Here is a 57,671-nt window from a genome sequence, read left to right as displayed (position 1 = left end):
GCCCCGGGACACAGGGTGAAGGCGGATCCGGAGTCACAATCGCACGCCTGAAGTAAAGGAGGCGGATGCATGGAAGCATTTTTTTCTCATGAATATGTGTATACAGCCGGTATTTACAGCATTGTTGTCCTTTTTCTGATGGCAGCGCTCGCCGTATTTGAGTGGATCACGCGGTATTCCACCTGGACGGAGATGAAAAAAGGCAACGTAGCTGTCGCACTTGCCACCAGTGGCAAAATTGCCGGAGCGGCGAACATTTTCCGCGCTTCCCTGGAGGCCAATGACAGCATCCTCGAAATGATGGGATGGGGCGTTTATGGATTCGTCCTGCTGTTGTTTATTTATTTTGTTTTTGAATTTTTAACACCGGGTTTTCGTGTCGATGATGAACTTGCTGCAGGAAATAAAGCAGTCGGACTGCTTTCATTCGTTCTGTCCATTTCATTATCCATGGTTATCGGAGCAACATTGTAATGGAGGTGCTGCAACATGGAGAGGCTTGCGAAAATTATGATCATTCTCTGCGGCGGGTTTCTCGCTGCCGGCGTCGTATACTGGTTGTTTTATATCTAAGGATCAGCTGTTCTGCCCGGGTACCTCCGGCAGAACAGCTTTTTTAAATTTTTTAGAATGAATAAAATTTGAAAACACTTTTACGCAGACATGCCGGAAGTATTAACCTTTCAAGCTTCTGTGAGGAGGGCCGGCATTGTTTTATCTGAGGGTTTCTCTGCTTTCGGCAAAAAAGAATGAACATTCATTCAATTTTTTCCGCAAATTTCCGTTTTGCTATTTTCTTTTGAATCCGTTTTCATTACAATGAGACTAAGAGAGTGTGACCATCTTCTGTGAAGAAGCCGGAAGAAGGATTATAACAGGGAGGTTACCGCCATGACGACGCTGACTCAGCAGCCTTGGTTTGATGCATATCCACAGGAGATACCCGTGTCGATCAGCTACGAAGAAAAACCGCTCCATTATTATCTGCAGCGGGCAGCAGAAACGTTTCCGGAAAAAACTGCTTTTCATTTCATGGGGAAAGAAATGAACTACAAGCAGGTCTATGATGAAGCGTTAAAGCTGGCAAATCAGCTGCGCGGACTTGGAGTGGAACCGGGGGACAGAGTGGCAATTATGCTCGCCAATTCGCCGCAGGCAGTGATCAGCTATTACGGTGCACTTTTGGCAGGAGCGGTGGTCGTACAGACGAATCCGCTTTATGTGGAGAGAGAAATAGAACACCAGCTTAATGATTCCCAGGCAAAAGTAATGATCTGTCTGGATCTTGTTTATCCAAGAGTCGCTAAAGTAAAAGAACAGACAAGCCTGACGCATATTATCGTTACGGGCATTAAAGATTACCTTCCGTTTCCAAAAAATATGATCTATCCGTTCATTCAAAAGAAAAATACAGGCATCAAAGTAGAGATTTCCTATTCGGATACGCTCCTGTCGTTTACGAAGCTTATCGAAGAGGGGCGGGCGGCAGAAATCCCGCTCACGATCAACCCGAAGGAAGATCTGGCGCTGCTTCAGTATACCGGAGGAACAACGGGACCTGCCAAAGGCGTCATGCTGACGCATTACAACCTGACTGTAAACACGCAGCAGTGTGAAGAGTGGATGTACAAGCTGAAGCCCGGTGAAGAAATCGTGCTTGCGGCTCTTCCGTTTTTCCACGTCTATGGGATGACGACCGTGATGAACCTTTCCGTACGGATGGGATTCAATATGATTATCATGCCTAAATTTGATCCGAAAAGCATTTTAAAAGCCATTGAGAAACACAAGGCCACGCTTTACCCGGGTGCGCCGACAATGTACATCGGCCTCTTGAATCATCCGGACCTGAAAAAGCACGATCTGTCTTCAATCAAAGCATGTATCAGCGGATCGGCTCCGCTGCCGGTGGAAGTACAGAGCCGTTTTGAAGCAGCGACCGGAGGACAACTTGTTGAAGGCTACGGCCTGACTGAAACGTCGCCGGTTGCAATAGCGAATCTTATCTGGGGCCGCAGAAAACAGGGTTCCATTGGAATTCCGTGGCCGGATACCGAAGTCAAAGTGCTGTCAGCGGAAACCGGAGAAGAAGCCGGGCCTGAAGAAGTCGGCGAGCTGATGATCAAAGGGCCGCAGGTAATGAAGGGCTACTGGAACCAGCCGGAAGCCACCGCTGCATGTTTCCGGGATGACTGGTTTCTGACCGGCGATATGGGTTATATGGATGAAGAAGGATTCTTCTACATCGTTGACCGGAAAAAAGATATGATCATCGCAGGCGGATTCAATATTTACCCGCGTGAAGTAGAAGAAGTGCTTTATGAACACGAGGCAGTGCAGGAAGTATGTGTTATCGGCGTGCCGGATGTCTACCGTGGGGAGACGGTAAAGGCATTTATCGTGAAAAAGGAAGGCATGGACGTGACAGAGGAAGAACTGGATCAGCACTGCAGAGAATATCTCGCCTCCTTTAAAACACCGAAATACTATGAGTTCCGGGAAGAACTGCCGAAAACGATGGTTGGTAAGATTCTCCGAAGAGTACTCGTAGAGGAAGAGCGGGAAAAACAGAGCGGTGGAAAGTCCTAAAGAGAGAGTGATGCTGCCCGAAGAAGCAGCAGGGGGAATGAACGTGAAAACAGCTGAAGATATGAACATCTGGACGAAACAGTATCCGGAGGAAATTCCAGCTTCCATTACGTATGAAAACACGGGCCTGCAGGATTATTTAATCCGGGCAGCAGAGCAGGTGCCGGACAAAGAAGCAGTGGAATTTCTCGGCCGGTCGTGGACGTATGAAAAATTATATGAAGAAGCTTCGGCATTTGCCGGAGCTCTTCAGAACCTGGGTGTCGAAAAAGGTACGCGGGTTGCTGTGATGCTTGCCAATACGCCGCAGTCTGTCGTCGGTTACTACGGCATTCTTCTTGCAGGCGGGATTGTCGTTCAGACAAATCCGCTTTCCGTGGAACGCGAGCTGGAGCATCAGCTCGTCGACTCCGGTGCGGAGGTTATATTGTGTCTGGATCTCGTGTATCCGAAAGTTTCTGCAGTTAAAGAGCGGACGTCTCTAAAACATATTATCGTGACATCGATTTCCGACAGCCTGCCTTTTCCGAAAAACTGCATCTATCCGTTTATTCAAAAACGGAAAAATGGAATCTCCGTTAAAATTACACCTTCCAGCACGCTGCACCGCTATAAAGAGCTGCTGCAGCAGAAAAAAACGTATGAACCGCAGCCGCTGGATCCTGCAGCCGACCTGGCACTGCTGCAGTATACCGGCGGGACGACCGGTCCGGCGAAAGGGGTCATGCTGACACACCGGAACCTCGTGGCGAATACGACGCAGTGTATGCGCTGGATGTATAAAATTGACCACGGGAATGAAGTGCTTCTCTGTGCTCTGCCGTTCTTTCATGTGTACGGTATGACGGTAGGAATGAATTTTTCCATCATGGATCAGTCCAAAATGGTGATTCTTCCGAAATTTGATCCGGAGGAAGTGCTGAAAACGATCGAAAAACAGAAGGTGACGATTTTTCCCGGAGCTCCGACAATGTATATTGGTCTGATCCATCAGCCGTCGGTGACGAAGTACGACCTTTCTTCCATCCGCGTCTGTATCAGCGGCTCTGCGCCGCTTCCACTTGAAGTGCAGCAGCGTTTTGAGGAGCTGACCGGGGGCAAACTGAATGAAGGGTACGGACTGACGGAGGCTTCGCCGGTCACCCACTTCAACCTTATGTGGGGAAAACGGCCGCAGGGAAGCATCGGTCTGCCGTGGCCGGATACAGAGGTCCGTATTCTCTCTCAGGAAACCGGTCTGGAAGCCGGGCCGGGGGAAGTCGGAGAACTGCTGATCCGCGGTCCTCAGGTGATGCAGGGTTACTGGAAACAGCCGGAGGAGACGGCTATTGCGCTGCAGGACGGCTGGCTGTACACCGGAGACATGGGCTACATGGATGAGGAAGGGTATTTTTATATCGTAGACCGGAAAAAAGATATGATTATCGCAGGAGGATTCAATATCTATCCCCGTGAAATCGAAGAGGTGCTCTATGAGCATCCGGATGTAAAAGAAGCAGCAGCGGTCGGCATCCCTGACCCGTACCGGGGGGAAACGGTGAAAGTATTTCTCGTCGTGCAGGATGGAAAAGAGCTGACGGAAGAGACGCTTGATACCTTCTGCAGAGAACGTCTTGCCGCCTACAAAATTCCGCGGCAGTATGAATTCAGAACCGAACTGCCGAAGACGATGGTCGGGAAAATTCTCCGACGGGCACTTCAGGAGGAGGAAAAGCAGAAAGAGCGTTGACCATCTGCTGAAAACAAGCCATACTGAATAAAGAGGAAAACCTCTTCCGCTGTTGACAGGGGAAGAGGGTTCCGCTATGATGAACTTATGAATGAATGGTCATTCATTTTGATCATTAGAACAGGAGTCGACGCGGATGGCGAAAAAAAGAGGGCAGAAATACGAAAAAATTATTAACGCCGCTGTCAAAGTGATTGCAGAGAATGGCTACCACCATTCCCAGGTATCCAAAATTGCAAAAGAGGCCGGCGTGGCTGACGGAACCATTTATCTGTATTTTAAAAACAAAGAAGATATACTCATTTCGTTGTTTGAAGAAAAAATGGGATTTTTCGTCGATTACATTAAAGAAAAAATGGAAAGTGCCCAGACGATCGAGGAGAAAGTTAAAACGATGATTTCCTCCCATCTGGAGCAGCTGGAAAAAGATCACGATCTTGCGCTTGTAACCCAGCTGGAGCTGAGGCAGTCGAACATTTCTATCCGGATGAAGGTCAATGAAGTGCTCAAAGGATATTTAAGTCTCATTGATTCCGTCATCGAAGAAGGAAAGGAAAGCGGTACCTTTGATCAGGCGATCGATACACGGATGATGCGGCAGGTCATTTTCGGTTCCATTGACGAAGTCGTCACGAACTGGGTCATGAAAGAACACCGCTACCCGCTTGCTCCACTCGGGGACTCCCTGCATGCCTTCTTAATGAAGGGACTCTTAGCACCCGGTAAAAAGGAGGAATACTCATGAGTGTCCACGTAGAGAGGACGAGCAGTACAGCGAAAATAACGATCGATACTCCGCCGGCAAATGCGCTGTCCCATGCACTGATCCAGCGAATCGGAGAGGTACACCAGGAGCTTCTGGAGGATGAATCCGTTAAAGTTATCATTCTTACCGGCAGCGGCAGATTTTTCGCAGCCGGGGCTGACATCACAGAGTTTACAGAAGTTAAACACGGCAGCGAATTTTCCAACCTTGCGAGGGACGGACAGCGCGTTTTCCGTCAGCTTGAAACGTCTGTAAAGCCGGTGATAGCAGTCATGCACGGAGCAGCTCTTGGTGGAGGCCTGGAGCTTGCCATGGCCTGTCATCTCCGGATAGCTGCTGAAGGTACGAAGCTCGGCCTTCCTGAGCTGAACCTCGGACTCATTCCGGGATTTGCCGGAACCCAGCGGCTGCCGAAGCTTGTCGGCCGCGCAAAGGCGCTGGAATTGATGCTGACAGCATCTCCAATTGATGCCCGGGAGGCAGCAGCCTGCGGACTTGTAAACAGCGTCGTACCAGAAGAGGATCTGATGCAGGCGGCGGAAACACTCGCAGCAAAAATGGCGGAAAAGTCCTCCGGAACGATTCAGGCTGTGATGGAATTAACCCTTCAGGCTGAATGGGAAACCATCGACCGCGGTCAGGAGAGGGAAGCTGTCCGGTTTGGGGATGTATTTGACCATCCCGACGCCAAGGAAGGTATTCAGGCATTTCTGGATAAGCGGAAGCCCGCTTTTAAGGAGTAAGTTTCACGCACTTTTGGAAGCGCTTCATCAACTATATTTTGGAGGGATATTCATGAATATTTATGTCATTCTCAAGCGGACGTTCGATACCGAAGAAAAAATTCAGATTGAAAATGGCCGTGTGGTCGATGATGGAGCAGAATACATCATCAACCCTTACGATGAGTACGCTGTAGAGGAAGCGATTCAAATCCGCGATGAACACGGTGGAGAAGTCACCGTTGTTACTGTCGGAGACGAAGAAGCAGAAAAACAGCTCCGCACAGCGCTTGCGATGGGCGCAGACAAGGCCGTTCTTATAGAAGATGAAGAAGTGGAAGACGGTGACACATTCACAACGCAGACGCTTCTTGCCGCTTATTTTAAAGATCAGGAGCCCGACATTATTCTCGGTGGAAACGTTGCAGTAGACGGCGGCTCCGGACAGGTCGGGCCCCGGCTTGCCGATCAGCTGGGTATTAACCACGTGACATCGATCACGTCGATTGATATCCAGGGTTCCACGGCCGTCATTGAAAAGGATGTCGAAGGAGATCAGATGATGCTTGAAGTTCCACTTCCACTGCTTGTAACCGCGCAGCAGGGACTGAATGAGCCACGCTATCCTTCTCTGCCCGGCATTATGAAAGCAAAGAAGAAGCCGCTTGAAACACTCGATCTTGACGATCTGGACCTGGACGAAGAAGATGCAGAGCCGAAAACGGTAACAAAAGAACGGTTCCTTCCGCCCGAAAAGCAGGCAGGACGAATTCTCGACGGAGACGAAGACGAACAGGTAAGAGAGCTCGTGTCACTACTGAAAAACGAAGCAAAAGTCGTCTAAGACTAACATTTCCGGAGAAAGGATGATTGAATATGAGTACATTTCTCGTCGTAGCAGAGCAAAAAGAAGGTGCTTTCCGTCAGGTGACGTTTGAAGCAGTTGCTGCAGCGAAGCAGGCAGCCGGAGGAGCAGAAATTACTGCCGTTGTATTAGGCAGGGCAGATCAGGCAGATGAACTGTTTTCGTATGGAGCAGATAACGTACTCCACGTAAACGACAATCAGCTGGATCACTATACACCTGAAGGCTGGAGCCAGGCACTGCTTCAAGTAATCGAACAGGTGAATCCGGATGGTATCGTGCTCGGTCATACCGCCATCGGACGGGATATTTCGCCAAAGCTTGCGAGCCGTCTGAAGTCCGGACTCGTATCCGATGTCGTATCTATCGAAGACGGTCCGGTTTTCACCCGCCCGATTTACTCCGGAAAGGCATTTGAAAAAGTAACGATCGACGATGGACTCGTCTTCTTTACCATCCGTCCGAACAACATCGCCTCTCTGGAAAAGCAGGAAGGTGCGTCAGGAAGTGTGGAGGAAGTAAGTGTTACCATTACAGACCTTCAGACAGTTATTAAAGAAGTCGTAAAGAATACGACTTCCGGTGTTGATCTCTCTGAGGCATCTGTCATTGTTGCCGGAGGCCGGGGCATGAAAAACGAAGAAAATTTCACTATTCTCGATGAACTGGCTTCTGTATTGAACGGGGCTGTAGGTGCTTCCCGAGGAGCGTGTGATGCGGAATACTGTGATTATGCGCTGCAGATCGGTCAGACCGGTAAGGTCGTTACACCGGACCTCTATATTGCAGTCGGAATTTCCGGGGCGATTCAGCACGTAGCCGGTATGTCCAACTCCAAAGTGATCGTTGCCATCAATAAAGATCCGGAAGCGGAAATTTTCCAGATCGCAGACTACGGTATTGTCGGAGATCTGTTTGAAATTGTTCCGAAACTGACAGAAGAATTCCGGAAAGCGGCAGTTACTTCCTGATTGCAGCAGTCCGCCGGCGAGCGAACCGGTGGACTGCTTTTTCAGCTGTCATAACCCCAGGCAGTATTTTTGCATAGTGGAGAATCATACGCTACACTGAAATCAGCTTCAAAGGAATTCAGGCAGAATGCTTTTCCTTCTGGAGTGCATTCGTTATACTAAAAACTAATGAACGAATTATTTAAAGGAGGCTGAAACAATGGCTATTGTGAATGCAACAGATCAAAATTTCGGAACAGAAACTGGAGAAGGCGTCGTACTGGCGGACTTCTGGGCACCTTGGTGCGGACCCTGCAAAATGATTGCACCTGTTCTCGAAGAGCTTGACGGAGACATGGGCGACAAAGTAAAAATCGTGAAGCTTGATGTGGATGAGAACCAGGAAACAGCAAGCAAGTATGGTGTAATGAGCATTCCGACACTTCTCGTAATGAAGGACGGCGAAGTCGTGGATCAGGTTGTCGGTTTTAAGCCGAAAGAAGAGCTTGAAAACACCCTGAACAAGCACCTTTAATAAAAAAATGCAGCATTCCCGCCGGTGAACGTGCCGGCGGGTTTTTTGCTGGTTTTGTGAGGGAATAGAAAAGGAACCGTATGCAGAAAGAAGGAGGAGAGTTCCTTCATGGAAACGCAGATAAAAGAAAAATTAAGCATCCTGCCGGCTCAGCCCGGGTGCTATCTAATGAAAAATAAGCAGGGCACGATTATTTACGTCGGCAAAGCAAAAGTGCTCCGCAACCGGGTGCGCTCTTATTTTACCGGCTCCAACGATAAAAAAACACAGCGTCTCGTGAGTGAGATACGCGATTTTGAATACATTATTACGTCATCCGATCTGGAAGCGCTCGTTCTGGAGCAGAACCTCATCAAAAAATACGAGCCGCGCTACAATATTCTCCTAAAAGATGATAAAACGTACCCGTTCATTAAGATAACGAAAGAAGAGCACCCAAGGCTTATTACGACGCGTAAAGTGAAAAAAGACGGAGCGAAATATTTTGGACCGTATCCAAACGCCCAGGCGGCAAATGAAACGAAAAAGCTTCTTGACCGCCTCTATCCACTTCGGAAATGCCGGACGATGCCGGATCGTGTATGCCTCTACTATCACATCGGCCAGTGCCTGGCACCATGCGAATTCGATGTCCCGAAAGAGACGAACCAGCAGATGATCCAGGAAATGACCAGCTTTTTAAACGGCGGCCATAAAGAAATCAAAGCTTCCATAGAGAAAAAAATGTATGAAGCCTCTGAAAAAATGGAATTTGAACGGGCGAAAGAACTGCGCGATCAGATCAAACATATAGAAGCAGTCATGGAAAAGCAGAAAATGACGATGACGGATCAGACGAACCGCGATGTTTTCGGTTATTACGTTGACCGGGGCTGGATGTGCATCCAGGTCTTTTTCGTCCGTCAGGGAAAACTGATAGAGCGCGATGTCAGTATGTTCCCGACGTATCAGGATCCGCTCGATGACTTTTATACGTTCATCGGTCAGTTTTACCTGGAAGAGCAGCACAAACTCCCAAAAGAGATTTTTGTTCCAGATGCAGCGGATGACGGCATGCTGAAAGAGTTTTTACAGGCAAATGTCAGAAAGCCGCAGCGCGGACAGAAAAAAGAGCTCGTCAAGCTTGCAGAAAAAAATGCGAAAATGGCGCTCAACGAAAAATTTCAGCTGATCGAACGGGACGAAAAGCGCACAATTCATGCGGTGGAGAAGCTCGGTGAAGCGATGCATATCGACACACCCCACCGGATCGAAGCGTTTGATAATTCGAATATTCAGGGGGTGGACCCTGTTTCCGCTATGGTCTCGTTTCTCGATGGGAAGCCGGATAAAAAGCAGTATAGAAAATATAAAGTAAAGACGGTGGAAGGCCCGGATGATTATGAATCGATGCGCGAAGTTGTGCGGAGACGGTATCTCCGGCTCCTTAAAGATGAGCTCCCTCTTCCGGACCTTATCGTCATCGATGGCGGCAGCGGCCAGATCTCTGCGGCCCAGGAAATACTCGCAGATGAACTAGGTCTCGCTATTCCGGTCTGCGGCCTCGCCAAAGACGATAAACACAAAACGTCCCAGCTGATGATGGGAGATCCACCGAGAAAAGTTGAATTAAAAAAAACGAGCGAAGAATTTTATCTGCTGCAGCGGATTCAGGACGAAGTCCACCGCTTCGCTATCAGTTTTCACCGGAACGTGCGCAAGCAGTCTATGTTCACCTCGATTTTAGACGAAGTTGATGGCATCGGGGAAAAGAGAAAACGGCAGCTGCTAAAGGAGTTCGGGTCGCTCAAGAGGCTGAAAGAGGCGTCTGTGGAAGAAATAGAGAGGGCAGGTGTCCCTCGGGCAGTTGCTGAGTCCTTAGCTGAAACTATACAGCAGGAATCCAGAAAATAGGCGTTTAACAGGTTTGTGATGAAATCTCCCGTTTGTTACGCTTTTATAGGTGATTAATCCGCCGCACTCCTGCGGCGGAACAACAGGTTTCTTTCCGTATAAGATCAGGTATTAATAAGGGAAGCATACAAACGAAGGAGGAGCAAACATTGACAACAATCGTACAGAAGTTCGGTGGTACTTCCGTCGGAGATACCGACAAGATCAAACGGGTCGCAAAGCGGATTAAAGAACGGATGGATCAAGGTGACCGTGTCGTCACCGTCGTATCTGCGATGGGAAAATCAACGGACAAGCTGGTGGAACTGGCAGATGAAATTACCGATGCGCCGGATCCGCGGGAAATGGATATGCTCTTGACCACCGGAGAACAGGTGACCATTTCACTTGTCGTCATGGCGCTGAAGGAACTGGGCGTCGATGCCGTTTCGCTGACAGGCTGGCAGGCAGGTATCACGACAGAGGAAGTGCACCAGGATGCACGGATCACGGATATCGATACGTCCACGTTGGAAGGGCACCTAAATGATGGGAAAGCGGTGCTCGTAGCCGGCTTCCAGGGAGTCAGTGAAGACGGAAACATTACAACACTCGGCCGGGGCGGCTCTGACACGACAGCTGTGGCACTGGCTGCGGCGCTGGAAGCGGAGTCCTGCTCGATTTTCACAGATGTCACCGGCGTATACACGTCCGATCCGCGCTTCGTCAAAAAAGCTCGCCAGCTAGGCAGTATCTCTTATGATGAAATGCTGGAGCTTGCTCATTTAGGCGCCGGCGTGCTGCATCCGCGGGCGGTGGAGTTTGCCAAGAACTATAATGTAAAGCTGGTCGTTCGATCCAGCATGGAAAATGTAGAGGGAACGATTGTAGAGGAGGAAGCAACGATGGAACAGAACTTGACGGTACGGGGTCTTGCGTTTGAGAAAAATATGACAAAAGTGACGCTCGAGCGTCTTCCAAACCACTATGACACGATGTCCAATCTGTTTAAACTGCTGGCAGATGAAGGGATAAACGTGGATATTATCATCCAGCAGATGACCTCGGACCATGGAGTGAATGTGTCGTTCTCCATTGATTCGTCCCATCTCGGTAAAGCACTGGATCTCATTCACAATGCCCGGGAGACCCTCTGCTACAGTGAGGTTCGTCAGGAAAGTTCGCTGTCGAAAGTATCCATTGTCGGCTCCGGCATGATTTCCAATCCGGGCGTGGCCGCTGATATGTTTAAAGTGCTTGCGGACGAAGAAGTTGCCATAAAAATGGTCAGTACGTCTGAAATTGCCGTATCGGCTGTCGTACCGGAAGCCGATATGATCCGTGCTTCCGAGGCGCTCCACACGCATTTCGGACTGGATGAGAAAGAACAGGAAAAAATCGAGCTTGCAAAGCAGGCGTAAATAGTACCTGAAAAACGAAACGCCGCCCGGGCAGTGACTAGGCCACTAAAAATCTCAAGATTTTAATTGATCGAAAGTAAACTCACAGAAAAAAGACGACAAATTTCCAATTTTTGGATCTTGTCGTCTTTTTTTGTCATGAAACTCTTTTAACCATTTTCATGCTTTTATCCCAGACTCAATCAGACGAAACGAAAGACGGGGACGCCTGCGGGAAGAGCATGAGGTGAAGACCCCGCAGAACATCCAAAGGATGTTCGAGGAGGCTGAGGCCATGCCCGCGGCAAGCTTCCGTCTGTAGTGCAGTCTGATTTCACTAATTGAAATGGTTAAAGTTTCTTTTCGTATATCAAATTATGTAATAAAAAAGAAACTCTCCATGTAGAGAGTTTCTTTAATAGAGGCTTTTTCAGTGGCCTCGGCAGTGACCCGGCGGCATTTTTTGACGTGTGTTTTTCATGAATGTGTTTATTTTTCTTTCGGTGGCTGGAATGGCAGCCAGCTCTTCTCGCCGAACACACGTACCATCAGTGGAATGAACATCGGCAGCATAACGAGTGCGTATAACAGAAGTCCTGTAAGCACGAGCGTGCCGATCTGTACGAGGGAGAGAACCCCGGAAGGCATCATCGCACCGAACGTTCCTGCAAGTATTACGGCAGCGGACAGAATGACGGTTCCTATTTTAGTCATTGCATCCAGCAGTGCCTCTTTGACTGGCTGCGTACGCATATTCTCAGCAAATCGTGCCATGAGGAAGATCGAATAATCCACACCGAGTGCCATCAGCATAACGAACCCGAAAAACGGAACTGCCCAGCTGATACCCGGATAACCGAGAATGGTGATGAAAATGAATTCGGTTACGGCCATAGACATGATATAGGTTCCGATTAACGAGACGAGTATATATGCCGGCATGATCATGGAGCGGAGCATGATAATAAGAATAATGAAAATACCGGTCAGCATAATGACAGCAGTGCGGAAAAAGTCCTCATCGGAAATCTGAGACAAATCGGCATTGACTGCAGGCAGTCCCGAAACGGCTGTTTCCAGATTGTACGGAGCTGTAATCAGCTCTGTCTGCTCTTCAACGGTATCAACAACATTCATCGCTTCGCTGCTGTAAGGATCTATACCTAATACGACGTCGATCTGCATTACCTGGCGATCTTCTGTTGTGAAGGCAGAAAGTGCGTCCTGAACATCCTCGTCTTCCGTCACCTCTTCTGTTAAATAAAAGGTCGTATCTGCAGCGGGGAGATCTGCCGTATCTTCGATCACGCCGGTAATGTCCCGGATACCGTCTTCAATTTCTTCAAGCCCGGAAGCTGCTTCATTCAGTTCTGCAGCAGTGTCTCGAAACCCTGCTGCTGTCTCGGAGAATGTATCAGGGATCGAACGGCTTTCTTCCGCCAGCTGCGCCTGACCTGCCGCTGTCTCCCCAGTTCCTTGAGCAATCTGCTGAAGGCCGGCCTGCAGTTGTTCGAGGCCTGCCGTCGTTTCCCGCAGAGACTGAGCAGGTCCGGCCAGTCCGTTCTGCTCCAGTCCTGCCGCCAGCGTCTGCTGTGCAGCTGCAATGTTTTCTGCCTGTTCGGCTGATTCATTCAGACTGCCGCTGATGTCATTAAGGGATTCTGCAATTTCCGCGCCATTGTCAGGAATCGCCTGTGTTTCTTCAGAGGCTGTTTCCAGTGATTCCGCCTGATTTTCGAGCTCCTCCGACGCTTCAGTCAGTCCGGTGCGGAGCTCTTCTGTGCCGTCGGCCGTTTCAGCAGCTCCATCGGCTGCCTCCTGAAGAACTTCTGTCAGAAGCAGTTCTTCTATCGGGGATCCGTCGGGACGGAGAGGGGAACGTACTTCTTCGACTTCTTCAAGCCGCATGAGCTGCGCCGAAACGTCTTCGGTCAGCTGCAGCATGTCCGATGAATCAACCGGATCCTCTCCAGTTAAAAGAACGGTAAGAGGGAATGAAGCTCCTTCACCGAACGCGTCACTGACAATTTCGACCGCCTGCACGGACGCTGTATCACTGCTGATCTCATCGAGGGAATGAAACGACAGCCGCTGGTCATAAAATAAGAATGCCGGAATCAGCATGAATAAAATAAGAAGTGCTGTCCAGCCCGGACGCATAAACGAGAAGGCACCGAGACCTTTCCAAATACGGCTGTCTGTCGCTTCCAGTGCGCGCCGGGAAGGCCAGAACAGCCGGTCCCCGAACAAAAGCATGGCCGGAGGCACCCAGACGGCGATTGCACCAAGCAGGAAAAGAATACCTACAGCGACGCCAACGGCGGACTGGTACAGATCAAAATCTGCAAGACCGATCGCTGCAAATCCGATGAATCCGGTAAATGCACTTGATAAAACGGTCGGACCAACTGCACGGAACGTGGTTACCACTGCCTGTACACGGTCCGGCTGTACAGCCAATTCTTCTTTAAAGCGGTTCATGAGAAGGATGCAGTAGTCGGTTCCGATTCCAAATAGAATCGCCACAATAAAAATCTGTGTAAAATTGGAAACAGGAAAATCCCAGACATCAATTAAGTAGGAAACGAGCGGCATCGTCATAATGTAGGCCGCACCGACCGTAAGAAGTGGTACGAGAGGCGCCGTAACGGAACGGAAGACGATAAGGAGAATACCGACAACAAAAACGACGGTAATAACGGTCGTCGTCTGCAGTCCTTCCTCTGAGCTCAAAATGACGTCATCTTCAATCACAGCAGAGCCGCTCACATACGTCGTTACGGTTTCCGCCTGTGCAGCAGCTTCCAGGTCTTCTCTGACATAAGGAACGTCATTGACAGTCATATCCATTGTTACCACGGCCATGTACACATCGCCGCTTTCTGAAATTAAGGCTTCGCCGCCGTTATCGAATGGGGAAGCGATTGATTCGACCGGGTAGCCTTCGATTTCTTCGGGGAAACCGTCAAGCACTTCTTCGAGTTCTTCTTTCTGCTGGCTTGAGAAAGCTTCTTCTGCAGTATAAACAAGGAGAATGTCCTCTCCGGAAGAAGCTCCGTGCTCCTCTAAAATCTGGTCCGCCCGGGCCGTCTGGTATTCCTCGGGAATGTCAAACTGACCTCGCTCCCGGACAAGCGTCTCCATATCGGGACTTTCGAGAAAAAGAAACACGCCGAGAGCGGCCCAGATCACGGGCAGAATGTATAAGAGCCGCTTCATCGCTGATCCTCCTCAAGCATGGTATTCAGTTTGCTGTAAACGCGGAGAAACGTTTCCAGCTCCTCCTCACTCAGCTTTTCAAAGAAAGGTGTGATAAAGGAAGTAACTGCACGGCGGCACGTTTCAAAAGCCTCACTGCCTTCGTCAGTTAACGCAATTACGCGGCTTCTCCGGTCTTCCGGATCACTCGTACGCCGGACAAATCCGAGCTTTTCGAGACGTGCAATTTTCGTCGTTACCGCGCTTTTATGAACGTCACTTTCCCGGGCGATCTCTCCGGCTGTCGTCTGACCGCGGATGTGCAGAACGCGTAAAATGCCGAACTGCTCCAATGAAAGCGGCATGGCTTTTTCCACGAGCAGCCGCTCTAATTTTTTTGTCGCAAATAAATAGACGTTCGTATATTGATCAATCAATTCCTGCAGACGCTTTTCATCCATCATAAATGCCTCCTGAAAATAAAGTTTACCCCTTCAACTATATTACGATGTCTGTCTCTGGTAAATCAAGAAGAATGGTACAAATAAAAAACTGCCGGACACGTTTCGTGTCTGACAGTTAAAAGATATATGGTTATGCCTGCTCGTCTTCGTTTCGTGTCACAATATCTTTCCGGTCCCACTGTACTTTAATTTCAACTGTGACCGGTTTTTTCTTTTTAATAACATAGGTTGCTTCAGCAAGCATTTCCTTATCGTGTTCAGCCGTCTGCGCGAGAAATCCTGCTTCCAGTGAGAATGGACGGGCAGGATCTACAGCCGGAGGGTGGAGCAGGTACGTTTTTTCTTTTCTTTTTTCCTGCTGCAGTTCAAGGGTACCCCATCCGGCTTCCTGAAACCAGGAAGCGAGCGTCTCTTCTGTAATATCCTTGTGTTTTCTCGCCAGAGCTTTTCCTGCCCAGTAAAGTATCATTTCCTCATCTTCTCCAAGAAGGAGCGGAAGTAGTTCGTGGCGCAGTATGTAGCTTGCATATGACGGTGCATCGTTGTTTTCTGAAACCATGGTTGTCCTCCTCTAACGGGTGTCTTCCGCCAGTTTATCATATTCTTCCTATCCGGGGCATGGTACATCCGCAGACGGCATGATATACTAAACCGCGTATAAACAGATCATTGCCGTGTAAAGGTGGGAAGCCCCGTGAGACTTGGAATGTCGCGTTTTCTCAGTCCGTTTAAAATTATCGTTATTTCATACATAGTCACCATGACTCTTTTCAGTATCCTGCTGTTTCTTCCGGTGTCGGTGCAGGATGGAGTGGAAATTGCATATACCGAAGCGTTGTTTACCTCGGTGAGTGCGGTCAGTGTAACGGGTCTGTCTGTCATCAATGTGTCGGAAACGTTCAGCTGGGTGGGAATCGTCTTTCTGGCGCTCGGCATACAGCTCGGCGGTATCGGCATTATGACACTCGGTACGTTCGTCTGGATGGTGCTCGGCCGGAAAATTCCACTGTCTCAGCGGATGCTGATTATGGTCGACCAGAATCAGATTTCGTTTTCCGGACTCGTGAAGCTCATGCGGGGCATTCTCGGAGTTGCAGTGGCGATCGAGCTCATCGGTGCGATGATTCTAGGAACGTATTACTTAAACTATTTCGATACGACGTGGGAAGCCTATTACCAGGGCGCTTTCAGCGCACTCTCTGCTTTTACGAACGCTGGGTTTGATATTACAGGACAGTCGCTTACTCCCTTTGCCGATGACTATTTTGTGCAGCTCGTTCACATTCTGCTGATCATATCCGGAGCGGTCGGTTTTCCGGTCCTTCTGGAGCTTCGGGAATATTTTTCACCAAAAAATCCAAACTTCCGGTTCAGCCTGTTTACGAAAATTGCAGTTTCGACCTACATGATTGTCCTGGTGATCGGCGTCGCTTTCCTGTGGCTTCTGGAAATGAACAATTACTATTCCGGCATGCCCTGGCACAGCCAGCTCTTCTTCTCGCTGTTTAATTCAGCTACGGCACGGAGCGGCGGGCTGTCGACGATGGACATGAATGATTTAACGCTTGCGAGTCTTCTTTTGATGTCAGGCCTCATGATTATCGGTGCAAGTCCTTCGAGTGTGGGCGGAGGTATCCGGACGACGACGCTTGCCGTTATGTTTTTAACGATCCGGAGTTTTGCCCAGGGCCGCGATGATGTAAAAGTATTCGGCCGGGAGATTCATCCGGAAGACAGGCAGAAAGCCTTTATTGTCCTGTCGGTGTTTGCCGTCGGTCTGTTTGGAGCGATTATGCTCATCGCTGCTTTCGAAGGGGGAGAAACATTCCGGCTGATGGCGATCATCTTTGAAGCGAGTTCCGCATTTGGAACGTGCGGGCTGTCCATGGGGATCACACCGGATTTGTCGTTCCCTTCACAGGCGGTCCTGATGGTTCTTATGATTATCGGCCGTGTCGGTCTTATTGCCTTTCTCTTCTCTATTCGTGCCCGGGAGAAAAAGACGCATTTCCATTATCCGACGGAGCGGATCATTATCGGTTAATCAAAAGCATTTCGTCTATAGAGGAATAGCCTTCCACCGCGGAGGCTCTTTTTCTTTGACTGATAAGAATGTATAAAATCCAAAGCCTCTTCCGAGCAGGAATGCCAAGGGTTATAGCATTTCAACGTTCTAATCTATGTGCCGCTTGTTTTTGTTAATGGAGCTTCTCCGCTTTTCGGCAGAAGCTTGCCGTGGGCTTGTATTCCAGCCGGGCGCTAGTTGCACGGCTGCAGAGCATGAGCGGAGCCGGCCTTTGGTTTAAGGCGCAGGGCAGCGAACTTCTGGCATGCGCCGCGGCCGCGCGGAGCCATGCTTCTTCAAGTAGAGAAGGAATCCCACCGGCGTCTCTGCCGAACGCTTCGAAGCGCAGTAAAATAGAGATGAAATACGAAGGATTTATAGCAGAAACGATGTTTATATGGTAATGATGGTCTCTTCCAATTCGATTGAATGACAGCATTTGCTGCGCAAAAGGGATCGCTTCTAACAAGTGTTTTCTTTCTCCCTGCCGAAACCGGAGGCCGTCGACTCCGGGAGGATCCGAACGAGGCGAAAATCCACGCCGCGTCAAGCGGCTGAAAGCGCGAGCGGAGCCGGCCTATGGTTTAAGGCGCAGGGCAGCGAACTTCTGCCATGCGCCGCGGCCGCGCGAAGCCGTGCTGCTTGTAATAAAAGCGTTGTACGGCTGCAGGTGCAGGCAGAAAGCGGGAACCTATTCAACAGACCTCACTTTTCTTTTAAGACCAGGCGGTTTCTGCCTGGTTTATTTCATAAATGCGCTGCAGCGGCAGTCAGCAGTGCTCCGGATCATCGTGAAGGATCGGTTTTCCGGTGCTGATTTTCAGTGCTTTATAAGTTAAAAACGGAGCGAATAGGAACAGTGTCACATTTTTTCTGGTAATTCCGGGAAACCTCTAAATTAACTGTGTGAAATGTGGTACAATTTAAAACGGTATTAACGAACGGGAAGTACTACATAAGAAACGTTGTCTGAATCCGCTTTCTTGACGCTGGCTTCAGCGGAGGAGTAAACTATAAGTGTCTCAGCCTCTGTGTCAGCACTTCGGGAGGAGTGGGCTTCATCGTTCGAATTCATCGTTTTAGGGGGAAGGACAGATGTCATCATCGAATCGTGAATTTATTTACCGGAGACTTCATTCACTGCTTGGAGTCATTCCGGTCGGCGGCTTTTTGATCATTCATTTATCGGTCAACTGGTTCGCCACACGCGGCGTGGAGGAGTACAATCGGGCTGCAGCCTTTATGGAGGCACTGCCATTCCGGTATGTACTGGAAGCTCTTTTTATTTTCCTGCCATTAATTTTCCATGCCGTATACGGCCTTTACATCGCGTTTCAGGCCCGTAACAACACCTCAAATTTCAGCTACTTCCGGAACTGGATGTTCCGCCTGCAGCGGATTACTGGTGTGCTCGTGCTTATTTTCGTTACCTGGCATGTGTGGGAAACACGCGTCGCAGCTGCATTCGGAGCGGAAGTAAACTTTAATATGATGGAAGAGATTGTCGCAAATCCAGCTGCTCTTATTGCATACATTATCGGAATTACAGCTACGACGTTCCACTTTGCGAACGGTCTCTGGTCCTTTGCTATTACATGGGGGATCACCGTTTCACCGAAATCCCAGCGGATTGCAACATTTGTAACGATGGGGATTTTCGCCGCACTGACATTTGTCGGTATTCGTTCTATCCTTGCATTTGTGGGTGTATAACTTACGAAGGAGTGTCCATTTATGAGTAAAGGTGATGTTATTGTTGTCGGCGGCGGACTTGCCGGCCTGATGGCAACAATTAAAGCTGCCGAAAAAGGCAAGCATGTAAAACTGTTCTCCATTGTTCCTGTAAAGCGGTCGCACTCAGTGTGTGCCCAGGGCGGAATTAATGGCGCGTTAAATACAATGGGGGAAGGGGACTCCACGTGGGAGCATTTTGATGACTCCGTTTACGGAGGAGACTTCCTCGCAAACCAGCCTCCTGTAAAAGCAATGTGTGATGCTGCCCCTGGAATTATCCACCTTCTGGACCGGATGGGCGTTATGTTCAACCGGACGGAGGAAGGGCTCCTTTCTCTGCGCCGTTTCGGCGGCACGCAGCACCACCGCACCGCCTACGCGGGGGCAACGACCGGCCAGCAGCTGCTCTACGCACTCGACGAGCAGGTGCGCCGTCACGAAACGAACGGTCTTGTAACGAAATACGAAGGCTGGGAATTCCTTCACGCGGTTCTTGATGACGACAGCCACTGCCGAGGCATCACTGCCCAGAATCTGAATTCCTCCGAAATCGAAGCGTTCCGTGCAGATGCCGTTATTATGGCAACCGGCGGACCGGGAATTGTTTTCGGTAAGTCGACAAACTCCATGATTAACACGGGCTACGCAGCAGCTGCTGTTTATGAGCAGGGCGTCTACTATTCCAATGGAGAATTTATCCAGATTCATCCGACTGCTATCCCCGGCGATGACAAACTCCGTCTGATGAGTGAGTCGGCACGCGGGGAAGGCGGACGCGTCTGGACATACGATGAGAACGGGAAGCCGTGGTATTTCCTTGAAGAGAAGTATCCGGCATACGGAAACCTCGTGCCGCGTGACATTGCCACACGCGAGATTTTCCACGTCTGTGTAGACCTGAAGCGCGGGATTAACGGGGAAAACATGGTGTATCTGGATCTCTCCCATAAAGATCCGAAAGAGCTTGATATTAAGCTCGGCGGCATTATGGAGATTTACGAGAAATTTATGGGGGATGACCCTCGTAAAGTTCCGATGAAAATTTTCCCGGCTGTTCACTATTCCATGGGCGGTCTCTGGGTGGACTACAACCAGATGACGAATATTCCAGGGCTTTTCGCAGCCGGAGAAGTGGATTATTCCATTCACGGCGCAAACCGTCTCGGTGCCAACTCGCTTCTTTCCTCTATTTACGGAGGAATGGTTGCCGGACCGAATGCTGTCGAGTATATCGACGGTCTTGAGAATTCCGCAGAAGATCTGCCGGAAGAGGTTTACAGCCGTCAGCTGAAAGAGGATCAAGGTTTCTTCGACCAGGTGCTTTCCCTGAATGGTGATGAGAATGCATTTGAGATTCACCGTGAACTGGGCCAGTGGATGACGGAAAACGTTACGGTCGTCCGTGACAACAAACGTCTGAAGGAAACGGATGAAAAAATTCAGGAGCTCCTGGAGCGATATGAGCGGATCAATCTTGCCGATACAGCAAAATGGACGAATCAGAGCGCAATGTTCGTACGCCAGCTGAAGTCCATGCTGAATCTGGCCCGTGTTATTACGCTCGGTGCCTACAATCGTAATGAGAGCCGCGGTGCTCATTACAAGCCGGAATTCCCGGATCGTAATGATGATGACTGGCTGAAAACGACGAAAGCCAAATTCAATCCGGTCACTAAAGATCCGGAATTTGAATATGAGGATGTGGATGTGTCCTTAATTACACCGCGGAAGCGTGACTATACTTCCAAGAAAAAGGCCGGTGAGAAAGCATGACGACAGAAACAGCAAACAAAACGATTGAGCTGATCATCGTTCGTCAGGAAGACCCGGAGAGCAAATCATACGAAGAAAAGTTTTCCATCCCGTACCGTCCGAATATGAACGTTATTTCGGCACTGATGGAAATCCGTCGCAATCCGGTAAATAAAGAAGGACAGAACACGACGCCTGTTGCCTGGGATGCGAGCTGTCTGGAGGAAGTGTGCGGTGCCTGTTCCATGGTGATCAACGGCAAGCCTCGCCAGTCCTGTACAGCACTGATCGATAAGCTCGAGCAGCCGATCCGCCTGGAGCCGATGAATACGTTCCCGGTGATGCGGGACCTCACGGTGGACAGAAGCCGTATGTTTGATTCGCTGAAGCGTGTAAAAGCATGGGTGCCGATCGACGGTACGTATGATCTCGGCCCTGGACCGCGCATGCCGGAAGCGAAGCGTCAGTGGGCGTACGAACTGTCGAAATGCATGTCCTGCGGTGTGTGCCTTCAGGCGTGCCCGAACGTAAACGATAAATCCGACTTTATCGGCCCGGCGGCTATTTCACAGGTCCGCCTGTTTAATGCCCACCCGACCGGTGCCATGCATAAAGCGGAGCGTCTGCAGACGCTTATGGACGGCGACGGCGGTCTGTCAAACTGCGGAAATTCGCAGAACTGTGTGGAAGCCTGCCCGAAAGAGATTCCTTTAACGACCTCTATTGCAGCGATGAATCGTGCAACAACACTGCAGTCCTTTAAGAACTTCTTCGGTTCAGATAACACAGCTTAATGATGCCGGGATAGGAAGGCTGGTACCGGAAGGGCAGCCTTCCTCCCTTTTTTCAATAAAAATGAATGATCGTTCATTTTTCATTCCGGCAGCGTCTTCACTGCCGTCATTCCAGGAGGAGGAATACATATGGGAGTTCCTGCATATATTCAACATCAGGAAGACTGGTTCAACGGATTCACGTTCTTTGATACGATTCAAGTGAGATTTTCGGAAACGGATGCATTCGGCCATGTTAATAACACCGTGTCATTTGTTTATTTTGAGCAGGCGCGCATACATTATTTTCAGTCGCTCGGCATCATGGATGAATGGATGAAAGGGCAGAGCATTATCGTTACAGGAGATCTCCAGTGTGATTACATCCGCCAGGTAACGTTCGGGGAGACGCTGGCTGTCGGGGTGAAGGTGGAACAGCTGGGGAGAACGTCGCTCGATCTGCACTATGTGATTTTGAACGAAGAGGAAAAAATATGCATGACAGGACGCGGCCGGATCGTTCATGTTCATAAAAAAAGCGGAAAGCCGGAGCCCTGGACGGAATCCATGAAGGAAATGCTTACGGATGCCGGTATTGCACAACGTCCCTGAACTGTCTATGATAAGGTAAGGCAGCTCGGAGGGATAAACATGCAGGACGTTTATAAAGTAGAAAAAGCATTGAACAACAATGTCGTTATCTGTTCTACCGATGACAAGGAAGTTGTGTTTATCGGCAGGGGTATCGGGTTTGGTAAAAAGACGGGCGATACATTTGAATCCACTTCCTATGATAAAGTATATGCACTCGTGAACGAAGAGGAGCAGCAGCAGTATTCCCGTCTCGCATTGAAAGAAACCGAGGAGACCATGCTTCTTATCCATGAATCAATGGAAATGATCCATGAATTGATCGGCATGACACTCAATGAGCGGACGCTGACGGCTCTGACGCAGCATATAGTACTCGCTCTTCAAAGAACACGGGATGAAACAGAAATTCAAAATCCGTTTTTAACGGAAACGAAGTGGCTCTACCATGATACGTATCAAATCGCGGAGCGTGTCGTCGCCTACATCGAACGGGAAACAAAAGTACGGCTTCCGGAAGCGGAAATCGGCTTTATTACACTGCACATCCAGTCCGCGCTCGGCCATCCCGATCGGTATGCTCCGGATCTTATTACCCGCTGCGTTCACTATTCGGAAGAGAAATTGAACGTCCGATTTGTCCGGCAGAGCACAGGATTCCGGAGGTACGTGCAGCACCTGAGGACGCTTGCAGAACTTCCAGCAGCGATTTCTGACACAAAAACGGAGGAAGAAATGCTGTTTTTGTTGAAAGAAAATTATCCGTTATGCTATACTGTTTCACGAAACGTCATCCGCATGATGGAAAAAGCATCCGGTGCCCCGTCATCCAAACGGGACGTCATTCAGACGATTCTCTTTCTCATTCATGCGAAAGAAGAAGCGGCAGCACAATAATACCCAGGCATTTACGTGTTACTGATCTGATCAGGCATGAGTAAATCCATGAGAGAACGAGGCGGATGCCTCTGCTGATGGAGTACTCATGTCTTTTTTTGTGCCTGCGAAATCCTGAAACGCTTGCTAATGGAAGCGTTCGCTTGTATGATAAAAAACATATGAGTGTGCCGGTTTTCCCATGCGGATTCAGGCGGACAAATGAATTTAATTAATCTAAAGGAGTTGTCTATCATGGCAGAACAGACTTACAAAATTACCGCAGAAACAGGAATTCACGCTCGCCCGGCGACGCAGCTGGTAAACAAAGCAGGACAGTACGAATCTGAAGTTACACTTGAATATAACGGAAAATCCGTAAACCTGAAATCGATCATGGGTGTTATGTCCCTTGGTGTCGGGCAGGGTTCCGAGGTAACAATTAAAGCAGAAGGTCCGGACGAAGAAGAAGCGATCTCCGCTCTGGATGAGGTTATGAAGCAGGGGCTGTCCGAATAATGAGTATTTCCCTCTCAGGTATCGGTGCTTCCGCAGGAATAGCCATTGCAAAAGCGTTCCGTTATGAAGAGCCTGATCTGACGGTGGAAAAAAAGACAGGCGTGGATGCTGCAAAAGAAATTGCAGCGTTTGATAAAGCACTGGAGAAATCCAGAGCAGAACTCGAAGACATTAAAGAGAAAGCGCGTCAGGATATGGGCGAAGAGCACGCGGAAATCTTTTCTGCCCACCTTCTCGTACTTTCGGATCCGGAATTTGTCGACGCAGTTCGGCAGAAAGTGCAGGATGACAGCGTCAATGCTTCGTTTGCACTCCGTGAGCTGGCGGACCAGTTTATCACGATGTTTGAAAGCATGGACAACGAATACATGAAAGAGCGGGCTGCGGATATCCGGGATGTATCCAAGCGTGTCCTATCCCACCTTCTCGGCAAACCGATCGTTTCTCTTGCCGAGCTGAATGAGGAAGTGATCATTGTCGGAGAAGATCTTACTCCATCCGACACAGCCCAGCTGAATAAAGCGTTCGTTAAAGGCTTTGTCACAAACATCGGCGGCAGAACGTCCCATTCGGCTATTATGGCGCGTTCGCTGGAGATCCCAGCTGTTGTCGGCACAAAGACCGTGACTGAAGAAACAGCGCAGCACGCGATGGTCATTGTCGACGGCATCAGCGGCGATGTCATCATCAATCCGGATGAAGATCAGCTTCAGGCGTACCGTAGAAAACAGGAAGACTTTGCCCGGCAGAAAGAAGAATGGGCGAAGCTGAAAAATGAGCCTTCGAAAACGAAAGACGGCCACCACGTCGAGCTCGTTGCCAATATCGGAACACCGGATGATCTGGAAGGTGTCGAGAGCAACGGTGGAGAAGGCGTCGGTCTGTACCGGACGGAATTTCTCTATATGGGTCGCAGTGAACTCCCGAGTGAAGAAGAGCAGTACGAAGCTTACAGCCGTGTGGTGAAAGCGATGGGGGACCGTCCGGTTGTCATCCGGACACTTGATATCGGCGGCGATAAAGAGCTTTCATACCTCGATCTTCCTGAAGAGATGAATCCATTTCTCGGCTTCCGTGCGATCCGTCTCTGCCTGGAAATGCAGGATATGTTCCGGACGCAGCTCCGTGCGCTTCTCCGCGCCGGTGCCCACGGAAACTTGAAGGTGATGTTCCCCATGATTGCAACACTTCAGGAATTCCGGGAAGCGAAGAAGGTTCTTGAAGAAGAAAAAGAAAAACTCGTCTCTGAAGGGACGCCGGTTAGTGACAACCTGGAAGTCGGTATTATGGTGGAAATCCCATCTACAGCTGTCATGGCACCGCAGTTTGCGAAAGAAGTCGACTTTTTCAGTATCGGCACCAATGATCTGATTCAATACACGATGGCCGCGGACCGGATGAATGAACGGGTTTCCTACTTGTATCAGCCGTACAGCCCGGCAATTCTAAATCTCGTAAAAATGGTTATTGATGCTTCCCATAAAGAAGGAAAGTGGACGGGGATGTGCGGCGAAATGGCCGGCGATCCGATTGCAGTCCCACTTCTTGTCGGACTCGGGCTCGATGAGTTCAGCATGAGTGCCACCTCCATTCTTCCGGCCAGAACACAGCTGACCGGGTTTACAAAGGAAGAAGCAGAACGGGCAGCAGAAGAAGCTCTGACGCTTTCGACAGATGAAGAAGTGAAAGCACTTGTAGAGAAGCAGTTTACGCTCTCTTGATAACAGATGCGCCAAGCAGAAAAAACGCTTCCGATGCCCTCAACCGGGCTTTCGGGAGCGTTTTGTTGTTCACTAATAAGAATGTATAAAATCCAAAACCTCTTCCAAGCAGGGATGCCAAGGGTTTTGGCATTTTAAAGCTTTGCTGAATTAACTATTTGCTTCTGTTGGTAGAACTTCTCTGCTACTCGGCAGAAGCTTGCCGTGGGCTTGTCTTCCAGCCGGGCGCTGTTTGCACGGCTGCAGAGCATGAGCGGAGCCGGCCTATGGTTTGAGGCGCAGGGCAGCGAATTTCTGGCCTGCGGCGCGGCCGTGCGGAGCCATGCTTCTTATAAAAGAAGCGTTGTCCAGCTCCAGCACCCGCTCTGGTTCCTTCACCTCTGCCGAAGAAAGCAAAGAGCAGCTTTCGTCGGCAGGGCCTCCAGGACGGCTCGCTCGTAACCAGGCCGCTTCCGCTTTTCAGATTCCCTCCGGAACGCGTAAGGCTGCAGGTACAGGCAGAAAGCGGGAACCTATTAAATAAACTTAAGACCAGGCGGTTTCTGCCTGGTTTATTTCGTTTTTTTCTGAAGGAGAGGCTCTGAATATGGTACGGCAATTTTACGTGCCCTGCCGAAGCAGACGGACATAATTCCGGAAGCTAGGGCGAATTAACTTCTGTCTAACACCTTTTCTTTGACTTGATATTTCCTTCGAAACCAGAGACAATGGGAAAAAGAAGGCTTTTCATAGAAAGGGAGAGGGGTACATGTCATCAAACCGCGAAGCAGTTCATGTGGAATTAGATCAGGTCGAAGCTATTGAACGGTCGCTCCGAATGATAGCGGACATTGTGAAGCAGAAGGGCCGTGAAATACTAAATGAGTTCCCAATTACACCGCCGCAGTTTGTAGCGCTTCAGTGGCTGCACGAGTACGGAGATATGACGATCGGTGAACTGTCGTCCAAGATGTATCTCGCCTGCAGTACTACAACGGATTTAGTAGACCGGATGGAAAAAAATGAACTGGTGGAGCGGGTTAAAGATGAGAATGACCGGCGCGTTGTCCGCATCCATCTTCTCGATAAAGGAAAAACCATTATCCGGGAAGTAATCCAGCAGCGTCAGGTGTACCTGCAGAACGTGTTAGAAAATTTCAGTCATGAGAACGTCGATTTTCTGGAACACAGTCTATCGGTTCTATTTGATGAAATGAAGCGGGATGCAGAAACGTGGAAGTCGTTCTAAAGAGCTCAGGCTGAACGCTGAAACAGTTTACTTGAAGAAGGGTCGAATCAGTACATGAATGAAGCAGAATCCAATCAAAACCGCCCTGTCGGCGTTATCGATTCCGGTGTGGGAGGACTTACTGTCGCAAAGGAAATAATGCGTCAGCTGCCAAAAGAAGAAATAGTATATGTCGGTGATACGGCGCGCTGTCCCTACGGACCGAGACCGGAGGAGGAAGTGCGCCGCTTTACATGGGAAATGATTGATTATCTCATGGAAAAGAATATAAAGCTGCTCGTCATCGCCTGCAATACAGCAACTGCCGTTGTCCTGGAAGAAGCGCGGGAAAAGCTCTCCATTCCGGTGCTCGGCGTGATTCATCCCGGTGCCGTTGCAGCGCTGAAAGCGACGGACAAAGAACATATCGGCGTGATCGGGACGGAAGGAACGATCCACAGCGGGGCCTACCACCAGGAACTGACAAGCATTAATAACCGTGTCCGGGTCGTCAGCCTTGCCTGTCCGGAATTCGTACCGCTCGTGGAAAGCGGACGAGCCTGGAAGCCGGAAGCGGAAAGTATCGTCAGAAAATCACTGGAGCCGATGCTTGCATACGATATTGATACGCTGATCCTTGGATGCACTCATTATCCGCTCCTGGCGCCGCAGATCCAGAAAGCCTGCGGGAGCGGTGTAACCGTGATTGCCTCCGGCGAAGAAACGGCCAGAGAAGTAAGTTCTCTTCTCTATTTTCAAAAGCTGCAGTGCAGCAGTGACCGCCCGCCGAATCATCGGTTTTACACGACAGGCAGCACGACAAATTTTGAACATATCGCATTCAGCTGGATCGGTAAAGAACTTCCAGTCTATTCTCTCCAGCTGGAGCAAAGCAGAGCAGGACGATCCCGCTGAACCGCTTCTCAACGGAGGCAGTAAGAAGCAAGCCCGGACCATACAGGTTCCGGGTTTTTTCGGATAGCTGCCGATTCAACTGCGTCCACTTTTGAAAAATGGTTCACATCAGACACGGAATTGCGTAGAATGAGATTCGGTGATTTCCGTGATACAATGGAAAAAGATAAAGGAGAGTGACACAATGCGTGCACAAAACCGACAGGCGCAGCAAATGAGAGAAATAGAAATGATACCCGATTATATTAAGCACCCGGAAGGCTCTGTACTCGTCACATTCGGCGATACGAAAGTCATCTGCTCAGCAAGTGTAGAGAACCGTGTGCCGCCATTTCTGAGAGGCAAAGGAACAGGCTGGATTACTGCGGAGTACGCTATGCTTCCGCGTGCAACGGAACAGCGGAACATACGGGAGTCTTCGAAAGGGAAAGTAGCAGGCCGGACGATGGAAATTCAGCGGCTGATCGGCCGCGCGCTGAGATCGGTCGTCGATTTGAGCGCAATTGGAGAACGGACCATCTGGGTCGACTGTGATGTCATACAGGCTGACGGCGGAACACGGACTGCAGCGATCACAGGGGCGTTTACAGCTGTCGGCCTCGCCGTCAGCCGGATGCTTGAAGCCAAAAAGATAACGGAGAACCCGCTCTCCGGCTTTCTTGCCGCGGTTTCTGTCGGAGTGAACGCTGACGGAGAAGTACTTCTGGATCTGGATTACAATGAAGATTCCACTGCAGATGTCGATATGAACGTCGTTATGCAGAGCGGCGGTAAACTGGTGGAAGTACAGGGAACCGGGGAAGAAGCTACATTTACCAGACAGGAATTGAATGAAATGCTGGATCTTGCGGAAGAGGGAATTGAAACCCTCTTTGCTCTCCAGAAAGAAACGCTTGGAGCATTCGGGGAGAAGCTGGACGCAGCGCGGAAGGAAGAGACATCCAATGTCACGTAAACTGCTGATTGCGACCAAGAATGAAGGCAAGATGAAAGAATTCCGGGCGTTTTTTTCCAACTATGGATGGGATGTTTTGTCGCTGAATGACATCGATCAGGATATCGACGTCATCGAGGATGGCGAAACGTTTGAAGCGAATGCCGAAAAAAAGGCGGAAGAAACCGGAAAGCAGCTCCAGATGCCCGTGCTTGCTGATGATTCCGGACTGGAAGTCGACGCACTGGACGGAGCACCCGGCATTTATTCCGCCCGGTATGCAGGAGAAGAAAAAAACGATGAAGCAAACAATCGCAGACTTCTCAACGAATTAGAAGGAGTCGAGAACCGCACGGCGCGTTTCGTATGTGTACTCGCTGTGTATTCACCCGAGAAAGGGACACACTCGCTCCGTGGCACCTGCAGCGGAAAAATCGGAACGTCGCTTCACGGAGACGGCGGTTTCGGCTACGATCCACTGTTCTATCTGCCGGAAAAAGAAAAGTATATGGCAGAGTTGACGCGGGAGGAGAAAAATCAGCTGAGCCACCGGGCAGATGCGCTGCACCGCCTGGAATCGGTGATAGAAGAATGGCTCGGTACAGAGAAAGGCGGCAGTGTATGAAAGTACTGATTATGAGTGACAGCCACGGCTGGCAAGAAGAAGTTCAGGAAATTATTCATCGACACCATGAAGAGGTGGAAGGAATTATCCACTGTGGTGATTCGGAGCTGTCTGCATCCTCCGAGGCAATTAATCGTACAGCGGTTGTACGGGGGAACTGTGACATGGACAGCAGTATGCCGGAGGAGAGGGTGGAAACATTCGGAGATCTCCGCTTTTTCATCTCTCACGGTCATCTTCTGAATGTAAAAACGACGGAAATGAATCTCGTTTACCGGGCAGCCGAGACGGACGCCGATGTTGTCTGTTTCGGTCACACCCACCAGCCTGCTGCGGTGGAAAATGACGGGCGTATTCTCATTAATCCCGGCAGTATGAGGCTTCCGCGTGGCAGAGAAGAAGGAACCTACGTGATTTTGGAGAAGCAGGAAAATGGCATTACTGTCCAGTTTTACACGATGGAGGGCGAATCAGTGGACGATCTCTCCACACACTTCGCGGTATAACATTTCTGAACACCGGTTGACAGAAAAGGAAGTTTTGTTTATATTAAATAGTGTCGCTTTTGCGGCACTTTCTTCATGTCCCAGTAGCTCAGTTGGATAGAGCAACGGCCTTCTAAGCCGTAGGTCGCAGGTTCGAGCCCTGCCTGGGATGCCATATTGTTTATGATCCAGCCCCTTGGTGCACAAGGGGTTTTTCTTATGTTTGGGCAGCTGGCATAGACATACGTGCCGGCAGCGGATGCATCCGCCCTGCAGCAGAATATACCCGGTTCTGCTGCAGATGAAAAACTGCACTTGTTTGGAAACCCGCCGTAAGGGAATATAACAACAGACCTTCGTTGTGTTTCGTCAGGACGATTGGTACACTAACGGTAGATACTTCTTACACAGGGGGGTGAGAAAATGAAAAAAGAAGAACGGGATGATAACGTCGTTTTATTTCCCGGCCTGCTTTCCAGACTCGTGGAACGTGGAATGACAGCACTGAAGGAAAAACGACATTACGATGCTGCGTCCTGCTTCCGTCAGGTAGTGGAAATGGAACCGACACATTCCCAGGCAAGATACGGCCTTGTCATAGCGCATATTGAGATGAATCAGCTGGAAACGGCAAGAAGCTACTGTCTTTCCATGCTGGAGGAAGGTCTCGGGGATTACTATGAAGTGCTTCAGGTATACATATCGATCCTTGTACAGCTCGGCAGCTACCAGGAGGTGGTGGACGTGCTGGAAGGAGTTATTGAAGAGGACCGTCTTCCTTCAGCGAGTGCCGAACACTTTTATCAGCTTCTGGATTTCGCCAGACAGATGACAGGGGCGGAGACAGATATCGAGGAAGAAGAGGCACCTTCACTTCCGGATCCGGAAATACTTACTTCCCAGCTTTACGGAGGTTCCATGGATCAGCAGATCGGGGCGGTTCAGCAGCTCGGAAGGTATCCATTATCTACTGTGGAGCAGGTATTCGCTGAGTTTCTCATCAAAGAAGATCAGTCGCCGGTGCTGAAAAGCTATATACTGCAGCTGTTAAAAGAGCTTGGCAGCAGAAAATCGTTTGATATACATAAATTTGGACGTCTTTACACAGTTCAGGCTGAGGAACTGGAAGATGTTTTTCATGAGTCTTTCGGTACGAGGGTGCTTGAATCACTGAATGATAAACTGGGACAGAAGGATCCGATGCTTCAGGACATGGTGGAACAGCTGTGGTGGCATTACTTATTTGCTCTGTATCCGGAAACGCCGGAGCCGCTGAATGCGGATATATGGGTCGAGGCACTTCTTCACACCGGCAGGCGTCTGCTCCATGGCGAAGAGGCTCAGGAAGAGTTGAATGAAGATGTGCTGAAGGCTTCGGCCCGGATCGAAGAGATAGAAAAACCGCTGCTTACGGATACATAATGGAGATAAGTGCAAAGAATCCGCGTAAATCGTTGAAAAGCAGTAGTGCTGTGTTATAATGTAGTGGTTGTAAAAAAGCGAATTTGAACACAATTGTTGGAGGGAATAGATCCTATGGCAGTAAATTGGGAAAAACAAGAAGGCAATACAGGAGTACTTTCTGTAGAAGTTGACAGCAAGCGCGTAAACAAAGCACTGGATGAAGCATTCCAAAAAGTAGTGAAGCAGGTGAACGTACCGGGCTTCCGTAAAGGAAAGGTGCCGCGTCCTATTTTTGAACAGCGTTTCGGCGTAGAATCTCTCTACCAGGATGCACTCGATATTCTTCTGCCTCAGGCATACTCTGAAGCTGTAGAAGAAGCGGGCATTGAGCCTGTAGACCAGCCGGAGATCGACCTGGAAGATATGGCGAAAAACGAGCCGCTGAAATTTAAAGCGACTGTAACGGTGAAGCCGGAAGTAGAGCTTGGCCAGTACAAAGGTCTGGAAGTGGAAGAAGAATCCGTGGACGTAACGGACGAAGAAGTAGAAGCAGAAGTGAGCCGTCTGCAGGAAGAGCACGCAGAGCTTACTGCTGTTGAGAACGGAAAGGTTCAGGAAGGCGACACGGTTGTCATGGACTTTGAAGGGTTCGTTGACGGAGAAGCCTTTGAAGGCGGTCAGGCAGAGAACTACTCCCTGGAAATCGGATCCGGTCAGTTCATTCCAGGCTTTGAAGAAAAGCTTGTCGGTGCTGCTGCTGGAGAAGAGACAGATGTAGAAGTCGAATTTCCGGAAGAGTACCATGCTGAAGAGCTCGCTGGAAAGCCGGCGGTTTTCAAAGTAACCGTTCACGATATCAAGCGTAAAGAGCTTCCGGAACTTGATGATGAGTTTGCAAAAGATGTGGATGAGTCCTATGAGTCCATCGATGACATGAAAAAGCAGCTCCGTGAAAAGCTGGAGAAAGATAAAGCCCAGCAGGCAGACATGAACATGAAGGATACACTGGTGGAAAAAGCGACGGAGAATGCTTCGATCGACCTGCCGCAGGCAATGATCGACACGGAGATCGACCGCATGCTTCAGGAATTCAGCCAGCGCCTCCAGTCTCAGGGAATGTCTCTCGACATGTACTACCAGTTCGCACAGACGGACGAGGAAGGCATGAAAGAGCAGTTCCGTGAAGATGCAGAAAAGCGTGTGCGCATGAACATGACGCTTGCAGCGATTGCTGAAGCGGAAAATCTGGAAGCAACAGAGGAAGATGTGAATCAGGAGCTTGAGAACATGGCTGAAATGTATCAGCGTCCTGTTGATGAAATCAAGCAGCTTCTTGCGATGCAGGGCGGCACAGATGTGCTGAAGGATGATCTGCAGGTACGCAAAGCAATTGATTTCCTCGTAGATCAGAGCACAAAGACAGCTCCTTCCGAAGAAGCATAAGAAATAATGGAAACAAGGCGCGGCATGTCGTGCCTTGTTTCTTCATACATAGGGATATTAGTTGACATAACCGTTTGCTTCCGCTAACGTGGAGGCTGATAAGAATGCGTATTATAGGAAGTTTTCCTTTCCTATGGTACAATTCAGTTAACTCATTATTGACGCGTACCGCAGGTTCCCGGAAAAGATGAGTCGGATAGCTTGGCTGGACTGCCGCGTGTATGTTTCAATACTTACCAAGAGGGGTGAAAGACAATGTTCAAATTTAATGAAGAAAAGGGCCAGCTGAAATGTTCATTCTGCGGCAAGACCCAGGATCAGGTCCGTAAGCTCGTCGCAGGCCCGGGTGTCTATATATGTGATGAATGTATCGAGCTCTGCACGGAAATCGTGGAAGAGGAGCTCGGCTCCGAGGAAGAAGTGGAGCTGGAAGATATTCCGAAGCCACAGGAGATCCGCGATATTCTGAATGAATACGTAATTGGCCAGGACCAGGCAAAGAAAACATTGTCTGTTGCCGTTTATAACCACTACAAGCGTATAAATGCCTCCAGTAAAAACGATGAGGTGGAACTTGCGAAAAGTAACATCTGTCTGATCGGCCCTACAGGAAGCGGTAAGACGCTGCTTGCCCAGACACTTGCCCGCATTCTGAACGTTCCGTTTGCCATTGCAGACGCAACGTCTCTAACAGAAGCAGGCTATGTCGGTGAAGACGTGGAAAACATTCTGCTGAAGCTTATTCAGGCTGCAGACTACGATGTGGAGAAAGCCGAACGCGGCATTATTTACATCGATGAAATTGACAAAGTGGCACGTAAATCAGAAAATCCGTCCATTACACGGGACGTTTCCGGTGAAGGCGTGCAGCAGGCGCTTCTTAAAATTCTTGAAGGAACAACGGCAAGTGTGCCTCCTCAGGGCGGCCGGAAGCATCCTCATCAGGAATTTATCCAGATCGACACAACGAATGTTCTCTTCATTATCGGTGGTGCCTTTGACGGAATCGACCAGATTATTAAGCGCCGCCTTGGTAAGAAAGTAATCGGGTTCGGTTCAGAAATGGAAACCTCCCAGCTTGAAGAGCATCAGTATCTTTCCAAAATTCTGCCGGAAGACCTTCTCCGCTATGGTCTGATTCCAGAATTCATCGGACGGATGCCGGTTATTGCAAGCCTTGAATACCTGGATGAGGAAGCACTCGTAGAAATACTGACGGCGCCTAAAAATGCGCTTGTTAAACAGTATAAAAAGCTTCTCGAGCTTGACGACGTCGAGCTGGAGTTTACTGATGAAGCACTTCGTGAGGTTGCCAGACTGGCGATTGAGCGTAAGACAGGCGCACGTGGACTCCGCTCTATTATTGAGTCGCTGATGCTTGATGTTATGTACGATCTTCCTTCAAGAGAGGATATCGTTAAATGTATCATCACAGATGAAACCGTTCGGGATAATAAAACACCGACGCTGCTTGATGAAGACGGAGACGAGATTTCAAAAGAACCAAGAGAAAGTGCTTAAATAACTGGATGAATCAGCAGGAGGTGTGTATGCCGGCGTGACAGGCTGTTTCCTATTTTGGAAGCCTGCGGCTGCACACCTCTTTTTTGTGGCCGGAAGAATCAGGATAGAAGTGTCAGGCTGCTTTACTCCGGGTAAAGACAGTTAACAGTTAGTGCAGGAGGTGCGTTTTAGTGACAGAATCGAATTCCCAGCTTCCACTGCTTCCACTGCGGGGGCTCCTGGTTTACCCGACGATGGTTCTCCATCTGGATGTAGGCCGGAAAAAGTCCGTCAGCGCGCTGGAGCAGGCAATGGTGGAAGAGAACAATATTTTTCTGCTGACGCAGAAAGAAGTATCCACAGAAGATCCTTCCAAAGAAGACCTTTACACCGTCGGCACGGTTGCGCATGTGAAACAGATGCTGAAACTGCCGAACGGCACGATCCGTGTGCTCGTCGAAGGGCTGCACCGCGGACGCGTGAAAGCTGTCGCAGAAGGGGAAGAGTATACCTCTGTGACGTATGATGAAATCGAAGAACGCATGGAACCGACAGTTGAAGAACAGGCACTGATGAGAAACGTGCTTGAGCAGTTTGAGCAGTATACACAGATTTCCAAAAAAATTACGCAGGAAACATTTGCCTCGGTATCGGATATTAACGAGCCGGGACGTCTTGCTGATATTGTTACGTCCCACCTTCCGCTGAAAGTCCTTCAGAAACAGCAGGTTCTGGAAACGATTGACCTGGAAGAACGGTTGAAATTAATTCTCCGTATTCTTGCCAATGAGCGGGAAGTGCTCGGACTGGAGAAAAAAATCGGCCAGCGGGTTAAAAAATCGATGGAGCGCACGCAGAAAGAATATTATCTGCGGGAGCAGATGAAGGCGATCCAGAAAGAACTCGGGGACCGTGAAGGAAAAGAAGGGGAAACCGAAGAGCTTCGGGAAAAGATTTATGACGCCGATATGCCGGATGCGATTGAAGAAAAAGCACTGAAAGAGCTGAAGCGGTATGAGAAAATGCCTGCCAATGCAGCAGAAAGCTCCGTCATCCGCAACTATATTGAGTGGCTCACGCAGGTTCCATGGAGCGAAGAAACAGAAGATCAGCTCGACATTCACCGCTCGGAAGCGATTTTAAACGAAGATCATTACGGTCTGGAAAAAGTAAAAGAGCGTGTGCTCGAATATCTTGCTGTCCAGCAGCTGACACAGAAGCTGAAAGGACCGATTTTATGCCTTTCCGGACCGCCGGGTGTCGGTAAAACGTCCCTCGCCCGCTCGATTGCCCGTTCGCTTGGACGCCGGTTTGTGCGCATGTCCCTCGGTGGTGTAAGGGATGAAGCAGAGATCCGCGGCCACCGGAGAACGTACGTCGGCTCTATGCCGGGACGTGTTATCCAGGGTATGAAAAAAGCCGGTACGACAAATCCGGTTTTCCTGCTCGATGAGATTGATAAAATGGCTAATGATTTCCGCGGCGATCCGTCTGCGGCCCTTCTTGAGGTACTGGATCCGGAGCAGAACAATTCATTCAGTGACCATTTTATCGAAGAACCATATGATTTATCCAAAGTTCTTTTCGTAACGACTGCAAACAATATAGGTGCTATTCCACCGGCGCTCCGCGACCGGATGGAAATTATTCATATTCCCGGCTATACCGAAGTGGAGAAAATGGAAATTGCTAAAGGATACCTTCTCCCGAAGCAGGTGGAGGAGCACGGTCTGACAAAAGGAACGATCCAGGTGCGCGACGAGGCGCTTTTGGATGTCGTCCGGTACTATACGAGAGAAGCAGGCGTGCGGAATCTGGAGCGGCAGCTGGCGAAAGTGTGCCGGAAAGCAGCGAAACAGATTGTGTCGAATGAGAAAAAGCGCGTCATCGTTACGAGTAAAACACTGGAAGATTATTTGGGCAAAAAGCAGTTCCGCTACGGAAAAGCGGAGCTTGAAGATCAGGTAGGCGCAGCCACAGGACTTGCCTATACGGCTGCCGGTGGAGATACGCTGACGATCGAAGTCGCTCTCAGTCCCGGAGAAGGAAAGCTTACACTGACCGGAAAATTGGGAGATGTGATGAAGGAATCGGCGCAGGCGGCATTCAGCTACATCCGTACGAAATCAGATGAGTGGAATATTCCTTCCGATTTCAATAAGAAAAATGATATTCACATCCATGTTCCGGAGGGGGCTGTTCCAAAAGACGGACCTTCTGCCGGTATTACCATGGCGACAGCACTCATTTCTGCGTTAACCGGACGTCCGGTCCGCCGTGAAGTCGGTATGACCGGGGAGATTACGCTCCGTGGACGTGTGCTGCCGATCGGCGGTTTAAAAGAAAAGGCGATGAGTGCCCACCGTGCGGGACTTACGCATATTATCATGCCTAAAGAAAACGAGAAAGATCTGGAAGATATTCCGGACAGTGTCCGAAGCGGCCTGACATTTATTCCGGTCACTCATCTCGATGATGTATTAAAGCATGCACTACTGGAGGAAAAGAAATGAAAGTAACATCAGCCGAGCTGACGATCAGCTGCGCCAGGGTGGATCAATTCCCGAAAGGACCGTTCCCGGAGATAGCTCTCTCCGGGAGGTCCAACGTAGGGAAGTCTTCCTTTATTAATAAGCTCCTCGGCCGAAAAGGGCTGGCCCGCACATCGCAGCAGCCCGGGAAAACACAGACGCTGAACTACTATTGGATCAATGATCGGTTTCATTTTGTTGATGTTCCGGGGTACGGATATGCAAAAGTATCCAAAACGGAGCGTGCTGCATGGGGAAAAGTGATGGAAGCCTACTTTCAGGAGAGAGAGCAGCTCCGCGCAGTTGTTCAGCTGATCGATGCCCGTCACAAACCGACGCAGGATGATGTCATGATGTATGACTGGCTGAAGCATCACGAACTGCCGGTCATCGTGATCGGTACGAAAATTGATAAGCTGCCAAAAGGAAAGTGGAAACAGCAGGAGAAAGTCATCAGAGAAGAACTGCAGCTGGAGGAAGAAGATCAGATTATTGTATTTTCTTCGGAAACCGGGCATAACAAAGAGAAAGCCTGGAGTGCCATCCGCAGTGCACTGAATGTATAGCGGAGGCGCAGATGCCTTTAGAAAGAGGCCGGTCAGATACGTCTGACCGGCCTCTTTCAGGTTTCAATAGGCGATGCTTTCTACCGCCGCACGAAAAGAAAATACAAACCGAGTACGACAGGAATTACCGGCCACCAGGAGAGCCAGGCATTCCCGCTGAGTGACAGCACAGAAACAGGGAGAAGAAGCGGCAGCGCGCCGAGTGCAAGGAGCAGTAGTGCCGTTCCCAGTCCTTCCCGTCTTCCGGCACTGTACTTAACGAGGAAGGCTGCTCCGATGACGAGCAGCATAAGTGGAGCGGAAATCTGCCATAGTCCAAGCTCATAAGCTCCATAGAAGGCTGCTCCCATTCCGGTGAGAAGCGTTCCGGCAAACATCCGCTGCTCGTCTTTCCGGCTGAAGCCTTCGAGCAGCAGCAGGATGCCGACACCTGCAGGGATGACCGGCCAGGCTGTTAAGACGCCGGGAACGATATCGAGTGCATTCATTTTTAAAGCAAGAAAATAAAGACCGGTAAGGAGCAGAAGCCCGCCCGGCAGCATATAGCGTTGTTTCATTATGTACCTCCTGAATGTCACAATTCATTCAAATCTCTTTCAGCAGAAGTTGTGACAGAGCTTATTTAAAAATGTTATAATTTAAAATGAATTATTGAGAGAAGAACGAGCTTTATGTAATATTGTCTTTACGCATACAATGATGTAAAATAGGGAACGGTTAATTCAGGGGGGTGAACCCGCAGCATGCATATCCTAGTTACTAGTTTGAATTATAAATCAACGCCAGTCGAAATTCGAGAGAAATTTACGTTTCAGGATGATCTCGAAGCAGCACTTGAGCAGCTGCGGCATTCAAAGAGTATTCTTGAATGTGTACTGGTATCTACTTGTAACCGGACGGAGCTTTACGTCGTAGCCGACCAGCTCCATACCGGGCGCTATTATACAAAATTATTTTTACAGGAATGGTTCGGCATTCCGAAAGAGGAATTCAGCCATTATCTCCAGGTGCGCGAGGATGAACATGCCATTGAGCACCTTTTCCGTGTGTCCTGCGGTCTTGATTCCATGGTTCTCGGCGAAACACAGATTCTTGGACAGGTCCGTGAGAGTTTCGAACTTGCGAGAAAAGCCGGAACGACCGGTACGGTATTCAATCAGCTGTTCCGCCAGGCGGTAACAGTTGCTAAACGGGGTCATTCCGAAACGAAGATCGGTGAAAATGCGGTATCCGTCAGCTACGCAGCGGTGGAACTCGGCCGCAAAATTTTCGGTGGGTTTGAGGATAAAAAAGTGCTTGTTATGGGCGCCGGTAAAATGAGCGAACTGACAGCCAGGCACCTCACATCCAGCGGCGTATCGGACATTACAGTGATGAACCGTACAAAAAGCCGGGCGGCAGAGCTTGCCGAGCGCTTCTCCGGAAAAGCGGAAAGCATGGAAGCACTGGAGGAATCGCTGCAGTATACAGACATTCTTATCAGTTCCACCGGTTCGAACAATTACGTGCTTACCCGTGAAAATGTGTCGTCGCTTATCAAAAAACGCCGCGGCAGACCGCTTTTTCTCGTTGATATTGCGGTTCCGCGCGATCTGGATCCGGAGCTTGCTGAACTTGACGATGTGTATCTCTACGACATCGATGACCTTCAGGGAATCGTAAACGCGAACCTGGAAGAGCGAAGAGAAGAAGCAGAAAAAATCGAGCTGATGATCGAAGAAGAGCTCGTGGCCTTCAGTCAGTGGCTGGACACACTCGGTGTCGTGCCGGTAATCACAGCACTCCGTCAAAAAGCTTCCAGTGTCCAGGAAGAAACGATGGCGAGTCTCGAACGAAAACTCTCCGATATGAGCGAACGGGAGAAAAAAGTCATCCGCAAGCATATGAAGAGCATTATTAACCAGATGCTCCGTGATCCGATCACGGCACTGAAAGAGATCCCCGGGGAAGAAAATCCGGAGGAGCTTCTGGAGTATATGACAAAAGTATTCGGGCTGGAAGATCATATGGACGATGAAGAATCGCCATTGACCCACAATATCCGGATTGATAAAGCAGAACGTGAATTCAGTATCGAGAAGCGGAAGACGAAACTGGAAGCCCGGAAAGAAGAACTGATCCGGACGCTGGTGCGATGATTGGTGCACTTTATTTCCTCATCCTCGTTTTTTATTCGCTGAGCGTCCTCGGCTATTTCATTGATTTCATGCAGAACAACCAGAAGGTCAACAAAGCGGCCTTCTGGTTGCTTAGTATTGTCTGGGGGCTTCAGCTCGTTCTGTTTCTTCTCCGCTACCTGCTTCTCGACCGTCTGCCGCTCATGACCTCTCTGGAAGGCATGTTTGTGTATGCGTGGATTCTGGTCAGCGTATCGCTTGTGTTAAACAGAATTCTGAAAATGAACGCGCTGATGCTTTTCATCAATGCCATTGGATTCATTCTTCTGGCGATCAGTATGATTGCGCCTGCAGAGGATATTTCTCCGGCGCTTGCATCGGTGTTAATTACAGAATTTCTCATCGTTCATGTGGGACTTCTGCTGCTGTCCTACGCAGCGTTTACGATTTCATTCGTTTTTTCGCTTTTATACATTGCGCAGCACAAGCTTTTGAAAAAGAAAAAGTGGGGCCGGTGGATGGACCGGTTCGGCACCTTATCCGACCTGCAGCGGAACGCTTACTTTGCGTCTCTTACCGGTGTGCCGCTCTTATTTACAGGACTTATTCTCGGAATGATCTGGGCGTCTGTCACTGTAGGGGAAATTCCGTGGTTCGATTTAAAAATCGTATCGTCGTTTCTCGTACTTATCGTATACGGCGTCTTTCTCGTCCAGTACCGCATTGCCGGCATGCGGGGTTACAGCCTGGCTTTGTTAAACACAGCGGCATTTTTACTGCTGCTGATCAATTATTTTCTATCCAGCGTTTTCTCCCGTTTCCACATCTGGTGACGGGAGTTTTCGTATCATGCTACAATAGACGTTGGTAATTCGAGCATCATCTCTGAAATCGTCCGGTATTTTATGGGCGGATAAGCAGATGAAGGAGGCACTTATGCGTAAAATAGTAATCGGTTCCCGCCGGAGCAATCTGGCGATGACACAAACAAAATGGGTGATTGATCAGTTTAAACAACTGGGCGTGCCCTACGAATTTGAAATTAAAGAAATAGTGACGAAAGGAGATAAAATTCTTGATGTCACGCTGTCTAAAGTTGGCGGCAAAGGGCTGTTCGTCAAAGAGATCGAGCAGGCGATGTACGATAAAGAGATTGATATGGCCGTACACAGTATGAAAGACCTTCCTTCGGAGATTGCTGAGGGACTGACTGTCGGTGCCGTACCGGAGCGCGAGGATCCCCGTGATGCGTTTATTTCCAACAGCGGGGTGAAGCTTCTCGCCCTGCCGGAGGGAGCTGTTGTAGGAACGAGCAGCCTGCGCCGCGGGGCGATGGTTCTCATGCAGCGTCCGGATATTCAGATTCAGTGGATCCGCGGCAACATTGAAACGCGTCTGCGTAAATGCCGCGAAGAAAATTTCGACGCGATCATTCTTGCTGCAGCCGGGCTTAAGCGGGTCGGCTGGGATCCTTCCATCGTGTCGGAATTTCTGCCGCCGGAAACGTGTCTGCCTGCTGTCGGCCAGGGAGCTCTCGGCATCGAATGCCGCGAAGATGATACAGAGCTTCTCGAGCTGCTTCAGAAAATCGACGATCCGGTAACGAAGCGGACGACAGCTGCCGAGCGTTCGTTTCTCCATACAGTCGAAGGCGGCTGTCAGGTGCCGATTGCCGGCTATGCAACGCTGACGGAAAGCAACCAGGTAGCACTGACGGCGCTTGTCGCATCGCCGGATGGCAAGCAGGTATTTAAAGAACAGATTACCGGCGATGATCCGGTACAGATCGGCCGGGAAGCGGCAGAGAAAATGCTTGCTGAAGGCGCAAAGGAAGTACTGGATAAAGTAAAAGAAGATCTGGAAAACGAATCGTGAGGTGACGACCGTGCGGATCATCAACACACGGGCCGCGCATCAGCTGGGCCCGGTAAGAAAGGCCGTTGAGTCCCGCGGTGGAACGAGTATTGATCTCCCGGTTATCCGTATAGCGGGTAAGAGGCCTGACTTTCTGCCGGGACCTGCGGACTGGCTTGTGTTTACGAGTGTGAACAGTGTGGCTCAGTGGCGAAGAATCCGGCCATGGCAGGGAGAAAAGGTCGCCTGTGTCGGTAAAAAAACAGCAGATGCGGCGCAGGCAGCCGGCTATCCGGTAACCCTGCTTCCGCCGGGGACAGAAGCAGATGCGGAAGGTCTTGCAGCAGTACTGTGCCGGGAAGCGTCCGGCAGCCGGATCCTTTACCCGCGGAGCGCCCGGGCACGCCCGGTGCTGGTAAGGGAACTTGCAGCATGCGGCTGTGAAGTGGAAGCCCCTGTTGTGTATGATACGGTAACGGATCCGTCGGCAGCGGGCCGGCTGGAGCGGGAAGTACAGAATGCGGATGCCATCCTGCTGTACAGTCCTTCGGCCGTTCAGGCATGCATGGAACTGCTGCCGGACGGCCTGCCTCCGCACCTTCTCGCCGGCTGCATCGGCCGTGTGACTGAAGAAGCTTTCACTTCCTGGAGCACGAATGAATACTGTGTACCGGAAGAACCCGATACGGAAACATTGATTGAGTTACTTTTTGAAAAAAGGAGTTCTGCGACATGACATCATCATTCAACCGTCACCGGCGGCTCCGGCAGACGCCGGGTATGAGAGCGCTCGTCCGGGAAACGCATCTGCGGGAAGAAGATTTTATCTACCCGGTATTTGTAGTGGAAGGGGAGGATACGAAAAATCCAATTCCGTCCATGCCCGGTATTTATCAGTGGTCTCTTGACCGCGTGGAGGAGGAAATTCAAGAAGCCGTGGATCTCGGTATTCAATCGGTCATTTTATTCGGTGTACCGGCTGAAAAAGACGATATCGGCTCAAGCGCCTACGACAGTGCCGGTATCGTACAGCGGGCACTTCGTCAGCTGAAAGCCCGTTTTCCAGCGCTTACGCTGATCGCAGATACGTGTCTCTGCCAGTTTACCGACCACGGTCACTGCGGAGTCGTCAAGGACGGCGAAATTTTAAATGATGAATCCCTGGAGCTGCTTACGAAAGCGGCTGTATCCCAGGCGGAAGCGGGAGCGGACATTATCGCACCGTCGAACATGATGGACGGTTTTACAGCAGCTATCCGTGAGGGACTGGACCATGCGGGCTACACCAACGTGCCTGTGATGAGCTATTCAGTCAAATACGCTTCGGCGTTTTACGGACCATTCCGTGATGCAGCCCATTCTTCTCCGAAATCCGGAGACCGGAAAACGTATCAGATGGACCCGGCAAATCGGAGGGAGGCCCTTCGTGAAGCACAGTCCGATAAGGAAGAGGGAGCAGATTTTCTAATCGTCAAGCCGGCGCTCTCCTATCTCGATGTAATCCGGGAAGTCCGTGAAGCGCAGCAGCTGCCGATTGTGGCATACAATGTCAGTGGAGAATATTCCATGGTGAAAGCGGCCGCGGAGAACGGCTGGGTGAATGAACGGGAAATCGTTCTGGAAAAACTGACGAGTATGAAGCGCGCGGGCGCGGATCTTATTTTAACTTACCATGCCAAAGACGCGTGCAGCTGGTTAAACGATACTACTAACTGAGGTGATTCGATGAACTGGGAAAAATCTTCGGAAGCATTTGAACGTGCGAAACCACTGATGCCGGGCGGCGTGAACAGTCCGGTACGTGCGTTTAACTCCGTCGGCCGCGATCCGGTCTATTTTGAACAAGGAAAAGGGCCGCGGCTGTGGGATATGGACGGCAATGAGTACATCGACTATGTTCTCTCCTGGGGTCCGCTCATTCATGGACATGCCGATCCGGCTGTCGTGGAAGCGGTAAAAGCACAGACCGAAAAAGGGACAAGCTTTGGAGCGCCACATGAGCTGGAAACCAAGCTTGCAGAGCTCGTTATCGAGCGCGTGCCTTCTGTAGAAGTCGTGCGTATGGTCAGCTCCGGTACGGAAGCAACAATGAGTGCACTTCGTCTCGCACGCGGCTACACCGGCCGGGATAAAATTCTTAAATTTGAGGGGTGCTACCACGGTCACGGAGACTCCCTTCTAATTAAAGCAGGCTCCGGTGTGGCAACGCTCGGTCTTCCCGACAGCCCCGGCGTACCGGCATCAACGGCGGCTAATACGCTGACGGTGCCTTACAACGACCCGGAAAGCCTGAGACTCGCATTTGAAAAATTCGGTCATGAGATCGCAGGCGTCATTCTTGAACCGGTCACAGGTAACATGGGTGTTGTGCGTCCAGAGGAAGGGTTCCTGGAAGAACTGCGGCGCATTACAGAAGAATATGGATCCCTTCTCATTTTTGATGAAGTGATGACCGGCTTCCGTGTCGGGTACAACTGTGCACAGGGGGAACTCGGTGTCACGCCGGATCTAACCTGTCTCGGTAAAGTTATCGGCGGCGGTCTGCCGGCAGGAGCGTTCGGCGGAAAAAGAGAAATCATGGAAATGATTGCACCTGCGGGAACGATCTACCAGGCAGGGACACTCTCCGGAAATCCGCTTGCGATGGCTGCCGGCTATGAAACTATTCGTCAGCTGACACCGGACAGCTACCGCTATTTTGATAAAATCGGTGACATGCTGGAAAAAGGTCTGGCGGATAAAGCGGAGAAACACGGCATTCCGCACTGGACGACCCGCGCCGGATCGATGGTCGGCTTTTTCTTCACGAACGAGAAAGTCCGTGACTTCGAATCCGCAAAAACATCGGATCTCGAAATGTTTAAGCAGTACTTCAATAAGATGCTGGAAAACGGCGTATCCGTTCCGCCGTCCCAATTTGAAGGGTTGTTTCTCTCCACTTCGCATACCGAAGAGGATATTAAGCAGACACTTGAAGCAGCAGACCGTGCTTTTGAAGCAATCGCCCGGGAAACCAGCGTGTAAAGAAGGAACTGCCCCCATTTTTGGGAGGCAGTTCTTTTAGTTATGCGTATACGGTTCTGCTTCGATAGTCATTTCCTCTTCCCGCTCGATCAGTTCTACGTAGTGGGAATTGATCAGCGTAAGTGTATCGGACCGGGACGGGTTCAGCTCAAATGTAAAGCGGGTAAGATGATTGAGCATGTTTACCCGCTCCATTGCAGAAAGGCTGTATATGCTTTCCTGGTCGATTTCTTCCCCGTCAATCGTCGTGAAATACGCGCTTTGGTCGTCGTGCTGGACGGGTAAAGAGGAGGTCCCGTCCTGCAGTTGAAATTGAAAATTGCCAAAGCGGTTCCGTTCGGCCTCTTCTACCTCTACAACGAGTGTTTCCCCGGTTTCATTGGTGTCTTTATAAAAATGCACCCGGCCGTACGGCACGTCATAAAACCCCTCAGTATCTTCTTCTGCAATCTCTTCTTCCAGATGCGTTCCCCGATGATATAAAAGGTAGTTCCCCAGCTGAAAGGAGAGTGGCTCGTTATCATGATACATCGTACTTTCTAAATAAAATGCCTCTTTTCCATCATCCCGTGAAAGAACTTGATACGTTTCAAGCAGAGAAAACGTCGTGCCCTTAACCTCAGCTTCATAGGGAATAAACCGCTCCATGTGGTTCTGTGGCATATCGGAACGGGCCTCCGCCCTGCTTCGTTCATACGTAATCCGTGTGCTCGTTGGGCCGACGTACATCTCTTCAAGAGTAATGGTCCCTGCTTCGCCGGAAATCTCCGCATCCGGGAGCGTATACACGTCCACCGGTTGTTTGATGATCTCTTCTTCCAGTGACACGTCAAGGGGGATTTCATCCACCGCCCGGTCCTCGGGATGGTCAGCGACGTTTTTCGCAGCGGAAATGAAGCGCATTTCCACCGTTTCCTTCTCTCCATTGATCGGCGGGTACATAATCCGCCCACGGTGAACGCCGTTTTCCTGAGAAATCGTCTCCATCCCTTCGATATTCATCATGCCATCACCGGAAGCGTGATCAGGCCACAGTTCTGATGAGTTTTCTACTTCCACGGCTGAAAAATAAATAAACGGTTCGTAGATATCCTCTCCGTTTACAGATTCCATTTCGAAATACACGTGTGTCTGGTTTTCATCGGCAGCCACTTCGGTCAGCCGGACGATAACCTCTTCCGTTTCCGCTTCGGCGGAGGCGTCCACGATGATGCCTTCTGCCTGCATCCGTTCGAGCGGGTCGTAGTCGAGCGGGGTGTAATCCGCCGCCCAGTAATACGCCTGGGGATAAAACAGAAAGAGGGCGGCAACCAAAAGAGGCAGGAGCAGGATCGGGCTGAGTTTCAGCCATTTGAGGTAAGTTTTTTGTGCATTCGTCCGGTTGAAGCCTTCGGGAATGCTTTCTTTCAGCTGATAAGCGGCTCCTTTTTTGGCAAACCGGCCCTCCTGGTAAAATGCCCGGTGCTGCCTGCGGACATCATCGTAGGCTTCCCTGCAGGAGGCACATTGGCTGAGGTGCCTCCTGCAGTCGGGGTAAGCTTCGGGATTCTGCATATATCGGAGAAGCATGGCAGAGCAGTCGCGGCACATCATTGATCGGTTTCCTCCTAATCCTCTGGAAAGCAGGTGCGTATGTATTGAAGCGACTGAATGATGCGTGTTTCGGTTTCCGTTTCACCGGACTGGATCAGCTGTGCGGTAAAGGGAAGAGGCAGTTCTGCATAGCTGTAAGCTGCAACGGCTCTTTTCGCTTCAGGCTCGAGCACATTCAGTTTTCGCCGTTCTCCTTCTTCCGGATGAATGTTCTCCTGTTCAAACAGTGTAAAGAGAAGGTCCCACAGCTTCAGATCGGAAGACAGGTCAGCTTGAAATGCCTGATGCATCCACGTTTTCAAAAGTTCATCGAGCGTTTCCTCGACTCCGTAGGCAACGGCCGCCGCTGCGATGCGGTCATCCTGCACTTCCGCCCATTCTGCGAGCGGTTTCATCGAACCATCGAGTGTCTGAGACATAAGGTTTCCCTCCTTCCAGATTCAGTGTAGCATAAGAAAGCAGCAGGATGAAGTTTGTACAGCGATAATTGGGAGGGATATCCAGATGGGAAGTTATTATCAATATCTGCGTAAAAACGTCGGCCAGTACCCACTTCTGCTGCCGGGCTCGTGCATCATTTTGTATAATGCAGAACGAAATGAAGTGCTGCTGCAGAAACGGGATGACGGGGAGTGGGGACTTCCCGGGGGGTTAATGGAGCTTGGAGAGCGTTTTGAAGAGACTGCAGTCCGGGAGATGAAAGAAGAGACAGGGGTGGCACTTGATCCGGCGGAACTGCAGCTATTCAACGTTTTCAGCGGAGAGGACTATTTCGTTACCGCGCCGAACGGCGATCCGTACTATGCGGTAACGGCGCTGTATACCGCCCTCGATCCGGAACAGCCGCTTTCTGAAGGCGATGAGGAAACCGAAGCACTTGACTGGTTCAAACTCGATGCGCTTCCGCAGAACAAACGGAGAAATCATGCCCACTTTCTGACGCTTTTTCAAAAGCAGCAGGAAGAAGGTTGATTCCCGGGCAGGGGCATTGTAAAATACGGATAGAGAACAGCGAAGAAGGGGAAGAGTACTGCTGGAATTCTGACAGAGAGGACCGCCGGCCGGATGGCCGCTGAAAGGCTGTCCCGGAAGGAATGCAGGAAGGTCGCCCCGGAGCTGCAGCGGGGAATGGAGTACCTGCTGCCGGTTCAGCCACGTTACGGCCGGGAGTGTACAGCGTGCAGCGCTGTAAACAAAGGTGGTACCGCGGGGATAACCAGCCCTCTTCGTCCTTTGACGCAGGAGGGCTTTTTGTATGCAATTTTTGAAGGAGGCAGGAGAAATGGAACAGCAGGATATATCGATGGCACCAAAATACAACCCTCAGGAAACAGAAGCAAAATGGTATCAGTACTGGGTGGATAACGGGTTCTTTGAAGCAGGAAAAGACAAAGAGAAAGAAGCGTATACGGTCGTAATTCCACCGCCGAACGTGACAGGGAGACTGCACCTCGGCCATGCGTGGGATACGACCCTGCAGGACATTCTCGTGCGAACCAAGCGGATGCAGGGCTATGATGCACTGTGGCTGCCTGGAATGGATCATGCCGGCATTGCCACGCAGGCCAAAGTGGCCGGCAAACTCCGTGAAGAAGGACTGACATTGTCCGGCCTCGGCCGGGAAGCGTTTTTAGAACGGAGCTGGGATTGGAAAGAAGAGTACGCCTCGTTTATCCGCAGCCAGTGGGCGAAAATGGGACTTTCCCTCGATTACTCCAGGGAACGTTTCACGCTGGATGACGGCTTGTCCGACGCGGTAAAAGAAGTGTTTGTCCGACTTTATGAAGAAGGGCTGATCTACCGCGGCGAGTACATTATAAACTGGGATCCGTCGACGCAGACGGCTCTTTCCGACATTGAGGTTATTTACAAAGATGTCAAAGGTGCGTTTTACCACATGCGCTATCCACTCGCAGACGGAAGCGGTCATATTGAAGTGGCGACGACGCGTCCGGAAACGATGCTCGGGGATACGGCTGTCGCCGTTCATCCGGAAGACGAGCGCTACAGCCATCTGATCGGTAAAACGGTGGAACTGCCGATTATCGGCCGCCGCATTCCCATCGTTGCTGATGATTACGTGGATCAGGACTTCGGCTCCGGAGCCGTCAAAATTACGCCGGCGCATGATCCGAACGACTTTGACATCGGCACACGGCACGCTCTGGAGCGTGTGCTCGTCATGGATGAGTCCGGCGTCATGAATGAAAACGCCGGTAAATATGAAGGGCTCGACCGGTTCGCCTGCCGGAAGCAGATTACGAAAGACCTGCAGGAAGCGGGAATTCTCTTTGACATTGAAGACCATGACCACAGCGTCGGACACTCCGAGCGGAGCGGCGCAGTCGTCGAGCCGTACCTGTCAACGCAGTGGTTCGTTAAAATGGAGCCGCTTGCGGAACAGGCGATTCAGCTGCAGAAAGAAGAAGAGAAAGTCCACTTCGTTCCGGACCGTTTTGAGAAAACGTACCTTCACTGGATTGAAAATATCCGGGACTGGTGCATTTCCAGGCAGCTCTGGTGGGGCCACCGCATTCCTGCCTGGTACCACAAAGAAACCGGCGAGCTGTATGTCGGCAGAAACGCACCGGAAGATCCGGAAAACTGGGAACAGGATGACGATGTGCTGGATACGTGGTTCTCTTCTGCACTATGGCCGTTTTCTACGATGGGCTGGCCGGATGAGCAGTCCGATGATTTTAAGCGGTATTATCCGACCGATGCGCTCGTTACCGGCTACGATATCATTTACTTCTGGGTCGCACGGATGATTTTCCAGGGCCAGCATTTCACAGGACAGCGTCCGTTTAAAGATGTTCTGATCCACGGACTCGTCCGCGATTCCGAAGGCAGAAAGATGAGTAAGTCGCTCGGCAATGGTGTCGATCCGATGGATGTCATCGATAAATACGGTGCCGATGCGCTCCGTTTCTTCCTTTCTACAGGAAGTACACCGGGGAATGACCTCCGTTTTTACTGGGATAAAGTCGAAGCCAACTGGAATTTCGGGAATAAAATCTGGAATGCCTCCCGGTTTGCACTCATGAATCTGGACGGATTGACCTATGAGGAGATCGACATCAGCGGAGAGAAAACGATCGCCGATGAGTGGATTCTGACCCGTCTGAACGAAACGATTACGCACGTCACGAAATTCATCGAACAGTATGAATTCGGCGAAGTCGGCCGAGCGCTGTACAACTTTATCTGGGACGATTTCTGTGACTGGTATATTGAAATGGCAAAGCTTCCGCTGAATGGAGAGGATGAGAACGCCAAGCATACAACACGCTCCGTACTCGCCTATGTCCTGGACCGGACGATGCGGCTGCTGCATCCGTTTATGCCGTTCATCACCGAAGAAGTCTGGCAGCACCTTCCGCACGAAGGTCCGTCGATCACGACAGCAGCCTGGCCGGAGGAGAACGAATACAGCAGCAGTCAATCCCGTTCAGACATGGAGCTGCTTCAGGAAATCATCCGCTCGGTGCGGAACACACGCTCGGAATTAAACGTGCCGATGTCACGTGAGATTCAGCTGATTGTAAAAGCGGGCAGCCCGGAAGTGCTCGACCAGCTCGAGCGCGGCCGTGCGTATCTGGAGAAGTTCTGCAACCCGTCGACGCTGACGCTCGATACAAACGTGGAGGTGCCGGAAAAAGCGATGTCTTCGATTCTTGCCGGCGTAGAACTGTACATGCCGCTGGAAGGTCTTCTGGATATCGATGCAGAAATCGAACGGCTCGAAGGAGAGAAAAAGCGGCTGGACGGTGAAGTCACCCGCGTCCAGAAAAAACTTTCCAACGAAGGGTTTACCGCCAAAGCTCCGGCAAAGGTCGTCGAAGAAGAACGAAAGAAAGAAACCGAGTACCTGGAGCAGCGTAAGAATGTGGAAGCACGCATTCAGGAATTGAAGCAGTCATGAAAATGACCGCATGGTACAACGGCTCGTTTATTGATCCGGATACAGCGGTGATCCCGATTCAGGAACGCGGGCATCAGTTCGGCGATGGCATTTACGAAGTGATCCGGGTATACAGCGGCATGCCATTCGCAATGGAAGATCACCTGGACCGGCTGGAGAAAAGTGCCGCCGCAGTGCGGCTGACGCTGCCGATGCCGAGGGAAGAGCTTGAAGCACTTCTTCTTGAAGCGCTCGAGCGCTCGGGCGGAGAAGAAGCGGAGATTTACCTGCAGATTACACGGGGCATTCATCCAAGAAATCACGCTTTTCCCAAGGAGGACCGCCCGGCGCTCAGTATTATCGTGTCCCCGGCACGGGTGCTTCCGGAAGAAGAGCAGGAGAACGGAATCCGTGTAATTACGACAGAAGATAAGCGGTGGACTCAGTGCTGGATTAAATCGCTGAACCTGCTGCCGAACGTTCTCGCGAAGCAGGAGGCAGTCGAGCAGGGAGCGAGAGAAGCACTGCTCATCCGGGACGGAATCGTCACGGAAGGGTCCAGCACGAACGTGTTTCTCCTCCGCAGCGGGACGCTGTACACACACCCGGCGACGGAAGGAATTTTACACGGCATCACGCGGGACCGGATCATCCGGGCAGCTGCAGAGGCAGACATTCCGGTAGTCGAAGAAACGTTCACCACCGATGCACTGTTTGATGCAGAGGAAGTCTTTATCACGTCGACAACACTTGAAGCTGCCCCGGTCTGTGAAATCAACGGCAGAACGACAGGAAGCAGCTTTCCAGGTACCATGAAACTCCGTAACCTGCTTCAGCAGCAGATCCGGAAGGAACAAAATCAATAATCATTCTTCAAAGGCCGTCTTCCACATGGAAGGCGGTTCTTTTGCACTAATAAGAATGTATGAAATCCAAAGCCTCCTCCAAGCAGGCATGCCAGGGGCTGCAGCATTTCAAGCCGGGCGCTGTTTGCATGACTGCTTCCCCAAGCGGAGAACGAATACCACCGTTTTCTCTGCCGAACGCTTCGAAGCGGCAGTTTGATGTCATTCGAAAACACCGGACCAGGAACAGCAGCCAGCGGACCAGCATGGCTCGTTATCGGAACACCGCAGCCCCCTGGCGGAACAGAAGCGGCCTTCTCCGGACCAAGTCCATTCTATCGGACCATCTTCAGCCCAAATCGAAACGCGTGCCGTGCCTTATCGAACCAACTTTCCAGGCCATCGGACCACCGGCTGCCGCAACTTCCGGCGCCCCTCTCCTCCAATCCGTACCCCGCTCCCGACAGACAGCGGACAGGAGCGGCTCTCTTCCGTGCTAGAATGCAGGCCGGAGCTGCAGAAGCGGCAGCAGGCAATTTAAGCAGCGACCGTCCCATCTACTTGAACGGCGCAGGACCTGCTCCGCAGTACGCCCCGGGTCCTAGCAGAAATACGGCGGCAGCACATTACCGGAAAACTGTGACCGCGGTAAACTAAAGGTACATTCGAAGGGAGGAAGTCACATGAAAGTAGTTATACTGCTGGCGGCCGTTATTGCAGGACTTATCGTGCTCAGCCAGCTCGGACCGATGCTGTTGTTCGTACTTGGAGCCTGGCTTTTGTACGTATCGTACACACGATTTCAGGAAAGCAGATCTACCGGTGCAAAAGCGGCATGGGTTGTGCTTGCAGTCATTACCATTACACTGATGCTCGGCACGAGCTCTGCACTGATCGGACTAGCTGCACTGTATTTTCTTTATGTCGTCTACCGGAGCTGGAACAGGAAAGGGGAATTCCACTATGAGTAACCTATGGGAACGGATGAAACAGGTAATGAAAGAGGACTGGGAACGCGTACAGCAGAAAAAAGAGGAAGTGCCGTTTTCAGAAGCACGTCCGGAGCAGGCGAATCTGACAAGTGCAGAAAAGCAGCTTCGTGAGCAGAAAGAGCGTGTCCGCATGCTTCGTAAAAAGGAAGATGAGCTGGATGTTCAGCTCGCGGAAAGGACATACGAATACCAGCTCGCTGAAGAGGCGGAGGAAAGTGACATGATGCGCTACCTGGAGCGGGAAACGGAAGCGCTCCGGAGTCAGGCGGACAAAACGAAGCGCGTGCGGGAAGAGGCAGAAGAGCAGCTGAAGGAGCTGGATCTGCTGTTTCAGGAGATGAGACACCGCCAGGCGGACCAGGAACTGGAACTGATGGAGCTTGAGACAAAGGAAAAAGCGGCAGATATCCGGCAGCAGATGAAAACGTGGAACCGCAGAGAGGAAACGCCGGTTCAAGAGGAGCCCGATATGTCCTCCACGGCGCATATGGAAGAGCGGCTCAGGCTGTTAAAGCAGAAAAAGAAAGAAGAATCTGCTTCCCACACCATCGACTAAACATGCTATGCTGAGAAAAGATGTCATTTCGGAAGGAGGAGCGTTATGCTGAAACAAATCCCTGCCGAGCGTCTCAGGGCGGTAATCCTGCTGACGCTCCTGTTTCTCTTTCTGGAGATGCTTGCCCGCGGCCCGGAAATGCTTATCGGCGCAGCGGTTCTCGGCGCGTTCGTCTATTTTGGATGGAGAGAGTATGCGTCGACGTTCGGAAAAATTCTTATGTGGGTCGGCGTCGTCGGCCTGCTGTTTCAACTGTTAAGCCTGTTCGCCGTGCAGTTTTTCCTGCTGGCCGTCCTCGTGCTCCTGCTGCTGGAGTACCGGAAGCAGAAAAAGAAACCGGAAAGCCTTACGCCGATGCCGTCTGAAACGCCGGCCGGCGGGCTTCTTTACAAAGAGCCTCTGTTAAAACCGCAGCTGTTCGGCAGGCAGGAGACGCCTCATGAAGCTTACGGATTCCGGGATATACATCTTCAGACGGGTGTTGGAACAAAACGGATCGATTTAAGCAACACCGTTCTCCGAGATACGTGTGTGGTGTCGGTCCGGCACCTCGTCGGAAGAGTGGAGATACTCGTGCCGTATAACGTGGAACTGCAGGTGGTTCACAGTGTAGTATATGGAAGGCTTCACCTCCTTGATCAGGAGGAAGGTACACTCTGGAATGCCTCGGTGCATTACCAGACAGAAGGGTATGACACAGCGAAAAACCGTGTGAAAATTATTACCTCCATGCTGCTTGGCGATGTGGAGGTGAGGCGGATATGAGCTGGATGCGCAGATGGCTTTTACTTTCGGGAAGCCTTCTTACCGGGGCGGTGCTGCTGCTGACTGCTGCAGCCGTCTTCTCATTTGAGCAGGCCACTTTCTCTCTTTTATGGTCAACAAGCATATTCGGCATGCCGTTTTTCCTGTTCAGTCTTCTTGTTATTCTCGTCACACTCAGCCTTCTCGGCATCAGCGCCACCCGGCTGTGGCAGAAGCGCGAGCAGGCGGTGGAGGCAAGGCTCGACGCTGCACTCGAAGGGGCAGCGGCTCAGAGCGAAACCGACCCGCTCCATCAAAAAATTGCGCTTCTACAGGAACGGATGGACCGGCTCACGCAGCGGGCGAGGCAGCTCGCTTCAGAGAAAGCGGAGGAGCGGGAAAAAAGCCTGCAGGAAGTTGTCATTCAGGAGCGGACACGGCTTGCAAGAGAGCTGCATGATTCTGTCAGTCAGCAGCTGTTTGCTGCGTCGATGATGATCGCGGCGGTGAACGAATCCAGGCCCGGACCGGAGCTTGCAGAGAAACTTCACATGATAGAAAAAATGATCAACCAGTCGCAGCTGGAAATGAGAGCGCTCCTGCTTCATCTCCGGCCGGCGGCGCTGAAAAACAAAACGCTCCGGCAGGGGGTAGAGGAGCTGCTGCAGGACTTGTCGCAGAAAGTGCCGCTGCACATTACGAGCAGCATTGAAGAAGTGGCGGTCGATAAAGGGGCGGAGGATCACCTGTTCCGCATTATCCAGGAAGCTGTGTCAAACTGCCTGAGGCACGCGGAAGCCCAGGAGCTGGAAGTGCTGCTCGGCGTCCGGGATCAAAAAGCAGTGCTCCAGATCACCGACAACGGACGCGGCTTTACCGTCGGGGAGGATACATTCGGCTCCTACGGCATCCACACGATGAAAGAACGCGCAGAAGAAGTCGGCGGACGGATGAAAGTAATCAGTGTACCCGGAGAGGGAACTCGAATTGATGTTCAGATTCCGGTTCTGGAAGGAGGAGACCAATGATACGCGTCGTTTTTGCAGATGATCATGAAATGGTCCGCATCGGTATAGGCTCCTATCTCCGCTCGCAGGAGGATATCGAAGTGGTGGCTGAAGCTGGAAACGGGGAGGAGGCGTACACGCTCGTTATGAAGCACCGGCCGGACGTGGTGCTGATGGATCTGGTGATGGAACCGGTGGACGGCATTGAGGCAACGCGCCGCATCACAGAAGAATGGCCGGAAGCGAAAATATTAATTATGACGAGCTTTGTGGATGATGATAAGGTGTACCCTGCTCTTGAGGCCGGAGCGCTCAGCTATATGCTGAAAACGTCGCGTGCCGGAGAGATTGCTGAAGCGGTCCGGGATACATACCGCGGCCGGTCAGTACTGGAACCGGCTGTGCAGACGAAGGTGATGCAGCGGATGCGGACGCAGAAAGAAAAACCGCACGATCAGCTGACCGCGCGGGAGAGAGAAGTGCTTAAACTGATGAGTGAGGGGCTGAGCAACCAGGAGATTGCCGACCGTCTTTACATTGCGCTGAAGACCGTGAAGGTGCACGTCACTAACATTCTTATGAAACTGGACGTCCACGACCGGACGCAGGCCGTCATTTATGCCCTCAACGAAAAACTGTTTCCGCCACGTGACGAATAAACAGTTCTGCTATATCGATGCTGCTGTTCTGATATAGACTCCGGCATCCTACGGCATCCTCCATTTCATTGAACAGGAGGGTGCCGTTTTCTGCGATCAGGAAATCGATGCCGGCGAAATCCAGGTACAGCCGGTCGGTCAGGCGGGTGATCCATGCCTTTTCCTCTTCGGATAAATCATACATTCTTGCGTTCGCCCCAAAAGATACGTTTGCTTTAAAATCAGAGGTGGACTCACGGAGGACAGCTCCGGCGATGTTTCCGCCGACGATATAAACACGGAGATCCTTCCCGCGCTGTCCGCCTACAGGCTGCATGAGCATTTCTTCCGGCAGGTGGGGCGCTGAGAGCTGCTGGGGTCTGGAAATCCATTCCACACCGGTGCCCCCGCGTCCCATCGGATCTTTTACGACGAACGGATAGGAAGGTGTCATGTAGTTCAGGGCTTCCCGGTGCAGCGCCGTACTCGGGAGCATCGGCATTCCGGCTTCTGCTGCAAGTGCATGGCTGAGCCGTTTATCATTGGCTGTTCTGGCAGCACGGCTTTCGTTAAAGACGCGGATGCCAGCGTATTCGGCGGCTTCATTCACCCACGGCGAGCACGAACGGTTGATCAGAAACTCCGGACGGCTGCCGTCTGACAGTAAAAACGGCTGTTCCGGCATGTGCATCGCAAAGGATTCGTACGTTTCAACGGAAATGTCGAGTCCCGCTTCTGTGCCGTGTGTCAGCAGCAGCTCGATGAACGCTTCATTCCGTGTTACATCTTCACGGCGGTAAAGTAGACATCCCTTCATGAAAAGCTCCTTTCTTCCGACAGATAAGTCATCATCTTATCCTCTACAGAGACGCCTGTCGTTTCTTCCATCGTCCGCAGGTGCGGATTGGAATTGACTTCGCACAGAATTGGACCAGCGGCCGTCACGAACAGATCGACACCGGCAAATTCTGCGCCGCATGCACGGGCCGCTGTTACTGCGAGATCTTCCTCCTCTGTTGACCAATCATACGGTACAGCGCTTCCGCCGAGCGTCATGTTCGCCCGGAAGTCACCGGTCGATGTGCGCTTCATGCCGGCCACTGCACGTCCACCGACAACATTCAGCCGGATATCCACGCCGTAACTTTCCATAATCGCCTCCTGATACAGGTGCGGGGCGTCATCCAGCTCTTCGGTTTTTGAAAGAAGCTCCTCCTCCGAACGGATCCAGTACACCTGACGGCCGAACGAGCCGAATGCTTCTTTTACCACCAGGGGAAAGCCGAGGACCCGCCCGGCTTTTTTTACATAATCCACGCTGCTTCTGCCGATCCCTTTATACACCATCGGCGCAAAAATCGTTTTCGGCTGCCGGATCCCTGCACGCGCGAGTGCCGCATGCATCCATCGTTTATCATCGCAGCACTGCACCGCCCTGGAGGAATTGATCACCGTGTGTCCGGCCTCCTCCAGCTGACGGAGAAGGAGGATATCTTTATCTGCGGCCAGAATAAACGACGGTTCTTCCGGCAGGTTTTCCGGGATCAGCACGCCGTCTGTCGACGACAGCAATTCATCGTTTGCCAAAAGGGTCAGTTCAATCTGCCGCTTTGCGGCAGCAGCCTTCAGTCGAAAGGCAGCATCTAGAAATTTTTCTGACTGCAGGCTGCTGTTGTAGATGAGCCATGCATTGCGGATTGTCATTTTTATATCCTCCCGATACACTATGTACAGATATCATCGTTTCTCCTATCGTAATCGAGCAGCAGCAGGAGAGCAAGGCGAGCGATTGATTCATGGGAAAGGAGGACCTTCGATGGAAGCGTTTGAAAAACGACAGAAAGCAGGCATCCGCTACGATCTGGACCGGATGAGAAAAGTGCTGGAGCTGCTTGGAAACCCCCAGAATACCGGAAAAGCGGTCCATATTGCCGGAACGAATGGGAAAGGGTCGACAGCAGCTTACATGGAGGCGCTCTTAAAGGAGACGTGTACAACGTGGACGTTTATTTCCCCTTCCTTCAGCGGAAGGGAGGAACAGTTCCGCTGGTGCGGCCGTGCGCCGGATGAAGAGACGTTCGCACGGTGGGTGGATGAGGTCCTTCCCGCTGTGGAGGAGACAGAGAAGCAGTTCGGCATGATGACACCGTTTGAACTGACGACGACCGTTTTTTATTACGCTGCCCGGGAAAAACAGCCGGATGTTCTTATTGTGGAGGCCGGGATGGGAGGGAAGCTGGATGCGACGAACGTGATTGAGCATCCTTCAGCTGCCGTTATCACTTCCATCGGTTCCGACCATCTGACCTACCTCGGCGGAAGCAGGGAGACAGCAGCACGGCATAAGGCCGGCATCTTCAGAGAAGGGGTTCCGGCTATATGCAGCGCAGATCAAGAGGCCCTCGTTTGGCTCAAAGAAGAAGCGGAATCGGCAGGAGCTGTCTGGACGCCGCCGGTTTCCTGGGAGTGGGAGGCTCCGGACAGGCTGACCATCGATGGAGAATCGGTAACATTGCCGGCTTCCGGCAGACATCAGGCTTCCAATGCGGCGCTTGCCTATACCGCCTGCATCCATACAGGAAGTATCGCTGCGCCGAAGCATCTATCCAAGGCCGTTCTACCAGGACGCTCCGAGGAGGTTCTGCCCGGCGTTACGCTGGATACCGCCCACAATCCGGAAGCAGTGAACGCCGTCACTTCAGCACTTCCACAGCATCCGGACCGCCTGATTCTTTTTGCCTGTATGAAAGATAAAGATGCAGCGGGTATGATCGCCATGCTGGAGTCGTGCGGGAAATTGACGGCTGCCTCGTGGCCGTCTCCACGGGCGCAGACATGCAGTGAATGGAAAGATATGTTCCCGGATCTTCCCTGCACGGACGATCCTGTTCAGTGGGTGAAAACCTACGCTGGGAAGCGCCCGCTGCTTATTCTCGGCTCGCACGATTTTGCTTCATTTCTGCGCCCGAAGCTAATCGAAATGAGGAATAACGGTGCAGGGAAGGAATAATCCTTTTCTTCCCACCCTCCCTGAGATAAAATAAAAGGATAGCATACAAGTTTTTAACAGTCGGGAGGCTGGTTTCTTTTGATGTACATATTAATCGCGGCAGCATACGTGCTGCTTTTAGGTATCATGCTGCTTATTCCTTCTGTCTTTCCCAGAAAAATAACAGCACTTCTGGTGACAGTGGCTGCAGCATTTGCTTACGCTGGTTACTGGGGCTTTCAGCAGTATCCGTGGTGGGCGGCCGTTATCGGTCTTATTATTCTGGCGCTCGCAGCTTCATACCTTACAGCAGCAAGACTGAAAGATTCAGGCGGAGAAGAAATGGCTGAGGAAGCAGAGGACGCCCCGCAAGGCGGGACGGAAACGGAAGAACAGCCGGAAGAGGAAGCGTCAGCAGATCAGACGGAGACTGCCGGACCGGCTCCGGAAGAAGATACAGACAGCGGCCGGGAATCGGAAAGTAAAGAACAGGAAGCAGCAGAGATGCCTGCTTCTGAAGAAGAGGAAGCGTATTATGACACGTCGGACCGCCGCCCGCTTGCAGAGGAAACGAGCGGAAGCGGTGAGGAAGAAGAGGCGGAGGAAGATACGGCTCTGTCACGCAGACAGCGTCTGTTTGAGGAAATGGAAGAAGAAGAGAAGAAGTAGGAGGG

The 57,671-nt window shown here is 50.9% G+C and carries 54 protein-coding genes, 1 tRNA gene and 1 other annotated feature (1 of these 56 running past the window's edge); of the genes, 46 read left to right on the top strand and 9 right to left on the bottom strand.

Annotated features, from left to right (window positions below):
* The 11 genes from C6I21_RS12460 to C6I21_RS12410 all read left to right on the top strand — a co-directional run.
* Positions 1-56 carry the 3' end of an endonuclease MutS2 gene (locus tag C6I21_RS12460; RefSeq protein ID WP_105959810.1) on the top strand. 2,308 nt of this gene lie to the left of the window's left edge, so only the last 56 of its 2,364 coding nucleotides appear in the window; the start codon falls outside the window, past its left edge; the stop codon is at positions 54-56.
* A 13-nt stretch (positions 57-69) separates the two neighbouring features.
* Entirely contained in the window at positions 70-474 is a 405-nt protein-coding gene (locus C6I21_RS12455; protein ID WP_105959809.1) for a DUF350 domain-containing protein, read from the top strand.
* Positions 475-891: 417 nt separating this feature from the next.
* Complete coding sequence (locus C6I21_RS12450) at positions 892-2,589, top strand: AMP-binding protein (protein WP_105959808.1); 1,698 nt, start codon at positions 892-894, stop codon at positions 2,587-2,589.
* Positions 2,590-2,650: 61 nt separating this feature from the next.
* Positions 2,651-4,318, top strand: coding sequence for a long-chain-fatty-acid--CoA ligase (locus C6I21_RS12445; protein WP_105959828.1), 1,668 nt, complete (start codon positions 2,651-2,653; stop codon positions 4,316-4,318).
* Between the two features lie 136 nt (positions 4,319-4,454).
* Positions 4,455-5,063, top strand: a complete 609-nt coding sequence (locus tag C6I21_RS12440; RefSeq protein WP_105959807.1) for a fatty acid metabolism transcriptional regulator FadR — start codon at positions 4,455-4,457, stop codon at positions 5,061-5,063.
* Positions 5,060-5,827 (top strand): enoyl-CoA hydratase, encoded by a 768-nt coding sequence (locus C6I21_RS12435; protein ID WP_105959806.1) that lies wholly within the window; start codon positions 5,060-5,062, stop codon positions 5,825-5,827. Before C6I21_RS12440 ends, C6I21_RS12435 begins: the two co-directional genes overlap by 4 nt.
* Before the next feature lie 52 nt (positions 5,828-5,879).
* Positions 5,880-6,650, top strand: a complete 771-nt coding sequence (locus C6I21_RS12430) for an electron transfer flavoprotein subunit beta/FixA family protein (protein ID WP_105959805.1) — start codon at positions 5,880-5,882, stop codon at positions 6,648-6,650.
* A 32-nt stretch (positions 6,651-6,682) separates the two neighbouring features.
* Entirely contained in the window at positions 6,683-7,642 is a 960-nt protein-coding gene (locus C6I21_RS12425) for an electron transfer flavoprotein subunit alpha/FixB family protein (RefSeq protein WP_105959804.1), read from the top strand.
* A gap of 199 nt (positions 7,643-7,841) precedes the next feature.
* Positions 7,842-8,156, top strand: coding sequence for a thioredoxin (gene trxA, locus C6I21_RS12420; protein WP_105959803.1), 315 nt, complete (start codon positions 7,842-7,844; stop codon positions 8,154-8,156).
* Between the two features lie 108 nt (positions 8,157-8,264).
* Positions 8,265-10,049 carry an excinuclease ABC subunit UvrC gene (uvrC, locus tag C6I21_RS12415; protein ID WP_105959802.1) on the top strand — a complete coding sequence of 595 codons (1,785 nt, stop codon included), beginning with the start codon at positions 8,265-8,267 and terminating at the stop codon, positions 10,047-10,049.
* 149 nt (positions 10,050-10,198) lie between these two features.
* Complete coding sequence (locus C6I21_RS12410) at positions 10,199-11,449, top strand: aspartate kinase (protein ID WP_105959801.1); 1,251 nt, start codon at positions 10,199-10,201, stop codon at positions 11,447-11,449.
* A gap of 468 nt (positions 11,450-11,917) precedes the next feature.
* Here the strand turns inward: C6I21_RS12410 and C6I21_RS12405 are convergent, their stop codons facing one another.
* From C6I21_RS12405 to C6I21_RS12395, 3 genes are all read right to left on the bottom strand, one after another.
* A complete protein-coding gene (locus tag C6I21_RS12405; protein ID WP_105959800.1) occupies positions 11,918-14,647 on the bottom strand; it encodes an MMPL family transporter in 2,730 nt (909 codons plus the stop codon).
* Entirely contained in the window at positions 14,644-15,090 is a 447-nt protein-coding gene (locus C6I21_RS12400) for a MarR family winged helix-turn-helix transcriptional regulator (RefSeq protein ID WP_105959799.1), read from the bottom strand. Before C6I21_RS12400 ends, C6I21_RS12405 begins: the two co-directional genes overlap by 4 nt.
* 130 nt (positions 15,091-15,220) lie before the next feature.
* Positions 15,221-15,649 (bottom strand): DUF2507 domain-containing protein, encoded by a 429-nt coding sequence (locus C6I21_RS12395; RefSeq protein WP_105959798.1) that lies wholly within the window; start codon positions 15,647-15,649, stop codon positions 15,221-15,223.
* A 135-nt stretch (positions 15,650-15,784) separates the two neighbouring features.
* Between C6I21_RS12395 and C6I21_RS12390 the strand changes: the two genes are divergently transcribed.
* On the top strand, positions 15,785-17,134 hold the full coding sequence (locus C6I21_RS12390) for a TrkH family potassium uptake protein (RefSeq protein ID WP_105959797.1): 1,350 nt from the start codon (positions 15,785-15,787) through the stop codon (positions 17,132-17,134).
* Between the two features lie 154 nt (positions 17,135-17,288).
* Here the strand turns inward: C6I21_RS12390 and C6I21_RS16585 are convergent, their stop codons facing one another.
* Positions 17,289-17,594, bottom strand: coding sequence for a hypothetical protein (locus tag C6I21_RS16585; protein WP_181186237.1), 306 nt, complete (start codon positions 17,592-17,594; stop codon positions 17,289-17,291).
* 656 nt (positions 17,595-18,250) lie between these two features.
* On the opposite strand from C6I21_RS16585, the gene C6I21_RS12385 reads away from it, so the two are divergent.
* From C6I21_RS12385 to yihA, 18 genes are all read left to right on the top strand, one after another.
* Positions 18,251-18,868, top strand: a complete 618-nt coding sequence (locus C6I21_RS12385; RefSeq protein ID WP_105959796.1) for a succinate dehydrogenase cytochrome b558 subunit — start codon at positions 18,251-18,253, stop codon at positions 18,866-18,868.
* A 21-nt stretch (positions 18,869-18,889) separates the two neighbouring features.
* Positions 18,890-20,662: a succinate dehydrogenase flavoprotein subunit gene (gene sdhA, locus C6I21_RS12380; protein ID WP_105959795.1), complete on the top strand. Its 1,773-nt coding sequence runs from the start codon at positions 18,890-18,892 to the stop codon at positions 20,660-20,662.
* The gene (sdhB, locus tag C6I21_RS12375) at positions 20,659-21,435 is read left to right on the top strand and encodes a succinate dehydrogenase iron-sulfur subunit (protein WP_105959794.1); all 777 of its coding nucleotides are present in this window, start codon (positions 20,659-20,661) and stop codon (positions 21,433-21,435) included. Before sdhA ends, sdhB begins: the two co-directional genes overlap by 4 nt.
* Positions 21,436-21,564: 129 nt before the next feature.
* Entirely contained in the window at positions 21,565-22,026 is a 462-nt protein-coding gene (locus C6I21_RS12370; protein ID WP_105959793.1) for an acyl-CoA thioesterase, read from the top strand.
* 39 nt (positions 22,027-22,065) lie between these two features.
* Positions 22,066-22,902, top strand: coding sequence for a PRD domain-containing protein (locus C6I21_RS12365; RefSeq protein WP_105959792.1), 837 nt, complete (start codon positions 22,066-22,068; stop codon positions 22,900-22,902).
* 234 nt (positions 22,903-23,136) lie between these two features.
* Positions 23,137-23,400, top strand: a complete 264-nt coding sequence (locus C6I21_RS12360; RefSeq protein ID WP_105959791.1) for a phosphocarrier protein HPr — start codon at positions 23,137-23,139, stop codon at positions 23,398-23,400.
* Entirely contained in the window at positions 23,400-25,121 is a 1,722-nt protein-coding gene (ptsP, locus tag C6I21_RS12355) for a phosphoenolpyruvate--protein phosphotransferase (protein ID WP_105959790.1), read from the top strand. The genes C6I21_RS12360 and ptsP overlap by 1 nt, the downstream gene beginning before the upstream one ends.
* Before the next feature lie 748 nt (positions 25,122-25,869).
* Complete coding sequence (locus C6I21_RS12345; RefSeq protein WP_105959788.1) at positions 25,870-26,349, top strand: MarR family winged helix-turn-helix transcriptional regulator; 480 nt, start codon at positions 25,870-25,872, stop codon at positions 26,347-26,349.
* Positions 26,350-26,403: 54 nt separating this feature from the next.
* A complete protein-coding gene (gene racE, locus C6I21_RS12340; RefSeq protein WP_105959787.1) occupies positions 26,404-27,243 on the top strand; it encodes a glutamate racemase in 840 nt (279 codons plus the stop codon).
* Positions 27,244-27,427: 184 nt separating this feature from the next.
* Positions 27,428-28,198 carry a ribonuclease PH gene (gene rph / locus C6I21_RS12335; RefSeq protein ID WP_105959786.1) on the top strand — a complete coding sequence of 257 codons (771 nt, stop codon included), beginning with the start codon at positions 27,428-27,430 and terminating at the stop codon, positions 28,196-28,198.
* Positions 28,188-28,802: an XTP/dITP diphosphatase gene (locus C6I21_RS12330; protein WP_105959785.1), complete on the top strand. Its 615-nt coding sequence runs from the start codon at positions 28,188-28,190 to the stop codon at positions 28,800-28,802. The genes rph and C6I21_RS12330 overlap by 11 nt, the downstream gene beginning before the upstream one ends.
* Entirely contained in the window at positions 28,799-29,308 is a 510-nt protein-coding gene (locus C6I21_RS12325; protein ID WP_105959784.1) for a metallophosphoesterase family protein, read from the top strand. The genes C6I21_RS12330 and C6I21_RS12325 overlap by 4 nt, the downstream gene beginning before the upstream one ends.
* 77 nt (positions 29,309-29,385) lie before the next feature.
* Positions 29,386-29,462: transfer RNA gene (locus C6I21_RS12320), tRNA-Arg, on the top strand.
* Between the two features lie 248 nt (positions 29,463-29,710).
* On the top strand, positions 29,711-30,709 hold the full coding sequence (locus C6I21_RS12315) for a tetratricopeptide repeat protein (RefSeq protein ID WP_105959783.1): 999 nt from the start codon (positions 29,711-29,713) through the stop codon (positions 30,707-30,709).
* A 114-nt stretch (positions 30,710-30,823) separates the two neighbouring features.
* On the top strand, positions 30,824-32,134 hold the full coding sequence (tig, locus tag C6I21_RS12310; RefSeq protein ID WP_105959782.1) for a trigger factor: 1,311 nt from the start codon (positions 30,824-30,826) through the stop codon (positions 32,132-32,134).
* Positions 32,135-32,389: 255 nt separating this feature from the next.
* Positions 32,390-33,655, top strand: a complete 1,266-nt coding sequence (clpX, locus tag C6I21_RS12305) for an ATP-dependent protease ATP-binding subunit ClpX (protein WP_105959781.1) — start codon at positions 32,390-32,392, stop codon at positions 33,653-33,655.
* Between the two features lie 173 nt (positions 33,656-33,828).
* Complete coding sequence (lon, locus tag C6I21_RS12300) at positions 33,829-36,150, top strand: endopeptidase La (RefSeq protein ID WP_105959780.1); 2,322 nt, start codon at positions 33,829-33,831, stop codon at positions 36,148-36,150.
* Positions 36,147-36,734 carry a ribosome biogenesis GTP-binding protein YihA/YsxC gene (gene yihA, locus C6I21_RS12295; RefSeq protein ID WP_105959779.1) on the top strand — a complete coding sequence of 196 codons (588 nt, stop codon included), beginning with the start codon at positions 36,147-36,149 and terminating at the stop codon, positions 36,732-36,734. Before lon ends, yihA begins: the two co-directional genes overlap by 4 nt.
* 80 nt (positions 36,735-36,814) lie before the next feature.
* Here the strand turns inward: yihA and C6I21_RS12290 are convergent, their stop codons facing one another.
* Complete coding sequence (locus C6I21_RS12290; RefSeq protein WP_105959778.1) at positions 36,815-37,291, bottom strand: LiaF transmembrane domain-containing protein; 477 nt, start codon at positions 37,289-37,291, stop codon at positions 36,815-36,817.
* A gap of 186 nt (positions 37,292-37,477) precedes the next feature.
* Here C6I21_RS12290 and hemA point away from each other — a divergent pair, with 186 nt between their 5' ends.
* The 6 genes from hemA to hemL all read left to right on the top strand — a co-directional run bounded on the left by hemA (position 37,478) and on the right by hemL (position 43,729).
* Complete coding sequence (gene hemA / locus C6I21_RS12285; RefSeq protein WP_105959777.1) at positions 37,478-38,872, top strand: glutamyl-tRNA reductase; 1,395 nt, start codon at positions 37,478-37,480, stop codon at positions 38,870-38,872.
* Positions 38,869-39,684, top strand: a complete 816-nt coding sequence (locus tag C6I21_RS12280; protein WP_105959776.1) for a cytochrome C assembly family protein — start codon at positions 38,869-38,871, stop codon at positions 39,682-39,684. The genes hemA and C6I21_RS12280 overlap by 4 nt, the downstream gene beginning before the upstream one ends.
* A gap of 103 nt (positions 39,685-39,787) precedes the next feature.
* Complete coding sequence (gene hemC / locus C6I21_RS12275; protein ID WP_105959775.1) at positions 39,788-40,726, top strand: hydroxymethylbilane synthase; 939 nt, start codon at positions 39,788-39,790, stop codon at positions 40,724-40,726.
* A 1-nt stretch (position 40,727) separates the two neighbouring features.
* Positions 40,728-41,441, top strand: a complete 714-nt coding sequence (locus tag C6I21_RS12270; RefSeq protein ID WP_181186236.1) for a uroporphyrinogen-III synthase — start codon at positions 40,728-40,730, stop codon at positions 41,439-41,441.
* Positions 41,438-42,421 (top strand): porphobilinogen synthase, encoded by a 984-nt coding sequence (gene hemB, locus C6I21_RS12265; protein ID WP_105959773.1) that lies wholly within the window; start codon positions 41,438-41,440, stop codon positions 42,419-42,421. Before C6I21_RS12270 ends, hemB begins: the two co-directional genes overlap by 4 nt.
* A 9-nt stretch (positions 42,422-42,430) precedes the next feature.
* The gene (hemL, locus tag C6I21_RS12260; RefSeq protein WP_105959772.1) at positions 42,431-43,729 is read left to right on the top strand and encodes a glutamate-1-semialdehyde 2,1-aminomutase; all 1,299 of its coding nucleotides are present in this window, start codon (positions 42,431-42,433) and stop codon (positions 43,727-43,729) included.
* A gap of 36 nt (positions 43,730-43,765) precedes the next feature.
* Here hemL and C6I21_RS12255 read toward each other — a convergent pair whose 3' ends face one another.
* Positions 43,766-45,322, bottom strand: coding sequence for a hypothetical protein (locus tag C6I21_RS12255; protein WP_105959771.1), 1,557 nt, complete (start codon positions 45,320-45,322; stop codon positions 43,766-43,768).
* Positions 45,323-45,336: 14 nt separating this feature from the next.
* On the bottom strand, positions 45,337-45,741 hold the full coding sequence (locus C6I21_RS12250; protein WP_105959770.1) for a hypothetical protein: 405 nt from the start codon (positions 45,739-45,741) through the stop codon (positions 45,337-45,339).
* Positions 45,742-45,826: 85 nt separating this feature from the next.
* On the opposite strand from C6I21_RS12250, the gene C6I21_RS12245 reads away from it, so the two are divergent.
* From C6I21_RS12245 to C6I21_RS12210, 8 genes are all read left to right on the top strand, one after another.
* A complete protein-coding gene (locus C6I21_RS12245; protein ID WP_105959769.1) occupies positions 45,827-46,294 on the top strand; it encodes an NUDIX hydrolase in 468 nt (155 codons plus the stop codon).
* 33 nt (positions 46,295-46,327) lie between these two features.
* Positions 46,328-46,559: a binding site (T-box leader), on the top strand.
* A gap of 45 nt (positions 46,560-46,604) precedes the next feature.
* Positions 46,605-49,247, top strand: coding sequence for a valine--tRNA ligase (locus C6I21_RS12240; RefSeq protein WP_105959827.1), 2,643 nt, complete (start codon positions 46,605-46,607; stop codon positions 49,245-49,247).
* A 2-nt stretch (positions 49,248-49,249) separates the two neighbouring features.
* The gene (dat, locus tag C6I21_RS12235) at positions 49,250-50,092 is read left to right on the top strand and encodes a D-amino-acid transaminase (RefSeq protein ID WP_181186235.1); all 843 of its coding nucleotides are present in this window, start codon (positions 49,250-49,252) and stop codon (positions 50,090-50,092) included.
* A 662-nt stretch (positions 50,093-50,754) separates the two neighbouring features.
* Positions 50,755-51,042, top strand: coding sequence for a lmo0954 family membrane protein (locus tag C6I21_RS12230; RefSeq protein WP_105959767.1), 288 nt, complete (start codon positions 50,755-50,757; stop codon positions 51,040-51,042).
* Positions 51,035-51,619, top strand: coding sequence for a hypothetical protein (locus tag C6I21_RS12225; RefSeq protein WP_105959766.1), 585 nt, complete (start codon positions 51,035-51,037; stop codon positions 51,617-51,619). Before C6I21_RS12230 ends, C6I21_RS12225 begins: the two co-directional genes overlap by 8 nt.
* 45 nt (positions 51,620-51,664) lie before the next feature.
* Positions 51,665-52,384: a cell wall-active antibiotics response protein LiaF gene (gene liaF / locus C6I21_RS12220; RefSeq protein ID WP_105959765.1), complete on the top strand. Its 720-nt coding sequence runs from the start codon at positions 51,665-51,667 to the stop codon at positions 52,382-52,384.
* Positions 52,381-53,391, top strand: a complete 1,011-nt coding sequence (locus C6I21_RS12215) for a sensor histidine kinase (protein WP_105959764.1) — start codon at positions 52,381-52,383, stop codon at positions 53,389-53,391. Before liaF ends, C6I21_RS12215 begins: the two co-directional genes overlap by 4 nt.
* Positions 53,388-54,029 carry a response regulator transcription factor gene (locus tag C6I21_RS12210; RefSeq protein WP_105959763.1) on the top strand — a complete coding sequence of 214 codons (642 nt, stop codon included), beginning with the start codon at positions 53,388-53,390 and terminating at the stop codon, positions 54,027-54,029. Before C6I21_RS12215 ends, C6I21_RS12210 begins: the two co-directional genes overlap by 4 nt.
* Here C6I21_RS12210 and C6I21_RS12205 read toward each other — a convergent pair.
* Positions 53,995-54,825 carry an ATP-grasp domain-containing protein gene (locus tag C6I21_RS12205; RefSeq protein ID WP_105959762.1) on the bottom strand — a complete coding sequence of 277 codons (831 nt, stop codon included), beginning with the start codon at positions 54,823-54,825 and terminating at the stop codon, positions 53,995-53,997. The two genes, C6I21_RS12210 and C6I21_RS12205, sit on opposite strands and share 35 nt — an antisense overlap.
* Entirely contained in the window at positions 54,822-55,712 is an 891-nt protein-coding gene (locus C6I21_RS12200; RefSeq protein ID WP_105959761.1) for an ATP-grasp domain-containing protein, read from the bottom strand. Before C6I21_RS12200 ends, C6I21_RS12205 begins: the two co-directional genes overlap by 4 nt.
* Positions 55,713-55,824: 112 nt before the next feature.
* Between C6I21_RS12200 and C6I21_RS12195 the strand changes: the two genes are divergently transcribed.
* Together C6I21_RS12195 and C6I21_RS12190 are read left to right on the top strand one after the other, a co-directional pair.
* On the top strand, positions 55,825-57,018 hold the full coding sequence (locus tag C6I21_RS12195) for a bifunctional folylpolyglutamate synthase/dihydrofolate synthase (RefSeq protein WP_181186234.1): 1,194 nt from the start codon (positions 55,825-55,827) through the stop codon (positions 57,016-57,018).
* 78 nt (positions 57,019-57,096) lie between these two features.
* The gene (locus tag C6I21_RS12190; RefSeq protein WP_142393263.1) at positions 57,097-57,666 is read left to right on the top strand and encodes a hypothetical protein; all 570 of its coding nucleotides are present in this window, start codon (positions 57,097-57,099) and stop codon (positions 57,664-57,666) included.
* Positions 57,667-57,671: the final 5 nt, after the last annotated feature.

The sequence above is a fragment of the Alkalicoccus urumqiensis genome (assembly GCF_002993335.1).
Classification (GTDB): domain Bacteria; phylum Bacillota; class Bacilli; order Bacillales; family Salisediminibacteriaceae; genus Alkalicoccus; species Alkalicoccus urumqiensis.
This window is presented reverse-complemented; position numbering and strand designations above follow the sequence as displayed.

Coding starts and splice junctions, on each gene's coding strand:
- C6I21_RS12395 (WP_105959798.1), bottom strand. CDS start 15,649: ATGGTTTCAGAAAACAACGATGCACCGTCATATGCAAGCTACATACTG.
- ptsP (WP_105959790.1), top strand. CDS start 23,400: ATGAGTATTTCCCTCTCAGGTATCGGTGCTTCCGCAGGAATAGCCATT.
- C6I21_RS12345 (WP_105959788.1), top strand. CDS start 25,870: ATGTCATCAAACCGCGAAGCAGTTCATGTGGAATTAGATCAGGTCGAA.
- C6I21_RS12290 (WP_105959778.1), bottom strand. CDS start 37,291: ATGAAACAACGCTATATGCTGCCGGGCGGGCTTCTGCTCCTTACCGGT.
- C6I21_RS12365 (WP_105959792.1), top strand. CDS start 22,066: ATGCAGGACGTTTATAAAGTAGAAAAAGCATTGAACAACAATGTCGTT.
- hemB (WP_105959773.1), top strand. CDS start 41,438: ATGACATCATCATTCAACCGTCACCGGCGGCTCCGGCAGACGCCGGGT.
- C6I21_RS12215 (WP_105959764.1), top strand. CDS start 52,381: ATGAGCTGGATGCGCAGATGGCTTTTACTTTCGGGAAGCCTTCTTACC.
- C6I21_RS12230 (WP_105959767.1), top strand. CDS start 50,755: ATGAAAGTAGTTATACTGCTGGCGGCCGTTATTGCAGGACTTATCGTG.
- C6I21_RS12405 (WP_105959800.1), bottom strand. CDS start 14,647: ATGAAGCGGCTCTTATACATTCTGCCCGTGATCTGGGCCGCTCTCGGC.
- C6I21_RS12200 (WP_105959761.1), bottom strand. CDS start 55,712: ATGACAATCCGCAATGCATGGCTCATCTACAACAGCAGCCTGCAGTCA.
- sdhB (WP_105959794.1), top strand. CDS start 20,659: ATGACGACAGAAACAGCAAACAAAACGATTGAGCTGATCATCGTTCGT.
- C6I21_RS12385 (WP_105959796.1), top strand. CDS start 18,251: ATGTCATCATCGAATCGTGAATTTATTTACCGGAGACTTCATTCACTG.
- C6I21_RS12205 (WP_105959762.1), bottom strand. CDS start 54,825: ATGAAGGGATGTCTACTTTACCGCCGTGAAGATGTAACACGGAATGAA.
- C6I21_RS12435 (WP_105959806.1), top strand. CDS start 5,060: ATGAGTGTCCACGTAGAGAGGACGAGCAGTACAGCGAAAATAACGATC.
- C6I21_RS12450 (WP_105959808.1), top strand. CDS start 892: ATGACGACGCTGACTCAGCAGCCTTGGTTTGATGCATATCCACAGGAG.
- C6I21_RS12325 (WP_105959784.1), top strand. CDS start 28,799: ATGAAAGTACTGATTATGAGTGACAGCCACGGCTGGCAAGAAGAAGTT.
- dat (WP_181186235.1), top strand. CDS start 49,250: ATGACCGCATGGTACAACGGCTCGTTTATTGATCCGGATACAGCGGTG.
- C6I21_RS12360 (WP_105959791.1), top strand. CDS start 23,137: ATGGCAGAACAGACTTACAAAATTACCGCAGAAACAGGAATTCACGCT.
- hemL (WP_105959772.1), top strand. CDS start 42,431: ATGAACTGGGAAAAATCTTCGGAAGCATTTGAACGTGCGAAACCACTG.
- C6I21_RS12425 (WP_105959804.1), top strand. CDS start 6,683: ATGAGTACATTTCTCGTCGTAGCAGAGCAAAAAGAAGGTGCTTTCCGT.
- C6I21_RS12445 (WP_105959828.1), top strand. CDS start 2,651: ATGAACATCTGGACGAAACAGTATCCGGAGGAAATTCCAGCTTCCATT.
- racE (WP_105959787.1), top strand. CDS start 26,404: ATGAATGAAGCAGAATCCAATCAAAACCGCCCTGTCGGCGTTATCGAT.
- C6I21_RS12250 (WP_105959770.1), bottom strand. CDS start 45,741: ATGTCTCAGACACTCGATGGTTCGATGAAACCGCTCGCAGAATGGGCG.
- C6I21_RS12430 (WP_105959805.1), top strand. CDS start 5,880: ATGAATATTTATGTCATTCTCAAGCGGACGTTCGATACCGAAGAAAAA.
- C6I21_RS12280 (WP_105959776.1), top strand. CDS start 38,869: ATGATTGGTGCACTTTATTTCCTCATCCTCGTTTTTTATTCGCTGAGC.
- C6I21_RS12455 (WP_105959809.1), top strand. CDS start 70: ATGGAAGCATTTTTTTCTCATGAATATGTGTATACAGCCGGTATTTAC.
- C6I21_RS12210 (WP_105959763.1), top strand. CDS start 53,388: ATGATACGCGTCGTTTTTGCAGATGATCATGAAATGGTCCGCATCGGT.
- liaF (WP_105959765.1), top strand. CDS start 51,665: ATGCTGAAACAAATCCCTGCCGAGCGTCTCAGGGCGGTAATCCTGCTG.
- C6I21_RS12400 (WP_105959799.1), bottom strand. CDS start 15,090: ATGATGGATGAAAAGCGTCTGCAGGAATTGATTGATCAATATACGAAC.
- C6I21_RS12370 (WP_105959793.1), top strand. CDS start 21,565: ATGGGAGTTCCTGCATATATTCAACATCAGGAAGACTGGTTCAACGGA.
- C6I21_RS12225 (WP_105959766.1), top strand. CDS start 51,035: ATGAGTAACCTATGGGAACGGATGAAACAGGTAATGAAAGAGGACTGG.
- C6I21_RS12440 (WP_105959807.1), top strand. CDS start 4,455: ATGGCGAAAAAAAGAGGGCAGAAATACGAAAAAATTATTAACGCCGCT.
- C6I21_RS16585 (WP_181186237.1), bottom strand. CDS start 17,594: ATGCTGTCATTCAATCGAATTGGAAGAGACCATCATTACCATATAAAC.
- C6I21_RS12245 (WP_105959769.1), top strand. CDS start 45,827: ATGGGAAGTTATTATCAATATCTGCGTAAAAACGTCGGCCAGTACCCA.
- C6I21_RS12315 (WP_105959783.1), top strand. CDS start 29,711: ATGAAAAAAGAAGAACGGGATGATAACGTCGTTTTATTTCCCGGCCTG.
- clpX (WP_105959781.1), top strand. CDS start 32,390: ATGTTCAAATTTAATGAAGAAAAGGGCCAGCTGAAATGTTCATTCTGC.
- hemA (WP_105959777.1), top strand. CDS start 37,478: ATGCATATCCTAGTTACTAGTTTGAATTATAAATCAACGCCAGTCGAA.
- sdhA (WP_105959795.1), top strand. CDS start 18,890: ATGAGTAAAGGTGATGTTATTGTTGTCGGCGGCGGACTTGCCGGCCTG.
- tig (WP_105959782.1), top strand. CDS start 30,824: ATGGCAGTAAATTGGGAAAAACAAGAAGGCAATACAGGAGTACTTTCT.
- yihA (WP_105959779.1), top strand. CDS start 36,147: ATGAAAGTAACATCAGCCGAGCTGACGATCAGCTGCGCCAGGGTGGAT.
- C6I21_RS12255 (WP_105959771.1), bottom strand. CDS start 45,322: ATGATGTGCCGCGACTGCTCTGCCATGCTTCTCCGATATATGCAGAAT.
- C6I21_RS12195 (WP_181186234.1), top strand. CDS start 55,825: ATGGAAGCGTTTGAAAAACGACAGAAAGCAGGCATCCGCTACGATCTG.
- uvrC (WP_105959802.1), top strand. CDS start 8,265: ATGGAAACGCAGATAAAAGAAAAATTAAGCATCCTGCCGGCTCAGCCC.
- C6I21_RS12240 (WP_105959827.1), top strand. CDS start 46,605: ATGGAACAGCAGGATATATCGATGGCACCAAAATACAACCCTCAGGAA.
- C6I21_RS12330 (WP_105959785.1), top strand. CDS start 28,188: ATGTCACGTAAACTGCTGATTGCGACCAAGAATGAAGGCAAGATGAAA.
- trxA (WP_105959803.1), top strand. CDS start 7,842: ATGGCTATTGTGAATGCAACAGATCAAAATTTCGGAACAGAAACTGGA.
- hemC (WP_105959775.1), top strand. CDS start 39,788: ATGCGTAAAATAGTAATCGGTTCCCGCCGGAGCAATCTGGCGATGACA.
- rph (WP_105959786.1), top strand. CDS start 27,428: ATGCGTGCACAAAACCGACAGGCGCAGCAAATGAGAGAAATAGAAATG.